Below are 53607 nucleotides of genomic sequence, written 5' to 3' on the forward strand. Positions count from 1 at the left end.
AGCCGAAACGCGCTCTGTCTGGCGAGACCGCGGAGCGCGGATCGCTGAGTTTCCTGAGACAATCGAAGCTGCCGAAGCTGCCCGTGCAGGGGGTGATCATATTATCCTCGGGTCGCCGAATGTGGTCAGAGGCGGTTCGCACAAAGGAAACGCAAGTGCGCTGGATCTTATTGCGATGGGTTTGTGTGATGCTTTGGCATCGGATTATCACTATCCCAGCCCACGGCGGGCGGCTTTGATGTTGGCCAAGTCGGGGCTGCTTGATTTTGAGGGGGCTTGGCGGTTGGTGTCCGAAGGCCCCGCGCAGGTGTTGGGATTGCAAGACCGCGGCACACTTACACCCGGCAAGCGCGCCGATCTCGTAATATTGGACAAGCATACCTGCCGCGTCGCCGCCACGCTTTCCGCAGGACGGGTCAGTTATATGTCGGGTGATATTGCTGCCCGGTTTGTTGGCTGAATTACCGCGAAATCCGATTGAAGTGGCCCATCTTGCGGCCCGCCTTAACCTCGGCCTTGCCATACAGATGTAAGGCCACGTCGCCTTCTTCGGCCAGTGCAGGAACGCGGTCCATATCTTCGCCGATCAGGTTTTCCATCACCACGTCGGAATGCCGTTGCCCATCCCCAAGCGGCCAACCGGCTACAGCGCGAATGTGCTGTTCAAACTGATCCACAGCACACCCGTTCTGGGTCCAGTGACCCGAGTTATGAACGCGTGGGGCGATCTCGTTCACGATGAGGCCGTCTGGCGTCACGAAAAGCTCAACCCCCATAACGCCGACATAGTCCAAGGCGTTCAGGATATTGGCCGCCAGCAATACGGCGTCGGTGCGTTGTGCAGGACGCAGGCGGGCAGGGACTGTGGTTGTATGCAGGATACCGTCCCGGTGCACGTTTTCACCGGGGTCAAAGCAGGCCACCTGACCGTCCAGCCCTCGGGCGGCGATGATTGAAACCTCGTGGCTGAAATCTATGAAGCCCTCAAGGATTGCAGGTGCTCCTGCCATGTCGGCCAGGGCGGCCTCGGCGTCGTCAGCGGTGCGCAGACGTGCCTGCCCTTTACCATCATATCCAAATCGACGGGTTTTCAGAATTGCAGGCACGCCAATTTGGTCAATCGCCGCATTCAGGCTGTCCAGATCAGTGATATCGGCAAACGGAGCGGTCTGCAGACCAAGGCCCTGCAGAAACGTCTTTTCTGTCAGCCTGTCCTGACTGACGCGCAGTGCTTCGCGGCCCGGACGGATCGGGCAATGGGCCTCAAGCAGATCCAGCGCTTCGGTCGGGATGTTTTCGAACTCATAGGTGATTACGTCTACCGACTGCGCAAACGCTTCGAGCGCTGTCTGATCGTCATATGCCGCAGTGGTCACATGATGGGCCACATGACCAGCGGGGGGATTGGCGCCCGGCTCGTAAATATGCGTCGCGAAACCAAGCCGAGCCGCTGCAACAGACAGCATTCGGCCCAGCTGCCCGCCGCCAAGAATTCCAATCGTTGCGCCCGGCGCGAGTCTGTCGGTCATTCTTCCGTCTCCAACCGTTTTCCGATGGCTGTTAAGGCAGCCCGCAGCGCCTCATGAGCGTGTCCTGTTTGCAGACCTTGCGTCATTTGCAGGCTAAGCGTGCCATCGGTTGCAAGCGCGTCACGTTCCTGCGCCAATCGTCCCGCAGTACCAGTTTCCATGCTCGCCAAGAAACCAGCCAATAGCTGAGTTGTGTAAAACTCTGCACCATCCGCATCACCGGTCTGTTCGGCCAGCCAACCGGCACCGGTTGCCATCAGGTCAAGAATACCGGGAACCATAGCGCAGATTGCGAAATGCGCGTTCAGCGCTGCTTCGTCAGCGACCTTGATGACCGGGTTTTCGGGTGCCAACAAATCCGCCAGCAAGGTGTCATTGCCAAAGGCAGCCATCGGGCATCCGCCCGGCTGCAAAAAGCCCAGAGGGATCGTTTGGACAAAATCCGATGCAGGCGCGCAAAGCTGCTCCAGTTGCGATGCCGAAACGGCGGCCATCACCGAGACGATCTTTTGGTCTGCACGAAAGGTCAATGGGGCCAGTACCTCGGTCGCAACATGAGGGCGCAGGCACAGAAACACGATCTCGGACGCGTCTATGACACCTTGAGGGTCCGTGACAGCCACACCTAATTCAGCCTTCAATGCGCTTGATACATCGGCATTTCGTTCGGTTACGGTGATCGTGTGTCCTTTGGCCGCAAGGTGGCGCGCGATAGGGGCTGCGATGTGACCCGTGCCGATTATCCCGATACGGCTCATCCCTGAGGCTCCTCAGGGATTGAGGCAGACAGCGCATCGCGCCATGCCTCAAGCCGCTGAGCAAGATCATCATCCTGAAGCGCCAGGATACCGGCCGCCATAAGACCCGCATTTGCCCCGCCAGCGGCACCTATCGCCATTGTGGCCACCGGGAAACCCTTGGGCATTTGCACAATGGAATAAAGAGAATCGACACCAGACAAGGCGCGTGTCTGGACGGGGACACCGATGACAGGCACACGCGTTTTCGATGCCATCATGCCGGGCAAATGCGCGGCCCCTCCGGCACCGGCAATAATCACATCCAAACCGCGTGAAACGGCCGTCTTACCGTATTCCCACAACCGGTCCGGCGTGCGGTGCGCAGACACGATGCGCTTTTCATAAGGTACGCCCAATTCATCCAGAATATCCGCAGCTTCTTTCATCGTAGGCCAGTCAGATTGGCTGCCCATGATGATCCCCACTTTCACGTCGCTCATTCGCTTGCGTCCCTGCCTGCCGAAAGAGCGCGCACTATAGCTAAATCCGGTTATGTGGCAATGCGCTAGGCGATGATATCCGGCGTCAGGCGGTCTTCGATCAGCCGGATAATGTCTTTCAGCCGCAGTTTTTGCTTTTTCAGCCGTTTGATCGTGAGTTGATCCGAGGTTCCGGTTGCCTGCAGGGCTTCGATCGCCTCGTCCAGATCACGGTGTTGACGGCGGAAAACCTCCAGTTCAACCCGCAGAACTTCATCAGTTTTCATCGAAAGATCGGTGGGCGCATTCATGGGCGACTCGGGGTTATTGTGGTGCTTAACACACAAGATAGTGTGTCTGGCTTTATCCTGCCAGACCTTGTGGACATCCGGTCATATTCCCATATTCTATCATACGCGGTTGCCAGAACGGGGCCGCATCACACGTCGCTTTGACAATAAAGGACGATATACGTGTCTAAACTTACTCTGGGCTCATACCCGCATCTTTTGGGGTTCGAGCAGTTGGAACGCCTTCTGGAACGGTCTGCAAAGGCCGGAAATGAAGGGTATCCGCCCTATAATATCGAACAGACCTCGGATTTTTCCTATCGCATCACCTTGGCCGTGGCCGGGTTCGCGGAAGAGGACCTGTCGATAACTATCGAGGACCGCCAATTGGTGATCCGGGGCCGTCAACGTGACGACAGCGAGGGGCGCATATTCCTGCATCGCGGCATCGCGGCGCGTCAATTCCAGCGCATGTTCGTGCTGGCCGACGGGGTCGAGGTGGGCGAAGCGATCATGGAAAACGGTCTGCTACACGTAGATCTGACCCGAGCCGTGCCGGAAACCGTGGTACAAACGATCAACATAAGAAAGGGGTAAGAGCAATGAATACACCGATTGAACTGAACGCTGAAGGCGACCGTATCGTCTATGTGAAAACGGTCGAAGTCGCTGATCTGCCTCGGGAAGTTCGCGAACAGGCGGGCGATCTGGATCAGATCTATGCGGTACACGATTCTGACGGACAGCAGCTGGCGTTGGTTGCCGACCGCAAGCTGGCCTTCAACCTTGCGCGCGAGCATGATTTCTCGCCTGTGGCCGTGCACTGACAACGCCTCAACTTACGTTTTCCTCGTGACATCTGCCGCCTGCCGGGCGAGATATGCTCTGCAATGGTCAAGGGCAGAGGGCACGAGGAATGAGTTGGTTTGACTTTGACTGGGTGGACGCTTTTACCGACCGCGCTTTTGGCGGAAATGGATGCGCGGTTGTGCACGGTGCAGCGGGCGTCTCAGATGCGACCTGCATGGCCTATGTGCAAGAGACGTCTTTGGTCGAATGCACATTTACCGGGCCCTCGGACATTGCCGACATCCGCGTGCGCTATTTTCTAGCCAGTCGCGAAATTCCCTTTGCCGGACATCCAACTATAGCCACCGTTGCGGCCATGCGGTCGCGCGGATTGTTTGAGGGCGACGCGCTGACGCTTGAGACAGGGGCGGGGATCGTCGAGATTCGCCTGAACGGGGATGAGATCGAGATGACGCAAGTCGCACCCCAATTCGGTGCGCAAGTGCCCGTCGATCTGGTCGCCGCGACGATTGATCTACCTGAGGACACCATCATTTCCCCACCTCAGTTCGTGTCTACGGGTTTGCCGTTTTGTATCACCGTGCTGCGAGACCACGCAGCGCTGAGGGCGGCTAAACTGGTCGAAGGGCCATTGCGCGAAGTCGCGGCCAAAGCGGGGTTTTCCGGATCAGACATGGCCGAGCCGTTTCTTGTAACGCTAAAGGGCGCAACCGAGGCGGGCGATACGTTTTCTCGCCTCTTGTTGGCGCCACCCAGCCCGCCCGAGGACCCGTTCACCGGATCTGCCACCGGGGCGATGGCGGCCTATTTGTGGAAGCATGGCTTGATGACCAAAGACAGGTTTATTGCCGAACAAGGGCACGATATGGGCCGCCCGGGACAGGCAACCGTAACGCGGGTCGGCCCAATAGAGGCGATGACCGGCATCAAGGTCGCTGGGCGCGGTCACGTACTGATGCGCGGTCAAGTCGATCTGCCGGAGGGTATCTGATGACCGAACCCGCGATTGCCATCCTGCCTTATGGTCACCGGTTGGGACCGAAACTGGCTTTGGTCCCTTTGGCTGACCTGATCTGGCCCGAGGGTTGCCCGGATCGTCTGGTCGGAAAAACGATAGGCGATCTTGAGCCTACGGATCACCTGATCATGTATCCAAACTCGACAGTGCATCTGCGATTGCGTCGGGGCACACGCGCGCAGATCTCACTGATGATGGGCGAGCCTTCGGCCATCCATGCCAAACATGACCGGATGCTGCGCTGGACGTGGCGGCGGTTTTTCCGGGTCCTGACTTTCCATGATGTCCTGCTGCAAGGCATTCCAAACGCAGTATTTTTACCCTATGGCGTTACCATGGTGCCCGAATGGAAAGACCTTTCAGTGGAAAAGACCAGGTCCTGTTCTCTCATAGCTTCGGCCAAGCGCGATCTTGTCGGGCACCAGCTCCGGCATTCGGTCATCGATTGGGTGCGCGAGGTCGGCGCGGACGTGGATATTATGGGCCGCGGGTATACACCGTTCGATCAGAAATCCGACGGTTTGGCCCCTTACCGGTACTCGGTCGTGATCGAGAATGTGCGAGAGAAGAATTATTTCTCGGAAAAGCTGACCGATGCGATCTTGTGTTCAACGGTGCCGATTTATTGGGGCTGCCCTAATATCGACGATTTCTATGACACGACCGGTATGATCCTCTGCGAGTCCGCAGCTGACATACAACACGCCATTCAGGCAGCGTCGCCCGAGGATTTCGCGGCGCGTCTACCGAAAATACAGGCGATCCAACCAAAAGCGGCAGAGTTTGGCGACTTTGAAAGCCGCGCGGTCGCGGCTATCCGCGCGGAGCTTTAGGTACAAAAAAGCCCCCGCATGGCGGGGGCCTTTTATTGATTTGTCAGTGCTTAGGACGCTGCGATCAGGCCCATGCTCTCCAGCTTGAGCAGTACCTGATGGGCGCAGTTGTCGACATCGACATTCTCGGTCTCGACGCTCAGCTCAGGGTTCTGCGGCACGTCATAGGGGTCCGAGATGCCGGTGAATTCCTTGATCTTGCCTTCGCGGGCCAGTTTATACAGGCCTTTGCGGTCGCGGCGTTCGCATTCCTCGATGCTGGTAGCGACGTGAACCTCGCAGAAGGCACCGAACTGTTCGATCTCTTCCCGGACGGCCCGGCGGGTGGTCGCATAAGGCGCGATCGGCGCACAGATGGCGATACCGCCGTTCTTGGTGATTTCCGAAGCCACATAGCCGATGCGGCGGATGTTCAGGTCGCGGTGTTCTTTCGAGAAGCCCAGCTCAGACGATAGGTTCTTACGAACAATGTCACCGTCCAGCAGGGTTACAGGGCGGCCGCCCATCTCCATCAGCTTGACCATAAGCGCGTTGGCGATAGTCGATTTGCCGGAACCCGAGAAGCCGGTGAAGAACACGGTAAAGCCTTGCTGGCTGCGCGGCGGTTTGGTCTTGCGCAGTTCGGCCACAACCTCGGGGAAGCTGAACCATTCAGGGATTTCCAGACCTTCGGCCAGACGGCGGCGCAGTTCGGTGCCCGAGATGTTCAGGATCGTGACGTTGTCCTTGTCTTCGATCTCGTCATTCGGCTCGTACTGGGCGCGTTCCTGCACATAGACCATGTGTTTGAAATCGACCATTTCGATGCCAATTTCATCCTGGAATTTGCGGAACAGGTCCTGCGCGTCGTAGGGGCCATAGAAATCCTCACCCTGGCTGTTCTTGCCGGGGCCTGCGTGGTCACGGCCCACGATGAAGTGGGTGCAACCGTGGTTGGCGCGGATCAGGCCATGCCAAACCGCCTCGCGCGGGCCAGCCATACGCATCGCAAGGTTCAGCAGTGACATCGAGGTGGTTGAGGCCGGGTATTTGTCCAGAACCGCCTCATAGCAGCGCACGCGGGTGAAGTGATCAACGTCGCCCGGTTTTGTCATGCCGACAACCGGGTGGATCAGCAGGTTGGCCTGCGCTTCTTTCGCGGCGCGGAAGGTCAGTTCCTGGTGCGCGCGGTGCAGTGGGTTGCGGGTTTGGAACGCAACAATGCGGCGCCAGCCCAGCTTGCGGAAGAAGGCGCGTAGTTCATTTGGGGTGTCACGGCGCGCGCGGAAATCATAGTGGACGGGTTGTTGAATGCCGACAACGGGGCCACCCAGATAAACCTTGCCAGCCACGTTGTGCAGGTAATTCACGGCCGGGTGGGCATCGTCATCTGCACCAAAGACCTTTTCAGCCTCGCGCGCTTTGTCCGGGGTCCAGCGGTCGGTCACGGTCATGGTGCCGAGGATAACACCTTCCTGGTCGCGCAGGGCGATGTCCTGACCCAGTTCGATGCCGGCGGCAAAGTCTTCGCTGACGTCCAGCGTAATCGGCATCGGCCACAGCGTGCCGTCGGCAAGACGCATGTTGTCGACGACGTTGTCATAATCGGCCTCGGTCAGGAACCCTTTGAGCGGGTTGAAGCCGCCATTCATCAGCAGCTCCAGGTCGCAAATCTGACGCGGGCTCAGGTCCCAGCTGGTCAGGTCGGCAGCTTCTACTTTCAGTTTCTGGGCCGATTCATACGAAACATACAGTTCAGGGATCGGAGCCAGATTACTTAACATCGTCATCGGAATACTCTTGCGAAGGGTTGTTTTAACAGTGATTCAGGGGCGTTTAGGGGGCATTTGCCCCGACCAGAAGGTGAAGTCCATATACATTCATGAAACAAAGGACGATATGCGCGGTTTTTCCCGGGATTGGAAGGATTTTCCGGTATTGGGCGTAATTCACAACCAAGGTCCTTTTGACTGGTGACAAAAGGGGCAGATTTAGGCTGAGTGTTCCTGTAATGCGGGTTCAAGGGACAAGGTCGCGGCCCGTACAACCGGTAAGGCGGGAATCGTTTTGGTCACACCGCGCAACCGAAAAGACTGTAGGCCATTTTGGCCTCCACCAAAGCCGGCGGCCTGCAAAAGATCCTCTGACACCAGCAACTCAACGCCCAGACCTTTGGTTTCGGCTTCCAGGCGGCTGGCAACGTTGACGGCATCACCGATAATAGTGCGGGTCGCTGTGCCTGCGGCGCCGATTTCACCCAAGACCAGATCCCCTAGGTGCAACCCCATGCCAATGCGGATCGGCGGGCTGCCTTCGGCTTGAATCTGTTTGTTGAAATGCTCGAGCGCATGGCTGACCTCGGCGGCTGCCTTCAAACCTGCTTTGGCCGAGCTTGCACTGTCGGCCGTTTCGAAAACCGCCAGAAGGCCGTCGCCCATGTATTTGTCGACCACGCCGTGCTCTGCCGTAATTGGCGGCACGATTGCATCAAAGAACCGGTTCAACAGAAAGACGATATCGTAAGGCAGCTGGCCAGTGGTGCGCGAGGTAAAGCCGCGCATATCCAGAAACAGAACGGCCAGCTGACGTTCCTGACCCTGACTGGCATGCGCGCGGCTGCGTCCGCCACCGGGGCGGAACATCCGAAAAGCCGTAATCGGTTCAGTCGGGCGGATTTGGCAGGCGAGCCTTGCGCCTTTTGGCGCGCTGACGGCGGCAAGGCTTCGGGCTTCGACATCGCTTGGGGCTGGCAGCTGGGCTGCGCCGTCCTCGACGATCACGCGGCAGGTGGTACACCGCCCTTTACCCCCGCAAAGTGCCGTGTGGGGGATGCCGTTTGCCTGCGAAATCTCAAGCAACGTCATGCCTTTTTCAGCAATGACTTCGGGGCCTTCAACATACTTGACCCGGACAGAGTGCCGACGTCGCCAGAGTTTGCGAACGGCAAACACAGCGAGCGCAGCCCCAAGCGCGATCCAGAATGCCATCAAGGCATTTTCTCGGACACTAAACAGGGCCTGAAACTCTTCCGGTGAGGGCCAGTTGTAATACTCAAAATACTGTTCGCGCAAAAATGGGTCGCCGAAGTCGGCCCAGATACGCCGCCCTTCGGTCAGCAATCCGGCCAACGCGAATGAGGGCACGAACACCGCAAGCCCCACAAGATAAGGTGCCGTTCGCGACCACCAATCCGTCAAGCGCAGCCACATATGCAGGCCAATACAGCTGTGTATCCACACAACCAGTAACAGCAGGCTTTGCGTCCAGATTGCGCTGCTGGGCCACATCAGGGCGATGATATAGCCCATCTCGTCATTGACGTCGAAAACCTCGTGCGCATATCGCGTGTGGACGATGTGCGCGATCAATTGCAAGGGGATTAACAGGCCCAACACCACTTGCAACGCCATGCTAAAGGGCATCCGCATCGTTCGGCGCTGACTGATCGAATACAGGGCCAGCCCGAAGTGTACAAACAAGGCCAGATACAGGATTACGCTGCCGATATCATGCCGCGTAACGGCGTGGCGACCGTCTTGCATCCCGTGCAGGTAGTCGGTGTGAAACAGGCCCAGACCAATATTGACGAAATGAAAGAACGCAAAAGCAAACAGGATCAGCCCACTGCCGATCCTCAGTCGGGTCGTCCACCCGCCTTGCCATAAAACGCTGTTCACTCAGTTCACCTGTGATCGGTTTGCACGCGGCCCGAGTCTGGTATGCGGCCAGCCAAGGGTCAAGCCAAGGTTCTATAAACTGGAGCCCATGGTCGTGCGTCGCCTGACGTCTGGATAAGCTTTGGTGAATTCGAGAACAAAGCGACGTGACTCAGATCGGGCCGTGTGCGCGAGCTATAGATCACTCCATCGGCCCCATCGGCACGCGCCTTGTCCGAAAACCCCCATGTGGGGGAGGGCGTGCTCTCAGTTCGAAGGTCTTGCCATATGATCGAGGCTTGGCTGAGACCGCGCAGATCAACCAGTTGCGCACCTGTGATCCTGAGTGACAGCAAGACGCGCGGTGGGTCGTCGGAAGACACATACCGGCGGATGGCGATCCCGGCACCCTCAGCGCTGAGGGATGCATAAAGGGCGAACTGTCCGGAATGGTGAAAACGCCCCTCTGGCGCCCGCGCGGGGGCCAAAGGAGCGATCACTTGTGATTGAAACAGAATTCTCCAGACCGGGCCGGAGAATTCCAACATGGCGTTAGTCCTGCTCAGCCAGGAAGCGCTCGGCGTCCAGTGCGGCCATACAGCCCATCCCGGCGCTGGTGACGGCCTGTCGGTAGATATGGTCCGTCAGGTCTCCTGCCGCGAAAACACCGGGAACCGAGGTTTCGGTCGAGCCGGGCTTGGTCACAACGTAGCCACCCATATGCGTCTCTAGCGTGTCCTTGACCAACTCGTTTGCTGGTGCGTGACCAATAGCAACGAAAACGCCCTTACACGGAATTTCCGAAATCTCGCCGGTTTTCACATTCTTGACCCGCACAGCTTCGACGCCCAGTGGTGCATCTGTGCCAATCACTTCGTCCAGCTCATGGAACCACAGCGGTTCGATTTTTTCGTTTTTCATCAGACGATCTTGCAGGATCTTTTCGGCCCGCAGCTCGTCACGGCGGTGAATCAGGGTCACTTTGCTGGCAAAGTTGGTGAGGAACAGCGCCTCTTCCACGGCGGTGTTGCCGCCGCCGATCACGACGATTTCCTGCCCGCGATAAAAGAACCCATCACAAGTGGCACAGGCTGAGACGCCAAAGCCCTTGAACTTGTCTTCCGAAGGCAGACCCAGCCATTTTGCACGGGCGCCGGTGGCCAGGATGACCGCATCAGCAGTATAGACCGTGCCACTGTCGCCTTTCGCGGTGAACGGGCGTTTCGACAGATCCAAATCGCTGATGATGTCGCCGATAACCTCGCAACCCATCGCTTTGGCGTGGTCCTGCATCCGGACCATCAGGTCTGGGCCCTGAACCTCGGTGTCACCGGGCCAATTCTCGACCTCGGTCGTGGTGGTCAACTGACCGCCGGGTTCGATGCCCTGCACCAGAATCGGTTCCAGCATTGCGCGGCTGGCGTAGACGCCCGCAGTGTATCCGGCCGGTCCCGATCCAATGATCAGAACCTTCGTGTGACGTGTTTCGGCCATGGTACCCCCAACTCGATCTGCCTGATGTGGGCCTGCGGCCCCTTGGCGACTGGATATAGCGACCCCGTTCGGGTGCTTAAAGCCCCTTCCTGCCGAGAACCCGTCATGTGTCTGGCGAATATCGTTGATAAAAGAAGCTTGAGATAAAGAATATTGCGCAAGCGCGAAACATTATTGCGCATCTTCCGCCTGCTGATATAACAACCGAAAAATCAGGAGCATTTTATGGTCGCGACACGGCTGGATGAGATTGACCGCAAAATTCTGGCGGAGCTGCAGGCGGACGGTCGCATGACCAATGTCGAACTGGCAAAACGTGTTGGTATTTCTGCTCCACCCTGTTTGCGGCGCGTCCGCACGTTGGAAGAATCCGGGCTGATCCGTGGTTACCACGCCGAAGTAAATGCGCGCGAATTGGGCTTCGAAGTTCAGGTTTTTGCCAGCGTAGGGCTGGAAAGTCAGGCTGAGGCAGAACTTAGTGCCTTTGAAGAGCGCTGTCGCGACTGGCCACTGGTTCGCGAATGCCACATGCTGAATGGCGAAGTGGACTTTATCCTCAAGTGCGTGGCACCCGATCTCAGCAGTTTTCAGCAATTCCTAACAGGTGAGTTGCTGACCACGCCGAACGTGGCCAGCGTCAAGACATCGCTTGTTATTCGCGGTGCTAAAGACGAGCCCGGCGTGCCCTTTGATGTCCTGGAAGAACGCATGAGCCGGATGGCGTAAAACGCATCCGTTTATGTGCTGAACAGCACGGCGGTAAAATCGCGGTAACGACTACGAATAGTAGCCAGCCAAAAATAATCTGCATAAAGCCCCCACTTTGCAGCACTGATGAAAATTTAAGCTGTAATGGCGTCCACCTCACCGTCTCCGGCGCGCGGCATCAGCAACGGGCCAAAGTCATTCAGCGAATCGGCATGTGCAAACAAGTTCAGGTAGATCGACCGCAATGAGTGGCTGATCATGCGAACCGCGTTGACGCCGGGGTGGTAGGTTTCGAACTGCAGCCCGTCGACCTTGATCACCGAATGGCGTTTCAGACAGATGTGAAACAGCTCAACCGGGGTAGGGGGAAGGGTTTCGATCACGCTCATTCCGTCTTGAAATTCGTGCACGGGCGTCAGTACGGTTTCGTTTCCATGCAGGTGGCGCAAATGCGCGGGTGTGCCGACGAGACGCGCAGCCGGGCCCACGATGACGCCGGACATCGGCTTTTGCATGCCAAAAGTGTCGGGCATAATGCGCGTAAGAGGCCGGGTGCGACCGCGCGAGTCCTCACGTCCCGGAACCAACGTCACTGAACCCTTCCACAGTACGGTTTGGGAAGAGCCATCCTGGGTCAGAACGGTGTCACCAGGCAGCAAGTCTTCGATCGCCAGCGGGCCTGTCTCAGTCTCGACAAGCGAGCCGCGTGTGAATGCGCAAAAGGCGTCTTCGAACATCGGAAGCGCCGGAGCAATGTGCCGGGTCTGAGAGATGTCGCCATTAGGCAATAGCGCACTCACTTCATAGCGCCGCAGTTGCGCTTTGGGCTTTTCCGTCCCTCTTTGCGCGTCGCGCAGCATTGCTGATGTATCAACGGCATTTCTGGCCGCTCGCGATAGCGAATGTGGAATAGGCATTGTTATTCCGTCCCCTCTATAGTCCGCGCAGACAGGATGAACCCTCCGTACAGGTCCGTCTGACCGGTCTTTTTCTTTGTTTTGAATGAAAGGGCGACCTCAGGGCGATCGTCGATACGACGTCGCAACGTGATGGAATTCCGCACACCTTTGGTCAACATTCTGACCCCCCAGACAAACTCACTAAAACGCAGGCGGAAATTGCCAGCGCACACAACGCCCCAAACCCTGTCCGCGCCAAATACCAGCGGCAGGTCACACACCAGACCGGGGCACCCCTCTGATGCGCGTCTTGACCCGGGGAACCGGCAGCTTGGAACCCTGGGCATGTCGATCAGCCCCGACCCGCCAGGCGGCGGGCAACTCTGACCGAGTCACTGGAAACGCGCTTCCACGGCATCTCCAGTTCCTTGTCTTTGGTCGCCGCGATAACGGCGCTTAGAAAGCGAGATTTTACCTTCATGATTTGGTCCTGCTCTGCTGGGGTTCGAAGCCCCTTTTCCCTCTGGAATGCCAATCTGATGCCATATTGAGGCATCGATAAGGCTGATCCGGGATCAATTCAGGACAAAATGAAGGTTGGCAGCTCCTCTTTCTTCATGTTGTCGCGCACTGCTGGAGCATTTGCAGATAAGCACCTGAGAGCGGACAATAAAACTCAATTTGTTACGACTCAGGTAGACACAAAGAATGTGGCGAAAAAGCGGCGAAACCGCCACAATTCAGCCTATCTTCATAATTTGATTGCGGAAATCAGGCGACCATAGTCCGCTTCTTTGGCGTGAGTGGACCGGCGGTAGGAATAGAATCGGTCAGGGTCAGAATATGTGCAGTGTCGGGTCCACTCAGCCTGGCCGATTCCAGCCCGGCGCAAGCGGTGCAGACCGTATGCTGGCAAGTCGAATTGCAGCCTGTCGCCCTGACCATTTGCAAAGAACTGCAGGTTGTCCGGCGATTCTGCCACAAAGTCGTCCAGAAATTCGGGACCGACCTCATAGGCACGTTGCGATATCGTTGGGCCGATCACGGCGACGGTGTTCTCACGCTTGGCGCCAAGGCCCTCCATCGCGTCCAGTGTGGCATCCAGAACACCGTCCAAAGCCCCACGCCACCCCGCATGTGCTGCGCCTATGACATTGGCATTTGTATCGGCGAACAAAACAGGCTGGCAATCCGCAGTCAGGATCGTCAACGCCAAACCCGGCGTTGCGGTAACTACGGCGTCTGCCCTCGGCTTGTCGCCGTTCAACGGAGAATCAACGGCTATGACAGTTGGTGAATGAACCTGATGAACCCCGATCAGTGAGTCCGGGCTGACATCCATTGCCTGTGCAACGCGGCCGCGGTTGATTGCCACCACCTCGGTTTGGTCCGATGACCCCAAACCACAGTTGAGACCCGAAAAAATTCCGGATGACGCGCCGCCGTGCCGACTGAAAAAGCCGTGGCGAACCGGGGACAGCATGTCTGATGTGAGAATTTCCAGCGTCATGGTTCGAGTCCCGGTGGAGGTGAAGCGTAGGACGGGTAGAGGCCCAGCACTTTGAACAGGTTTCCCATTTCATCCGGATGCGTCAACCGTCGATGTGCAGCAATCAACTCTTCCAGCTCGGACCCGCCGAGTTTCTGCGACAGCGCTTGTGCGCGTGCCGTGATTCCGAGGCGCTCCAGAAACACTCCTTGCGGTGTCAGCCGGGAATGTCTGCATCCGGCGGCCTGAGTGGCTGATGCCAGCGGTTCAAAATCCACATGGGCCGTTAGGTCGGCGTGGCCGGGGGACAACAATGGGTCTGTGCTTTCGTGGTCTTTCATGGCCTGAAACGTGTCGCCCAGAGAATGCCAGTCACCGTAATCTATAATCAAAGCGGCTCCACCCTTTGACGCGATTTTGCCAGCAATCACGGTGATGATTGGAATCGCGGGCACACACAGTTCCACCAGATCGCCGTCCTGCGTGTCCTCTAGCCGATCATTCAGAGCGACTTGAGCAGTTCGCGGACCCAGCCCGAAGGCGAGCGTGTCGTCCTGCAACCCTATCAATCGTTCTCGCCACCCGTCCGCGTCCCGCAAGAATTGTCGGATGGGCAGGGCGTCAAAGAACTCGTTCGCAATTAGAAAAAGCGGCGCGTTTGGTAATTCAGTGATCTGATCTATCCATTGCGGCGCGTAACCCTCCAATGATTTGGCTTGCACCGCGCGCAACTCAGGCGATGCCTCCAGCAACACGACTTCAGCGGCGGTGTGAAAGCCCGGCACGCCGCGCGTTGCGCGCAAGGCATCTGCCATCAGCGTTCCTCGGCCCGGTCCCAACTCGGCCAAGATGATCCGGTCTGGTCGACCTTGATCTACCCAACTTTGCGCAAGGCTTAAGCCAATCAGTTCGCCAAACATCTGGCTGATCTCGGGTGCTGTCGTGAAATCGCCCTTCGCGCCCAATGGGTCCTGCGTCGTGTAATACCCGTGGACTGGATGCAGCAGGCACTCGGTCATGTAATCGGATATACTTATTGGGCCATCCTGCGCGATCCGCCTGCGCAGCTGATCTGACAGGCTCATCCTTTTGCCCTAGCGCGTAACGCAAACCAAAGGCCCAGGGCGATCATGGGTAGCGACAACAATTGTCCCATCGTCAGACCATACCCGCCTATTTGCCACGCCAGACCCAGCGGATTTCCAGGGGAAATGAACTGAGCGTCTGGTTGCCGGAAGAACTCGACCAGAAAGCGCGAGGCTCCGTACCCGGCCATGAAAACGCCCATGAGCAAACCGGGCTTTTGAAAGGCCCGGCGGCGATAGGCCAGCCATAGCAGAACAGCGCCCAACACCAAACCCTCGAGCACGGCCTCATATAGTTGCGAGGGGTGCCGTGCGCACATCCCGGCCAAAACACCGGGACAATCCTGTGCTGCAGGGCCGGGGAATATTACGGCCCATGGCATTTCGCTGGGTCTGCCCCAGAGCTCTGCATTGATGAAATTAGCCAGACGCCCGAGCAAAAGGCCCGGCGGCACGGTATGCGCAATCAGATCGGCCAGCGACAAAACGGGGATCTGATGACGTCGTGCAAACAGATAAGACGCAACCACAACCCCAAGCAGCCCACCGTGGAAGGCCATACCGCCTTGCCAGACCTTCAGGATCTCGGCTGGATTGGCGAGGTAGTAACCGGGTTGATAGAACAAAACGAATCCGAGCCGGCCGCCTAAAATAACCCCCAGAATGATCCAAGTGATCAGGTCTTCCAGTTGTTGAGACGTAAGGGGCGGGGTCTTATCAGGCCATAACGCGGGGTGCTTCAAGGCCATCACCCCAAGCCGCCATGCGATAAGAATGCCAGCGATATAGGCCAAAGCATACCAACGCAGTGCGAATTCCATCCCGAACACTGAGATCGAAAACAACTCGGGCGATAGGTCGGGGAAATTCAGAACAGCCTTCATGTGCGTCTCATTGCCCGGGGTTTGCAGGACAAGTCAACCTTGAGCCTGCCGCGATCATTCCCCATATAGAGACCAACCGCGATATCGGAGTAAAGCCATGCAAACCCGCAACAAGATTCTGGATGATGTTTCCCAATTGATGACCAATGCCATGGGCGTGGCGCAGGGCGCGCGGGATGAGGCAGAAAACGCGATGAAGTCGATGATCGACCGCTGGCTCGCCGACCGCGATTTCGTGACGCGCGAAGAATTCGATGCCGTTCGGTCTATGGCGCAGAAAGCGCGCGAAGAAAACGCGGCGTTGGAAGAACGGATTGCCGCGTTGGAAGCCAAGCTGGACAAATAACAGCAATTTCCAGATTCGAAACAAAAGACATGCACCGCGCAAATCGTCGTCGATTTGTGCGGTGTTGTGCATCTTGCCGCCACTTTGGATTTAATCAAGGCAAAGCTGCACCGGGCGCCAATATTTTGATCGCCGTTGCCGACTGTCCACAACTTATTGCTGTTATCCCCAAGAATTAGGGTTGTCAGAGCGCGCCTCGCAGCGCACCATATTTAGTACAGGCCTTAGGGGGAAGCCCGGCTTGTAGAGCAGGCAACTAGCGCTGGGGCGCTGCCAGCCCCGAAATGCTAGAGATAAGTGAGGTGGCATTATGGCCCTATCCGAACAGTTTCTCGAAGAAGACCTTCATCCGATCGATATTGTTGAACATTTGGCTGAGCATCACGACTGGGATTTCGACCGGATCGGCGATGATCAGATCGCCATGGCTGTCGAAGGACAGTGGCGCACATATTCGATCACTTTGGCCTGGTCGAACTATGACGAGACGCTGCGTATGGTGTGCTCGTTTGAAATGGAGCCGCCGTCTGAGCGTGAGACCGAGCTCTATGAGCTTTTGAACAAGATGAACGATCAATGCTGGGCCGGGGCGTTTACCTACTGGCCGAACCAGAAGTTGATGGTTTACCGGTATGGTCTGGTTTTGGCTGGCGGCCAAACAGCCAGCCCTGAACAAATTGATACGATGATTACAGCGGCAGTCCTCAGCGCCGAGCGGTACTACCCGGCGATCCAACTGGTCACATGGGGCAACCGTGACCCCGAAGAAGCGATGCAAGTCGCCATTGCAGAGGCTTACGGCCGCGCGTAAAGCTTTGCCCCAAGCCTAGCGAGGGGAGGGGCAATTTATGGACATGTCACGTGTCGCCGAACAGGGGCTGGTTCTCCTGGGTTGCGGCAAGATGGGATCGGCCATGCTGGCGGGTTGGTTGGATCACGGCCTGCCCGCTTCATCTGTTTGGGTGATTGATCCCTTTCCATCTGACTGGCTGAAGGCGCAAGGCGTGAACATCAATACCCCGCTGCCGGAAGCACCTGCGGTTGTGCTGGTCGCGGTCAAGCCGCAAATGATGGGTGAGGCGCTTCCTGCAATTACGGCGCTGGGCGGTGGAACAAGCCTTTTTGTTTCCGTCGCAGCCGGAACATCCATTGCGACCCTTGAACGTGTTTTGGGTGAAGGGACACCCATAATTCGCGCCATGCCGAACACGCCCGCAGCAATCCGGCAGGGAATTACTGCACTTATCGGTAATGCAAAGGCCTCGGACGCCGACCTAACGTTGGCCGAAAGCCTTTTGTCTGCGGTGGGTGAGACTGTCCGGCTAGAGGACGAAGCGCAGATGGACGCTGTTACCGGCCTCAGCGGATCAGGCCCGGCCTATGTGTTTCACCTGATCGAAACGCTGGCCGCGGCGGGTCAGGCACAGGGCCTGCCGGACGATCTGGCGATGAAATTGGCTAAGTCCACTGTGGCCGGGGCAGGGGCTTTGGCGATGGCGGCCGACGAAGACCCCGCGCAACTGCGTGTCAACGTGACCTCGCCTAACGGCACAACGCAGGCGGCGCTTGAGGTGTTGATGCACGCGGAAGAAGGGTTCCCGGACCTGCTGCAACGCGCAGTCAAGGCCGCCACCGACCGATCCAAGGAGCTGTCCCGTGAGTGAGATTACTTTCGACGATTTTCTGAAAGTTGATATTCGCGTCGGTGAAGTGATCCGCGCCGAACCTTACCCCGAGGCGCGCAAACCCGCGATCAAGATGTGGATCGATTTCGGGGATGAAATTGGCGAACGCAAGACCTCGGCCCAAGTGACGGCGCATTACGACCCGGCGTCCCTTGTCGGAAAACAGGTGATGGCTGTCGTGAATTTCCCCCCTCGCCAAATCGGTAAGTTCATGTCCGAGGTTCTGGTGTTGGGCTTGCCGGATGCGAATGGCGAAATTGTTCTGATCGGACCGGACGGAGAGGTCCCGATCGGTGGAAGGATGCACTAAATGAAACTACTGATTACCCGCCCAATGACTGAGGCAGTCCTGGAACGCGCACGCGCGGAATTCGACGTTGAAATCCGAAGCGAAACCTCGCCTCTGACGCAGGACGAAATGCTGCGTGCCTTGAGGGATTTTGATGTGGTTGTGCCGACCTTGGGTGACCTCTTTTCGAAAGAAGTATTTGCCAAGGTCCCCGATCCGCGCTGCAAGCTGCTTGCCAACTTTGGTGTTGGTTACAACCACATTGATGTGGACGCTGCACGGGCTGCGGGGGTTGCGGTGACCAATACGCCGGGGGCTGTCACCGATGCCACGGCGGATATCGCCATGACGTTGCTGCTGACGACCGCAAGGCGCGTCGGCGAAGGGGAACGCATTGTGCGTGCAGGTGACTGGCACGGCTGGCATCCCGCGCAAATGTTGGGGCACCATGTCACTGGCAAACGGGTGGGGATTGTCGGCATGGGGCGTATTGGGCAAGCCATTGCCCGGCGCTGCCACTTTGGCTTTTCGATGCAGATATCTTACCAGTCGCGCAGCGAGAAAGAATTGGATTTCCCAGCTGAGTTTGTGCCCGAACTGACCGCATTGGCGGCCTCGGTTGATTTCCTGGTGCTGGCTGTTCCGGGTGGTGCCGAAACTCAACACCTGATCAACGCGCAGGTGCTTGAGGCGATGAATCCGAATGGCCTTCTGGTGAATATCGCACGGGGCGAAGTCGTGGATGAGGCAGCGCTGATCTCGGCCCTTCAGACCGGGCAAATCGCCGGTGCGGGTCTGGATGTTTACGAATTCGAACCAAAGGTGCCGCAAGCGCTGATCGAGATGGAAAACGTGACTTTGTGTCCGCATCTGGGAACAGCAACCGAAGAGGTTCGCACCGATATGGGATACATGGCGCTCGACAATGTTGCGGCTCATATCGCGGGTCGCGATTTGCCCAACCCGGTTTAAGAGCCGACAGCCTCGCGCCAGTGTTTGCGGCAGAGCGAGACATAGGTCTCGTTCCCGCCGATCTGAACCTGCGCGCCTTCGGTGATCGTATTTCCGTTTTCGTCCTGACGGATGACCATGGTCGCCTTGCGCCCGCATTCGCAGATGGTGCGAACTTCGCGCATCTCGTCCGCCAGGGCCAATAGGGCGGCAGAGCCCGGGAACAGGCGCCCCTGAAAGTCTACGCGCAGACCGTAGGCAAGAACAGGTACCTTCAGATCGTCGACAATGCGCGCCAGTTGCCACACCTGATCATCGGTCAAAAACTGGGCCTCATCGACAAAGACGCAGGCGACTTTTCCCTGTGCAAGCCGCGCCTCAATCATGGCAAAAACATCGTCTTCGGCGGCGAATGTATCCGCTTCGGCTGAAATGCCGATACGTGAAGCTATTTTTCCTACACCTGCGCGGCCATCCAGTTGCGCGGTCATAAGATACGTGTCCATCCCGCGCTCGCGGTAATTGTGCGACGCTTGCAATAACACGGTCGATTTGCCCGCGTTCATTGTCGAATAGTTGAAGTAAAGCTTTGCCATGGGCCCGGGTCTAATTCGACTAAAGGGCATGGGCAAGGTATCAAAACCCGCAATAGATGCGACGCCGCCGTTGTCGTTGTAAGGGTCGAGCGTAAGCTCATTGGGGATGGATACCCCCACGTCAACAACAGCGACGTCGTCGGCCAACATGCGGCCTGAACCGTGCGAGGCCAGAAAAACGCCCCGCGATCACTCACAATCGGCTAAAAACGCCGCCACTCACTCACAAAACCCCTGCATATCTGAGGGATAGTCAATTTATGGCATTTCAATTATGACTGGAGTATGGGAAATTTCCTTTCCCATTCCCCCAAAGGGGCAGGTGACGTGGGGACGCAGGTAGCAGGGGTAAGAAACATGGCTGATATCGGGGCCTATCTGAAAAAGCATACAGAAGCGTTGGTCAAGGATGTCGGGATCGAATCCGCATGTGAAATCACGGGCAAATCCAAGGCAACTTTGGGTCGCTATTACTCGGACAATGCCGAGCATGCCGATCGTTTTATGCCCGTTGACGCCGTGGCCCGGCTTGAAGCGGTGTCCAACTTTCCGCACGTAACCTCAGCACTGGCGGATCTGAAGAACATCACGCTGTCCTATGACGGCCGAAACAGCGATGTGCCGCGCACCGGTGGGGTGAATTCGGACGTCATCGCATTGAGTCAGCGGTTTGCGATGTTGATGACAGAATATCAGGCCGCCATCGAAGACGGCATCATCACCGTGAACGAGGCCAAGCGTTTGTTAAAGGAAACCAGCCTGCTGCAGCAGGTGCTGATCGAGATGAAGCTGCATCTGGAAGAAGAAAGCGTGAGCTGAGAAAGTCGGTGGCTTCAATCATCAATGGTGATAGGAGCGCCAGTCTATGCCCATTCGAAACGAGCTAGTCACCTCAGCAATTCTACTCGTTTTCCTGACATCGTTCATATGTGTCTGCAACGGTTCTCAGAAAAGTACTTCCAACAGGTTCTGAGAGTAGGTGTTCAAAACTGTTGTCACGATTCAAAACTGCACCGATGGCGACATAGCTACATGGTGTGTCGTCGTACTCTTCTTGCGATAGCTGTTCTACATCAGCGCGGATTCGCCAACCGGTATCGGGATACTTATCCCCTTCATCGTGTTCTGGGTCTTCACGGTAGATAAACCCGACGCGCGCACGATTTTCCAAGATCGCATCGTCAACGAAGCAACGTGCAAACCACTTGTTGAAATCTGTTGCAAAACGCACGCTCGTTTCTGGGTCATCCCAGTCAACGTCGATGACGTGATGAATCTTGAACTCAACCGGATCGCCGGGGTTCAACCCCGGAATTTCGTCTGGGGTATTATCGAGTGTCCCCAACAAGTCGGCACCGTTGCGGTTTTCAACGATAACCCACATTCGTTCAGCATCGTATTGCTCAGAAGCGGGAACTGAATTGAAGATCAGTTTTACGATTGTGCCTTTGGTTACTTCGGCAAGTTCTTCCGTGCTCGGAAGATGGAATGTGTATGGGTTTTCTTTTTGCGTTGGCCGCGGGTCTTGAAGTTGAAAGGAGGGTTCTGTCACGAAAGGCGACCTTGTTCAGCTGTATGAGCTTGTTTTGCTGTGCAACATTCATTGGCACCGTGGTTGATTTCCATGAATGGCGCAAGACTGTGCAAAAAGCTCTTCAGCTATCCAGCAATGGTTACCGACACCGCTTTACAATCACCGAACCCACCGAGTACCCGGCTCCGAAGGAGCAGATCAGGCCGACATCGCCGTCCGTCAGATCGTTAGAGTACTTTGAAAATGCGATAATGGAACCAGCCGATGACGTATTGGCATAGTCTTGCAGGATATTGGGTTGCTCACCTTCAACGGGTTCACGGCCAAGCACTTTCTTGCCAATGAAATCGTTCATCGTTTTATTTGCCTGATGCAACCAAAGGCGTTTGAGATCGGTGCTTTCGACGCCCTCGGATTCCATGTGGTCCGCGATGTGTTTGCTGACCATCGGCAGCACTTCTTTGAATACCTTCCGCCCGTTTTGCATGAACTGCATATCACGACGGTCCACTACACCGTCTGGGCGCGAGCGGCGCAAGAAGCCGTTATTATTGCGGATGTTGTTCGAGAATGACGTCGCACAGCGGGTCGAGATGATCTCGAAATGCGGGCCGATGGCGTCCTCGATCCGCTCAACCAGTGTCGCGGTCGCCACATCACCGAAAATAAAGTGGCAGTCCCGGTCGCGCCATTCCAGATGCCCCGAGCATATCTCGGGATTGACCACCAGCGCGGATTTCACTGACCCTGACCGGATCATGTCGGCGGCGGCCTGAATGCCGAATGTGGCCGAGGAACACGCGACATTCATGTCAAACCCGAACCCGTTGATCCCCAATGCCTGCTGAATTTCAATAGCAACCGCGGGATAGGCGCGTTCGTGGTTCGACGCCGCACAGATGACCAGATCCACGTCTTCGGCGCTGCGCCCGGCCTGCTGCAGGGCTTTTTGGCAGGCATCCACCGCCATTTCGGTCATGATGCCCGGTTCATCGTCGTTGCGTTGCCGCAATAGCGGGTGCATCACGTCGGGATTCAGGACCCCGGATTTGTCCATCACATAGCGGTTTTCGATCCCGGATGCCTTGACGATGAATTCCTCGGACGAGTGCTGCAACGGTTCCATTTCACCAGCGGCAATCGCATCTGCGTTTTCAGCGTTGACTTTGTCCGCATAGGAATTGAACGCTTCGACAAGTTCAGCATTGGTAATGACATTTTCTGGCGTGAAAACACCGGTGCCGGTGATAGCTGGCGTGTACATCTGAAACCCTGGGTTCTTGGATTTGCTCAAAATGCAGTTATCGGCGCGTTAGTTCAAGGTAGATTGACCTAAGGGAATAGCAAACTTGTCGACAAATGAGCTTCATTTCTTGAATAGTTCATTTTATGAAGTAAGTGGAAGCGAAAATTCCAGAATGGATTCGCCTAATGCCTCATGACGACAGCGCACTGATCAGCCGCCTCAGCCCCGAGATGCAAGCTATGATGGGGGTGTATGCCCTTTATTGGAAGCTGGAAGAAAGCTTTGACACCATCGAGGTCGAGCTGAGCCATCAGGAATGCCACATGGTGATCAAGCTGGATCAGCCCAAAAGGATGGGCGTCTTGGCCACAGACATGCTGACGGTCCCATCGAATATAACTTCAACCTCAGACGCGCTGGAAAAAGCCGGCTACCTGACACGCCAACGCGACCCGAATGATCGGCGCGCATGGTTGCTGGTTCTGACTGAGAAGGGGCAGCAGATGCGGCAGATGCTGTTGGCTGAAGCAGGGGCGTTGTTTCAGCGTGCGTCCGGTTTGAACGTGAACGAAACGGCTGAATTTGCACGATTGGCCCGGAAAATCCGGGAAAACATATTGAAAACGGGAATTCCTGAGGGATTGAAGAAATGAAATTGTTCTCTGTACTGAGTGTCGCATTCGCCCTTTTCGCCACCGCCCCCATCGCCGAAGAGGCAGTGAAACCCGTCAAGCTGATGGTTGTTCAGGAAACCGCACCAGGCTTTTCGCGACAGTTCTTTGGTCGGGTGGCGGCGCGCCAAACGGTGGACCTTGCTTTTCAGGTGGCCGGTCAGATCGTTGGAATGCCGGTGACCGAGGGCTTTGTTATTCCCAAAGGCGAACTGATCGCGAAATTGGACCAAGAGCCGTTTCAACGCCGTTTTGACCGCGCAGTCTTGCAAAAGGATCAGGCTGATCGCACCTTGGCCCGCTTGTCCCGGCTTCGCGGAACGGCAGCCAGCCAGGTTGCGGTAGATGATGCAGAAACCGCGGCGCAATTGGCAGATATCGCCGTGCGGGACGCGCAGTATGATCTGGAGCAAGCGACATTGACTGCCCCGTTTGACGCGCTGGTGTCCAGCCGCGCGGTTGAATCCTTCACCACTGTGGCAGCTGGAACGCCCATTGTGCGGATTCACGATATGTCGGAATTGCGGATTGTCGTCGACGTGCCTGAAATTCTGTTTCAGCGGTCCGGGCAACAGGATGACATTACAATCACAGCGAAGTTCCCCGTGAGTGATGAGGTGTTTCCCCTTGAAATTCGGGAGTTTGATGCCGAATCCTCAAGTGTCGGCCAAACCTTTCGCATCCAGTTCGGGCTGACACCCCCGGAAGGGCTGCAAATTCTGCCGGGGTCTTCCGTTACGGTGAATGTCAAGGTTCAGGATCAGCGGACAGGCATTGTTGTCCCGGCCACGGCGATCGTCGCAGATGCAGAGGGAAACCTTGGGGTGATGGTGTTCACCCCGCGTGGCGCGGATATCGGTACGATCCAACTTGTCCCCGTTACCATTGAGCCGACCGAGTCCGGGGATGTACGCGTTCTGAGCGGTCTGAATAGCGGTGATGAAATCGTTGTCGCGGGCGGTGGTGCTCTGACAGACGGTCAGACGGTGCGCCGGTTTGCTGGCTTCGCGAACTGAGGGACGAACAGATGAGCATAGCGCGCGCATCCATTGACCGCCCCATTTACACGTGGCTGATCATACTGATTGCTCTTTTGGGCGGCATTTGGGGCTTTTTGTCTTTGGGCCGGTTGGAAGACCCGGCGTTTACAATCAAAAACGCCATTATTGCCACCCAATATCCCGGCGCCACCGCCGAGCAGGTTGCGCTTGAGGTGTCCGAACCACTTGAATCCGCCATTCAGCAGATGGGTGAGGTCAAAACGATCACTTCGGTGAACCAGCCGGGTTCGTCGCTGATCGAGGTCGAGATCAAGTCGACCTATGATGGATCGGAACTGCCCGAAGTTTGGACGAAGTTGCGTGCCAAAGTCCGCGACGCGGCCCGCGCATTGCCGCCGGGCGTCGGACAGCCACTCGTGAATGACGGGTTCGGTGACGTGTTCGGCTTGTTTTATGCCGTCACGGCCGAGGGGTACTCGGATGCCGAAAAACATGAGCTTTCGACCTTTTTGCGGCGCGAATTGCTTACGGTTGAAGGTGTGGCAGACGTCGAAGTCATGGGGCTGCCGCAAGAAGCCATCTTTGTTGAACCGGACCTTGCTATTTCGGTGAACCAGAATGTGCCTCTGCAAGCGATTAATGACGCCATCGCAAATGCGGACTCCGTGAATTCTTCGGGCTCGCTACGCTCTGCGAATGACCGAACGACTGTTCTGACCGCCGAAGGCTCGGATTCTGTCTCTGCCATTGCTGGGCTGTCTGTGGGCTCACAAGGTCAGGTAATCAACCTTTTCGACATGTCCGACGTGTTTCGCGGCCGTCAATCGGACCCCAATGTCATGATCCGCTTTAACGGGACCGAGGCGTTCACGCTGGGGATTGCCGGTTTGTCGACTGAGAATATCGTCGAGGTCGGAAAACGCGCTGACGAGAAGTTCGCTGAACTGGACGCGCATATTCCCTATGGCGTCGAGATACTGCCCATCTACCAGCAGCATGTTGTTGTCGAACAAGCCTCGAACGACTTTCTGATGAATCTCGCCTTGTCGGTCACGATCGTTGTTGCTGTGCTGGCCGTGTTCATGGGCTGGCGCGCCGCTGTCGTCGTTGGAACAACCCTGTTGTTGACCGTGGTCGGAACGCTGTTGTTCATGGCGATTTTCTCAATCGAGATGGAGCGGATCTCACTGGGTGCCTTGATCATTGCGATGGGGATGCTGGTCGACAATGCGATCGTGGTTGCCGAGGGTATGCAAATCGCCATGCTGCGCGGAAAAACCTCGCGCGATGCCGCAGAAGAGGCAGCATCGAAAACCCAGATCCCGTTGTTGGGTGCGACGATTATCGGGATCATGGCTTTTGCGGGTATCGGATTAAGTCCGGATGCCTCTGGGGAATTCCTGTTCTCGTTGTTTGCCGTGATCGCCATTTCCCTGTTGCTGAGCTGGGTGCTGGCGCTGACAGCGACACCCATGCTGGGCCACTATTTCTTCAAACAAGGCAAGGCGGGTGAGGTTGATGCGTATAGCGGCATCATGTTCCGCATCTACGGCCGAATCTTGCGCTGGGCCTTGCAGTTCCGTTGGCTGGTTATCGCGGCGCTATTCAGCGTGACCGCCGCTTGTTTTGTTGGTTTTGGTCTGGTCAAACAACAGTTCTTCCCGGACTCGAATACACCTTTGTTCCTTGTGCACTACAAGCTGCCTCAAGGCACGCCGATCTCGCGTACCGCAGAGGATTTGGCAGTGTTCGAAGACTGGCTGACCCAAAGGGAAGACGTCGTGTCCGTTTCAACATTTGTCGGGCAGGGCGCAACCCGTTTCCTTTTGACCTACGAGGCTGAAAAGCCCAACCCCAGTTACGGGCACCTCATCATCCGAACGGAAACACTGGACGACATTCCGCCGCTGCGGGCTGAGTTAGAGGAGTTCGGTTCCGCCCAATTCCCTGAAGGTGAGTTCCGCACCCGGCGGATGGTTTTTGGCCCCGGTGGCGGCGACCCCATACAGGTTCGATTCTCGGGCAGTGATCCGGTCGTGTTGCGTCTTTTGGCCGAAGAGGCGGTTCAGCGCATGCGGCAGGCGTCTGAAAACGCATTGCACGTCCATCATAACTGGCGTGAAAAGGAACTGGCGGTGCAACCGATCTACGCGACTGAACGCGCGCAGACTGCCGGTGTAAGCCGCGAGGATATCGCTGCCACGCTGCAATTCTCGACCGATGGTATCACCGGCGGCGTGTTCCGCGAGAGGGACAGGCTGATCCCGATCATCCTGCGACGTCCTGCTGATGGTGCATATTCCATCGTTGACCAAGTCGTGTTTTCGGACCAATCAGAGCGGTTTGTACCGATCGAGCAGATGGTCGACGGGTTCGAATATAGGGCGCTGAACACGTTGGTGCATCGCCGCGATCGGGTTCTGACAATCACGGTCGGTGCCGATATCCCTGCAGGTTTCACCGCAGCTCAGGTCCATTCCGAGGTTCGCTCGGCCATCGAAGACATGGATTTGCCCGCAGGTTACCGCATGGAGTGGGGCGGAGAGTTCGAAAACGCGGCCGAAGCAAACGAAAGCCTTGGTCGCCAGTTGCCGCTGAGTCTGCTGATCATGGTGTTGATCTCTGTTCTGATTTTCAACGCGATCCGTCAGCCGATTATCATATGGTTGTTGGTCCCGATGTCCGTGAACGGTGTTGTCATCGGCCTTTTGGGTACGGGCTTGCCGTTCACATTTACCGCTTTGCTGGGACTACTCAGCTTGTCCGGGATGTTGATCAAGAACGGCATCGTTCTGGTCGAAGAGATCGATCTGGTGCGGGAAACCGGCAAAGGGCTGCGCGAGTCGATCATCGAAGCATCAGTCTCGCGTCTGCGGCCCGTGATGTTGGCGGCTATCACGACGATATTGGGGATGGCACCGTTGTTGACCGACGCCTTCTTTAAGTCGATGGCCGTTACGATCATGGGCGGATTGGCATTTGCTACGATCCTGACAATGGTCGCGGCACCCGTATTTTACATGGTTTTCTTCGCTCGCGAGGAACGAAGCACGTTCAGACTGCAGAAGCGTAACCAGATTCTGCGTGAATGATCAGATCAGTGGTATGAACGGCACGTCGCAAGCCGCAAGGCTTAGCGTTGCCGCAAGGGCCAGTAACACACGCATGGGTTTTTCCTTTTGCTCGACACACTCAGAATGGGCGCGTTGCCGACCTATGGTCAACAACGCGTTTATTTCTGGTCATCACATGAGCGAGTTTTGGCTGGGCTTTCGTCCTAACCCTGCAGCGATTTCACTTCGACGTCGCCTTCCGCTTGAGCCTTGATGGCCAGAGCAGCGGCATGGCTTGCTGCGGCAGTCGTGAAGTAGGGGATTTTGTCGTAGAGCGCGATCGAACGGATGGCTTTGCTATCCTCGACAGCCTGTGCGCCTTCGGTGGTATTCATCACCAACTGCACCTGACCGTCTTTAAGCATATCGGCCACGTCTGGACGACCTTCGTAAACCTTGTTCACCACGTCGCACGCGACGCCCTGATCTGCCAGCCAAGACTGAGTACCCCGCGTGGCAACCAGCGAGAAACCTTGCCCGGTCAAGACCTGAGCTGCCTCAAGCATAGCAGGCGTCTTGTCGGCATCTTTGATCGAGATAAATGCGCGGCCCTCGGACGGCAGGACCATACCAGCGCCCATCTGCGCCTTGAGGAAGGCGCGCGGGAAGTCGCGGTCCCAGCCCATGACCTCGCCGGTCGAGCGCATCTCCGGCCCCAGAATGGTATCAACCCCGGGGAAGCGCGCGAAGGGCAGAACCGCCTCTTTCACCGAGAACCAAGGCATATCAGGGTCGGCCAGCGTCATCTGGTCGGCGATCTTGGTGTCCTGACCTTCTTTGTACGCAGGGCGCATGGGGAAGGCCGACAGTTTCTCACCCGCCATCACACGCGCCGCGATGGAGGCAATCGCGCTGTCGGTCGCCTTGGCCACGAACGGAACGGTGCGCGAGGCGCGGGGGTTGACTTCGATCAGGTAGATCTCATCATCCTTGATCGCGAACTGCACGTTCATCAGACCGACAACGTTCAGCGCCTTGGCCAGTTTGAACGCCTGCTCTTTGATCTGTTCGATGATGTCCTTGGACAGCGAGTAGGGCGGCAGTGAACAGGCCGAGTCACCCGAGTGCACGCCCGCCTCTTCGATATGTTGCATGATGCCCGCAACGTGCACGTCGGTGCCATCGCACAGCGCATCGACATCCAATTCGACCGCACCGGCCAGATAGCTGTCCAGCAAAACAGGGCTGTCGCCCGAGACGACGACGGCCTCGTTGATGTAACGCCGCAACTGATCCATATCGCGCACGATCTCCATCGCACGACCGCCCAGAACGTAAGAGGGGCGGATGACCAGCGGGAAGCCGATCTCTTCGGCAATCTCCAGCGCTTGCTCATCGGTTGCGGCGATGCCGTTCTTGGGCTGTTTCAGACCCAGATCGTTGACCAGTGCCTGGAAGCGTTCGCGGTCTTCGGCGAGGTCGATGGCGTCGGGCGTGGTGCCGAGAATCGGAATACCTTCGGCCTCGAGCGCGTTGGCCAGTTTCAGCGGGGTCTGACCGCCGAACTGAACGATGACGCCATGCAGCGTGCCGTTTTCCTGCTCTTTCGTCAGGATTTCCATGACGTGTTCAAAGGTCAGCGGCTCGAAATACAGACGGTCCGAGGTGTCATAGTCTGTCGAAACCGTCTCGGGGTTGCAGTTGACCATGATGGTTTCATAACCCGCCTCGGTCAGCGCGAAACAGGCGTGGCAGCAGCAATAATCAAACTCGATCCCCTGACCGATCCGGTTTGGGCCGCCGCCAAGGATGACGACCTTCTTGCGGTCGCTCGGCCGCGCCTCGCACTCAACCTCGCCCATCATGGGCGCTTCATAGGTCGAGTACATATAGGGCGTTTGCGCCTCGAATTCGGCGGCGCAGGTGTCGATGCGTTTGAAGACGGCATTCACGCCCAGATTGCGGCGGGCGCGGCGAACGTTGTCTTCGTCGCGACCAGTCAGATTGCCCAGACGCGCATCGGTGAAGCCCAGCATTTTCAGCTTGCGGATGCCGCCCTCGGTGACGGGTAGGCCGTCTTTGCGGACCTGACGCTCGGCCTCGATGATCTCGCGGATACGGGCCAGGAACCACGGGTCGAACTTGGTGACGCCGAAGATCTCGTCATCGGTCAGACCGTGGCGCATCGCCTGCGCGATGGTGCGCAGACGGTCGGGCGTCTGCTGGCTGATCGCCTTGATGACAGCGGCCTTGTCGTCGGCCTCATCCCAAACACCCGCGTTCAGGCCGGGGATTTCGATCTCATCAAAACCGGTCAGGCCCGATTCCATCGAGGCCAGTGCCTTTTGCATCGATTCGTGGATCGTGCGGCCGATGGACATGGCCTCACCCACCGATTTCATCGCGGTGGTCAGGTAGGGTTCCGAGCCCGGGAATTTTTCGAACGCGAATTTCGGGATCTTGGTGACCACATAGTCGATGGTTGGCTCGAAGGACGCAGGCGTGACCTTGGTGATGTCGTTGTCCAGCTCATCCAGCGTGTAGCCCACGGCCAGTTTCGCGGCGATTTTCGCAATCGGGAAGCCCGTCGCCTTGGACGCCAGCGCCGAGGATCGCGACACGCGCGGGTTCATCTCGATCACGACCATGCGGCCATCAACCGGGTTGATCGCCCACTGCACGTTCGACCCGCCAGTCTCAACCCCGATCTCGCGCAGCACGGCAATCGAGTGGTTGCGCATGATCTGGTATTCTTTGTCGGTCAGCGTCAGGGCGGGTGCCACGGTGATCGAGTCACCCGTATGCACGCCCATTGGATCAACGTTCTCGATAGAGCAGACGATGATGGCGTTATCGGCAGTGTCGCGCACCACCTCCATCTCGTATTCTTTCCAGCCCAGCAGGCTTTCGTCGATCAGGATCTGGCCAACGGGCGAAGCGTCCATGCCCGAACGGCAAATATGGATATAATCCTCGCGGTTATACGCCACGCCGCCGCCAGTACCGCCCAGCGTAAAGGCAGGGCGAATGATGGCGGGCAGCCCCACGGCTTCAAGCGTGTCCAGAGCCAGCGCGACACCTGCATCGAGGTCTTTCTTACCGTCTTCACCCTTGGGCGCGGTCACAATCTCGGCCTTGGGGTTTTCGATGCCCAGCCGGTCCATCGCCTCGCGGAACAGGGCGCGGTCTTCGGCCATCTCGATGGCGTCACGTTTGGCGCCGATCATCTCGACATTAAACTTGTCCAGCACGCCCATTTCTTCCAACGCCAGCGAGGTGTTCAGACCGGTTTGCCCGCCCATCGTGGGCAGCAGGGCATCGGGGCGCTCTTTCTCGATGATCTTGGCGACGACTTCGGGGGTGATCGGCTCGATATAAGTGGCGTCTGCCAATCCGGGGTCAGTCATGATTGTCGCGGGGTTCGAGTTCACCAGAATGACCCGATAGCCTTCCTCGCGCAGCGCCTTACATGCTTGGGCACCGGAATAGTCGAACTCACACGCCTGACCGATAACAATGGGGCCCGCCCCGATGATCATGATCGACTGGATGTCGGTTCTTCTCGGCATGGCCACGTTCCTTTGATTGTTCGCGAGTCAGGGCACCCCCGAGCGCCCAAATTGTCCTGCGTTATAGGGACCGCGCAAAAAGGTTCAAGAGGTATCGGAAACAGGGATGAAATTGCCGCTTTCTCCTCTTCCACTTGCCGCCGTAATCTCTATACCGCGCAGCATGGCAAATGGGGATGCAATTGCGTATTCGTTTTGATCAGGGCCCGGTCGGCCCGGGCACCTGTTTCGATCGGCCAGCCAAAGTGATCCGCGCAGATCGTGCGGAAGATGTGCCCCATGCGCTGACGGCGCTGGACATGGCGCGCGCCGAAGGGGCATGGCTGGCAGGTTATGCCAGTTATGAGTTGGGCTATGCCCTCGAGCCTCGCTTGGCGTGCAGAATGCCCTCGAACCGCCGCCTGCCTTTGTTGTGTTTCGGTGTCTACGATGCGCCGGGTCTTAGTGACCTACCCGAACCCAGTGGTGGCGTTACAGGTTTTGCACCACGCTGGGACGAGGCGCGATATGCGCGCGCCTTTCGGCAGGTGCACGATGCCATCGGGGCAGGCGACATCTACCAGGCCAACCTGACCTTTCCCATTGACCTTGACGTAGAAGGCGACAGTGCTGGCCTTTACGCAAAGCTTGCTGCCGGTCAGCCCGTAGGTCATGGCGCTTTTGTTCAGCAGAATGGTTTACCCGACCTGCTCAGCCGATCTCCGGAATTGTTCTTTCGTACGGACGCCGATCGCGTCATCGAAACGCGACCGATGAAGGGCACCCAACCCCGCAGTGAAGATATCGCTGAGGACACACGCCGCCGCGAATTCCTTTCAAGCGACGCTAAAAACCGGGCTGAAAACCTGATGATCGTCGACCTGTTGCGCAACGACATAAGCCGCGTCGCTCTGCCGGGTTCGGTGAAAGTGCCAGAGCTTTTCAAGGTTGAGACATACGCCACCGTTCATCAGATGGTCTCGTTGGTGCAGGCCCAGCTGCATTTGGGGGCCGAATTGTCCGATATTCTATCAGCCCTTTTTCCTTGTGGTTCAATTACCGGTGCGCCGAAGATCCGCGCGATGGAAATCCTGGCCGATCTGGAACCCTGGCCGCGCGATATCTATTGCGGTGCGATTGGCTGGGCTGCGCCGGATGGACGGTCCGAGTTCAACGTAGCGATCCGCACGCTGATGGTTGAGGCTGGTAAAGCCACACTCAATGTCGGGGGTGGGGTAGTGTGGGACAGCACCGCCCCGTCAGAGTATGAGGAGGCCTTATGGAAAGCGCGCTTCGCCCGCCAAATGACCCTGACTTCCGCCTGATCGAAACTCTGGCTTTTCGGCTGGGGCAGGGTTTTGTGCGCCGCGCACTGCATCTGGCGCGGATGGAGCGCACGGCAGTTGCGCTGGGCTTGCCCTTTGATACTGAAAGGGCGGCGAGCACACTTGAGACAGCAGCGGGTAGTGAACCATTGCGTTGTCGGCTGACAATGTCGGTCGCAGGCCAGTTTGCTGTGACAACAGGGCCGCTTGCTGAAAACGCGCCGCTTTGGAATCTGGCGATTGCCAAGCAGCGTCTGGAATCTTCAGACATCTGGCTGCGCCACAAAACCACGCAACGCGAGATTTACGACACAGCCCGCGCCAACATGCAGGACAGTGTGCAAGAACTGTTGTTCCTCAATGAATATGACCACCTATGTGAGGGAACGATTACCAACATTTTCTTGGACATGGGTGATGGAGCATTGCTGACGCCCGATCTATCCTGCGGCCTGCTACCGGGGGTTCTGCGCCAAGAGCTGCTTGATAATAAAGAAGTTACCGAAGCCGTCCTGTCCTTGACCGACCTAGGAAATGCAGAAAGGGTTTTTGTGGGGAATTCCCTACGCGGCCTGATCCCAGTGGAGTTGGTAACATAGTAAGCAATCGACATGATTGGGCACTAAGCGCACCGCAGCAGACGCGGTTGCGGGTCGAATTCGCGTTGTTTTTCATCGTCGCGCCGATCCTGATCGCTGTTTTCTTTCCGCCAAGCTGGATGTTCTCGTCGCTGTTTGCATTCACCGGGCTTGGGATGGTCTTGCTACATCATACGCCGGGATTTGCATGGGCTGAGCTTCGGTACAACTGGCGCAATTGGTCATGGGTCGAGGTCGCGATCTTTGCAGTCGTGATGACGTTATTTTGTACGGCGCTTGTGATGATCGCGCGGCCTGGGGCTGCTTTTTTCCTTTTGCGCAACCGACCAGAGTTTCTGATTGTCATCTGGACGCTCTACCCGCTTGTGTCAGCATTGCCGCAGGAGCTGTTGTTTCGGTCCCTGTTTTTTCGCCGCTACGCCTCCATTTTGCCTGACGGTCGAGCGGCTTACCTGCTCAATGCGAGCGTATTTTCATTGGCGCATCTGATGTATTGGAGCTGGATCGTCGCCATCATGACCTTTGGTGGCGGGTTGTTGTTTGCGTGGGCCTATCGCAGACGAGGGTCGTTTTTCTACGCAGTTTTACTGCATGCGATTGCGGGCAACATCATCTTTGCCGCTGGTCTGGGGATCTATTTCTACTCTGGCAACGTGCAAAGGCCGTTTTGAACGGGATACCCGCCTTGACTTTCGTGGCCCAAAGGGGTGTATCGGCGCGACGAATTCTGCGCCCGAAGGGATATGATCCATGCACGCCTATCGCAGCCACACCTGCGCCGCTCTGAACGCCGCCAATGTCGGTGAAACCGTCCGCCTGTCCGGCTGGGTGCATCGGGTCCGCGACCACGGCGGCGTGCTGTTCATCGACCTGCGCGACCATTTCGGCGTGACGCAAGTGCTGTGCGACGGAGACAGCGCGGCCTTTGCCGAGTTGGAAAAGGTGCGGTCTGAGTGGTGTATCCGTATCGACGGCTCCGTCAAAGCACGTGACCCTGAGCTGGTGAACCCGAAACTGCCGACTGGCGAGGTCGAGGTTTACGTACGTGAGCTTGAGGTTCTAGGTGCCGCCGAAGAGCTGCCGCTGATGGTCTTTGGCGATCAGGAATACCCTGAGGAAACCCGCCTGCGCTATCGCTATCTGGACCTGCGCCGCGAGGCGATGCAGCAGAACATGACCCTGCGCTCGGACGTTGTTGCCTCGATGCGCCGCCGCATGTGGGATCAGGGCTTCCGCGAATATCAGACGCCGATCATCACGGCGTCCTCTCCCGAAGGCGCGCGTGACTTTCTGGTGCCCTCGCGCCTGCATCCGGGCAAGTTCTACGCGCTGCCGCAGGCTCCGCAGCAGTTCAAACAGCTGATCATGGTGTCGGGCTTTGACAAGTATTTCCAGATCGCGCCGTGTTTCCGTGACGAAGACCCGCGTGCCGACCGTTCGCCCACCGATTTCTACCAGTTGGACCTTGAGATGTCGTTTGTGGAACAGCAGGACGTGTTCGACACGATCCAGCCCGTTCTGACCGGCGTGTTCGAAGAGTTCGGTGGTGGCCGCAAAGTGGATCAGGAATGGCCGCAGATATCCTACAAGGACGCGGCCCTGTGGTACGGCAGCGACAAGCCCGACCTGCGGAACCCTATTAAAATGCAAGTGGTCTCCGACCACTTCCGCGGGTCTGGCTTTGCGATTTTCGCAAAGCTGTTGGAGCAAGAGGGCACCGAAATCCGCGCCATCCCAGCGCCGACTGGCGGTAGCCGCAAATTCTGTGACCGTATGAACGCGTTTGCCCAGAAAGAGGGTTTGCCGGGCATGGGTTACATCTTCTGGCGTGATCAGGGTGAGGGGATGGAGGCTGCAGGACCGTTGGCCAAGAACATCGGCCCCGAACGGACCGAGGCGATCCGTCAGCAACTGGGTCTGGGTGTTGGCGATGCGGCGTTCTTCCTGGGCGGCAAGCCGAAAGCCTTCGAAAAGGTTGCTGGTAAAGCGCGTGACGTGATCGGCGAGGAATTGAATCTGACCGAGAAGGACCGCTTTGCCTTTGCCTGGATCGTAGACTTCCCGATCTATGAGCAGGACGAGGAAACCGGCGCGATTGATTTTGAGCACAACCCGTTCTCGATGCCGCAGGGCGGGATGGAGGCGCTGAACGGAAATCCGCTGGACGTGCGCGGATATCAGTATGATCTGGCTTGTAACGGGTATGAGCTGGTCTCGGGCGCCATCCGGAACCACAAGCCCGAGATCATGTTGAAAGCCTTTGAATTGGCAGGCTATGGCGAAGACGAAGTGAAGTCGCGCTTTGGTGCGCTTTTCAATGCCTTCCATTATGGCGCGCCGCCGCACGGTGGTTGCGCTGCGGGGATCGACCGGATCGTGATGCTGCTGGCCGACGAGGCCAACATCCGCGAGGTTATGATGTTCCCGATGAACCAGCGCGCCGAAGACCTGATGATGGACGCGCCGTCTGACCCGACCTCAGACCAGCTGATGGAGCTGGGTCTAAGGATCATCCCGCAGGACTGATACTGAACCCGCTGCGCAATTCGCAGCGGGTTTTTTCGTTCTGCTAGTCCTGAATTTGCCCGCTTTGCCGCAAAGGGTCGGTCAATTTCGAACGCGCTGTTCTGATTTCGCGCGCCGTTGAGCGTGTCTGACGGTATATCCACACGCTCAGCAACGTGGCGGTCACGAAATAAGCGGTCGCCATGTCAGATGGCCTCGCGCTGATCCAGTCGGGCCTGGACAATGCCGGCCACCTGCGCGGCAAGAGCGGTAATGGGGGTGCCATTCGCGCGCGAGGCTGCCAGTTTACCGGCGGCGTCTGCCAGAATGATGTCATCAGCATCCCGCGCGACGCCCCGAAGGAACTGCGCCGCGTAGTCCAGGGATTTATGGTCGTTAGGACCTGCCAGAATATCCGCGATGTGGGCCATGTCGTCTTGATACGCCATAGGGTCGGGGTGGATCACCTCATCCCGAACAGCGTGTAGGCTGTTGGGGCGACGGTCGTCGGGTAGCTTGTCCAGGATTGATCTTTGAAAATAAGAAAGCGACTTAAGCGGTTTGGAGAGAAACCCATCTGCACCCGCGTGCATGGCGTCTTTTTGCGTATAGTCGTCGCCTGACATGCCTAGGATGGCCCCGATCCGCGGTGAGGCATCTGACAGTTCCGCGATCAGGTCCGCACCGGACCCGTCAGGTAACCCCATATCGACCAAAATCACCGATGGGCGATAGATCTGCAGGTGGCGCCGCGCAGATCTAAGGCAATCCGCGCGCCGAATGCGTGCGCCAGAGTGCAGACACATCAGCCGAATGGCATCACAGGCATAACGGCTGTCTTCGACAACCAAAATCGTTTGTCCCAGCAGCGGCCGCGTCGCCGTTGGCTGCGCGGGAGAGGCGAAGGGGCTCGAATCGTCCATGGCAGAACTCCTATTCAGCAGATGCCTCACGCTAGGAACTTCTGGCTAACACGACGTTAACGGCAATTTGGCGCACTTGTTCTTTTCCCGATCTCCGCCCATAAACGCCGCAACGCAGAATGGAGGAACGTTCTATGATTGGTCGTCTGAACCATGTTGCCATCGCGGTACCCGATCTTGAGGCCGCATCCGAGCAATACCGCAACGCCCTTGGGGCCAAGGTCGGCGCGCCACAGGACGAACCCGATCATGGCGTGACCGTCGTGTTCATTGAATTGCCAAACACCAAGATCGAATTGTTGTACCCGCTGGGCGACGAAAGCCCAATCAACGGATTTCTGGAAAAGAACCCCGCAGGTGGTATTCACCATGTTTGTTATGAGGTGGATGACATCATCGCTGCGCGCGACCATCTGAAAGAAACCGGTGCCCGTGTGCTGGGGTCGGGTGAGCCCAAGATCGGCGCGCATGGCAAGCCGGTTTTGTTTCTTCACCCAAAAGACTTTAACGGCTGCCTAGTCGAGCTAGAACAGGTTTAAGTTACCGTAAGCGAGGCTGCTATGACGATCACTGCTGCACTGGTTCTGTTTGCCGTCATCTGGTTTATGACGTTGTTGGTCGTGTTACCGATCCGCATCAAGACGCAGGGTGATTTGGGAGAGATCGTTCCGGGAACCCATGCCGGGGCCCCGGAAGTGCACCACATGAAAAAGAAAATGTGGATTACCACCGGAATCTCAGTGGTCTTATGGGCTGTTATCGCTGGGATTATCCTATCCGGCGTGATTTCGGTGCGTGATTTCGACTGGCTCAATCAGTTGGAACCGCGCGGCTGATTACTTCGGCGTTTGCAGCGACAGCTTGTGGTAGATGTGCGTGAATGTTGCTGCGCCGATGATCGGGATCACCAGGTTCACAAGCGGGACCGACAGTGGAATTGCCATCAACGTCCCGGCCAGCCAAATGGTAGCGGTGTGCTTGGCGCGTAGTTTTCGCGCGCCGTCACGCCCGATGCGTCGCATGGCGGCGAGCGTGAAATATTCCCGACCCAAAAGAAAACCGTTCATCGCCCAGAAGATGAAAGGAGCCAAGGGCGTGAATATCGCGTAAAGGATCAGGGCCAATAGGTTCGCCGTGATCAGAACTCCCAAGAACCCAAGCGCATCACGCAGGCTTTCGCTGAAGGGAATTCCGGGCACACGGGGTAAGCTGGGATAATGCTTGTCTTCAACAGCTTGCGCGACGTCTTCCAGAAACATCGAAATGATTGCCGAGGCGACCGGCATCATCAAAAATACGGGCAGTATCAAGACAACGAAAATGCCCGAGTAGTTCAGCACGTCATTCAGCCAAGGCACGGCACCAACAAACGGCAGCGAGATTTCGTTGCCAGCCATTCGGTTGATCAGCCAGATCGCCACCGCGCATGCCGCGATCAGCAAGGCAATTGTCAGACCTACGCCACGCAGCAGAACAGCCCTGAACCTTGGGTCGCCGATCTGACCTAACGCGGCGAAAAAGGCGTTCAGGATGATCATTCGGAAACCCATTCTGTGATCGCGGCGATATCGGGGCGAGGGCGCTCTGGCGGGCTCGTGCCCTCTGTCGCGATGTGGATTAGGCCTGCGATACGCTCGTTTTCCTCAAGCCCAAAGGCGCTTTGACAGAAGGTGCGGTCATGGCTCTGCCAGCCGGAAAGCCAGTTTGCACCCCAGCCAGATGCCAGCGCCGCGTTCAAAAGGCCAAGGCAGACTGCACCGGCAGAGTATGTCTGTTCTACTGCAGGAATTTTTGGCGAGGGTTTTTGAACCTCGACTACCGCAACGGCCAATTGGCCTTTGTCAAACTGGCTGCGGGCTTTATCAATCTCGTCCTGTGTTTTACCCAGCCGCTCGCCACACTCTTGCGTCAAAGACGACAAACGCGGCATCGCGCCAGACTCCAGAACGATAAAGCGCCAAGGCTCCAACTTGCCGTGATCCGGGCTGCGTGCGGCCGCAGTCAGCAACGGAATTAACTCGTCGCGGGTCGGGGCCGGGGCAATCAACGTTTTCGCGGGGCGCGACCGGCGCGTTTGCAGAAACTCAAGGGCGGCCGGGTTCTTTAAGGACATATGTTAATTTCCTTTACATGGGCAATCTGTATCTGGTTGAGCGTCTGGCAGGATTCAAGGGCAAACGGCTGGACTGATGGGATCAATTCCATCCTATGTCGGACCGTGCAAGAGTGATTGGTGAAAAGGGGGCATGGATGGCCAAGCCAAAGCTAAGAAACTATCCCGACCTGAGTGATCTTGCGCGACCGGGGGCCGTTTTCGAGGTGAAAGTCACGCCAAAAGCGGCCGCTGACCGGATTTTCGTCCAAGACGAAGTCATTCGCATTCATGTCACGGCGCAACCGGAAAATGGACGTGCAAACAACGCGGTGCAGCAGGTTCTTGCGACGGCGCTGGGCGTTCCGGCGTTGTCATTGGAACTCAGGCGGGGCCACACTTCCCGGGTTAAGCTGTTCGTTTACCAGCCCTAGTCCGGCGTTTCGTGAATTTGGTACACGCCTTCTGGCAGATCCAGTGCTGCGGCCAAATCCCGGACCTGCTCTGGCGACAGGGTAATTTTCTGGGTTGTATCGGTACGCGGGTCATATTGTTCCAGCGTCACGCACTCGGCGAAATTGTTGATGACCACGTCCTCTTGCAAAGGCTTTGTGCCCTCATCCACAAGAGTAATGATCGTCGAGTCGAATTCATGCTCAATCGAAAACATGTGAACAGAGTGCAGGGCGATTCACAGCATTGCAACCCGTTCTGATGTATTCACCCTGTGGCAGTCCCAATTGGACCGCGCTATGGTCATGAAAACGGCATGACCATTGCCTAAGGATAATCCATGCACCGTCTGATTTATCTTTTGCTGTTCCTGATGCTGGCGGCTTGCGATGCCGATACCTTGCGCGTTCAAACCGTGTCTGATTGGCAGGAGGGGACGGGCGATTTTCAGGTTCAGGCCGAAGCCTTTCGTGAGATAAGCCGCAAAGTGGGACAGCAGGCGCGCGCTGAATGTGTGCGGCGATCAGAGGTCAGGAATTGCGACTTCACGATTTTGGTCGATCTGAACCCCAAGGCACAGGCAAATGCTTTTCAGACGCTGGATGACAATGATCAACCCGTCATTATCTTCACCCGGGCTTTGATCGAATCGGCACAGAACGATGACGAACTGGCCTTTGTTATGGGGCACGAAGCCGCGCATCACATTCTGCGGCACATTCCCCGCCAATCGGTGAACGCAAGCGAAAGCGCAAAAATTTTTGGCGAACTGGCCCGTTTAGGCGGTGCTGACGGAGCTGCGGTCGAAGAGGCGCAGAAACTCGGCGCTCGTGTCGGTGCGCAGGTCTACATTCGTGATTTTGAGCTTGAGGCCGACCAACTGGGAACTGTCATCACATACAGAGCGGGCTATAACCCCCTGATCGGGGCTAAATATTTCGACCGCCTGCCTGACCCCGAAGACAGCTTTCTAAGCACGCACCCACCCAACGCGAAACGTGTCGAAGTTGTTATCGAAACGTCGCGACAACTTGGGCTGACGCAATGAGCACGCTCAAGCAACTTGGTGTCATCTTAACCGATCGCGGCTCGAAATATGCGGTCTCGGGCGCACCCGTTTCCTCCCGAGAGGATGTAGACAAAGTGCTGCAAGTGCTGAAAAGCGACAAAAGCTACGCCAAGGCAACGCACAACACTTGGGCGGCAATGCTACCGACCGGTGGGCTAAAGGCAGATGACGGAGAGGCAGGGGCCGGAATGGTTATTCTGCGTATGCTGGAACGTGCCGAGCTGTCGGATCACCTTGTTATCGTAACGCGTTGGTACGGCGGCAAGAAACTGGGCGGAGACAGATTTCGTCGCGTTCAGGATGCCACAAGGGCTTATCTGGATCACATCGGTGCCAAGGCTTGACCTGAGTCAAAGGCTTTAGGTGCGCCATCCTCTATCCTTTCCAAAAACGTGTCAGGGAAAGGATGCCGAATGCCCAGCCAAGGAACGTTGAAGATACACGCGGGTCTGGTCGACCAAATGGCCACGCGGGTAGGAGTAGACCTGGAAGAAGCGGCAATCCGGGGCGACGTGTCGATTGATCAGATTACGGACGCCGTACTGCGCTGTACGGGCTGTTCGAACCCTACCCATTGTCAGGGCCTTCTGGACCAAGCTGCGGTGTCCAAAAGCACACCGGAATATTGTCGTAATAAGGATTTGTTCGCGACACTGATCCCGGGCACCGACTCGTAATGCAAAGGCTTGGGCAACTCATGACTCATCTGCGGCTGGTGCTGCGTATGGGTCAAGCCACGGGCACAGATGTCGTGGCCGCTTATCGAAAGGGCCGGCTAAGTCACCAAGACTGGGCCAAAATGGTAACGTCGTGCCAAGGCTGTGCCTGGGCGTCCAAATGCCCGGATTGGTTAGAGAAAAACGAAATTGCCGAATGTGCACCGCATACCTGTCCCAACCAAAAGCGGTTCGCAGCGCTTAGAAAACAACAATTGCAGGATGGTTGATCGTGCGAGATATTCTTGGGGACGTTGAAAAGCATTTTTGGCTGACCCGGTCAGTCGCCAAATGCATGAACCTGTCGCTGACAGAGGCTATGGCAGACGGGCGCTTGGATGCCGACCAATATGCCGAACTGGTCACACGCTGCCGCGCGGCTAACTGCAGCGGTCAATGCATGGAATGGTTGGCAGAGCGGCAAGCGCAGTCTGAAGCCGCTCCGGAATTTTGTGCAAACGCAGACTTGCTGAATGCGTTGAAGGTCTGATCACAGCTTTGAATGTGATCCGTCGCAAAGCGGCGACTTGGTGCTGTGTTTGCACCCGCAGAAGAACACCTTTTTGCTGGCGTCCGCCGTGTATTTGACAGGTTCAATGTCGGTACCCTTGTGCGAACCGTCACAAAATGGCTGTCGTTTCGACTGGCCGCATGCACACCAGAAGTAGCTTTTGCCCTCGGTCACTTCGACTGGGTAGGGGGTTTTTTGCGCGATAATTGGGGCGTCAGACATTTGGCTACTCCGTGCTTGGCTTGTGTCTTTTGCTGAGTCTAGGGCATTGCGGCGGAAACTCTAGGTGACGGTCGAAATTCAATAAGAGAGCAAGGGTCCGCTTTTCTCACGTTTTTGTGATCAGCTTTATTGCATTGCTTCCGCCGAAGTCGTATTTTGAGACTAGCCCCGAATTTCTGGGCAATATCAGAAAATTAATAAAGGAAAGACGGACATGAAACTCAAATTTGCAGCCGTTGGTGCAATCGCTCTTGTTCTTGGTGCGTGCTCTCAGCAGGAAGAGCCGACTCCTGTTTTCATTACTCCGGAATATGACAAGGTCGGCAACCCGAGCTGTCCGGATGGTACAGTTCTGGCCACGACAGAAGCTGGGCAGACGGTCTGTAACCCCGTCGTTGTAGAATAAATTTTCCGCGGGTGGCCGGTTGCAGGCCACCCGCATCCATCGATCAACCGCCCTTTGGGCGGTTTTTTCTTGCCTGCCGAACCCGGATCGGGTTTCTGTCTGCTCTAGCTTTGCGCAGAGGGACCATGCGAAATTTTCTGACCCGCCTAAAGGATCGTACAGTTTGGAGCTGGCAAGGGCTGGCCGCGACATGGCGCGACGAATACTCTTTTCGCGTTTGGGGCTGGGCCAACCTCGTTTCGGTCGCTTTGGCGCTGATCCTTCCACTGCCAGGCAGCTTGCGAGTGCTGATCATTGTCTTGGGTATTTTGGTACTGGTGGCCGAGCTGTTTAATACGGCGATCGAACGCGCGGTCGATCACACCTCGACGGAACACAATGTTCTTGCCGGACAAGCAAAAGACGCCGCCAGCGCGGCTGTTGCGCTGACGGCGATTTCTGCTGGTGTAGCATGGGTTTTTGGTCTGATCGCTTTGATCTGAGCGGCTTACTTGATCTTAAATTTTACAAATCCGCGATGAGACCTATGGTGCTTAAAGCTGCGTCGTTTTGGCGAAGAAAACCCGTGATGGCTTTTCTTGAAGCCCTTGTATTTCGAGTACCCTTTGTACTTTGAGTAACCCTTGTACTTTGAATAGCCTTTGTACTTTGGGTACCCTTTGAATTTTGAGTGGTACTTCTTTTTGAACTTCACGGGTTCAACGTGGTCAGGTTTGGCTTTGAAGCCAGGCTCATGCTCTTTAGGTGCAACCTTGTGCGCTTTGGGCGCGATATAGTGCTTGCGCACATGAGGTTTGGCCTTGTGGGGGATGCCAAAAGAATGGACGCCAACCACCTTAACATGTCCTGAGCTGGACTTAATGACATCTGCAGTGGCGGGCACTGCGAAAAGCTGAGCGACAAGAACCGCGGCCGCGCATTTCAGCGCGAAAGAACGTAGATCAGTCATGGTAACCCTCCTTCATGCGAGTTTGGTTCCCGTCTAATCTTGGTACAAAGATGCGCTTTCGCCAATAAACTTGACTCACGCTTGGACTATTTCGGGTGATTGGGGCCTATGTGCGCTTGCCCCAAAGATCGTATTCACCAGCCTCGTCGACTTCGACAGAAACAATGTCACCGGGCTTAAGATCTTGAAAACCTTCGTCAATGAAAAGGTTTCCGTCTATTTCCGGCGCATCTGACTTGGTTCGGCAGGTGGCGGCTTCGTCATCGACTTCGTCCACGATCACTTCGACGACATTACCGACCTTGGCTTCCAGTTTGGCCTCGGAAATCGCCAGTGCTTTCTCCATGAACCGATTCCAGCGGTCTTGTTTGACATCGGCAGGAACGTGGTCCGGCAAATCGTTCGAGCGCGCCCCGTCCACATTTTCATATTGGAAACACCCAACCCGATCCAATTGCGCCTCGTCCATCCAATCCAGAAGGGTCTGGAATTCAGCTTCGGTTTCACCCGGGTATCCAACGATAAAAGTAGAACGCAGCGTGATGTCAGGGCAGATCGCCCGCCATGCTGCGATTTCGTCCAAAGTTTTTGCCGCGGCGGCCGGACGGGCCATGCGCCGCAGAACGTCCGGGTGGGCGTGTTGAAATGGGATGTCCAAGTAGGGCAGCACATTGCAACCGGCATCTGCCATCAAAGGGATCAGATCGCGTACATGTGGGTAGGGATAGACATAATGCAGGCGCACCCAAGCATCCAACTGCCCCAATTCTCGGGCCAGATCGGTGATATGGCTGCGTACCTCGCGATCTTTCCACGGGTTCACGTCATATTTTCGGTCCAACCCGTAGGCTGAGGTATCCTGGGAAATCACCAGCAGTTCTCGCACACCGTTGTCGACCAGCTTTTCCGCCTCGCGCAGCACCGCATGGGCTGGGCGACTTGCCAGCTTGCCACGCATATCGGGGATGATGCAGAACTTGCACTTGTGGTTACAGCCCTCTGAAATCTTGAGGTAACTGTAGTGTCGCGGGGTAAGCTGCACGCTGGCGGCGGGCAAAAGATCGACAAACGGGTCAGGGTCAGGCGGAACCGCCTTATGCACCGCATCCAGAACGTGTTCGTACTGATGGGGCCCGGTAACGGCCATGATGCGGGGATGGTGTTCGCGGATGTACTCGGGCTCTGCGCCAAGACAACCTGTGACGATGACCTTGCCGTTTTCAACAAGGGCTTCGCCGATGGCGTCCAGCGACTCGGCCTTGGCGCTGTCCAGAAACCCGCAGGTATTCACGATAACGGCATCTGCACCTGAATAATCGGGCGAAATCCCGTACCCTTCAGCACGCAGGCGGGTCAGGATGCGTTCGCTGTCCACCAAAGCCTTTGGGCATCCCAAGGATACCATGCCAATAGTTGGCTGGTTCGCGCGGGGCGTATCAGTGATCCGGGCTGCAGGTGCCAGGTCGGGGCGGAGGTTCGGCGGGTTTGTTGTCATGGCGGGGCATATAATCGGGAACGCTTCCCCTTGCAAACGCGGTCGAAGCTTTGAATGATCATTTAAACGCATGCCAAAAGGCGGAGAGCAGAAAAAATGAAATGGCTTTTGCGCATTCTTTTCTTATTCGTGGTCGCCATCGGGCTGATGGTCGGTGCTTTATTGCTGATGCCGGGTGACAAGCTGGCGACAATTCTGGCCGAGCAGGTGAAATCGCAAACCGGGCGGGATCTGAACCTGTCGGGCGATGTGCGGCTGTCCTTTTGGCCGGTTCTCGGGATGGAGACAGGGGCGGTTACCTTTGGAAACGCGCCTTGGGCCGGATCGCAACCCATGCTGAGTGCAGAGAATTTGGCGGTGGGGGTCGACGCGGCTGCGCTCATGTCGGGCGATCTGCGTATCCAACGGATCATCGCGGACAACCCGACCCTACGGCTTGAGCTATCAGATGGGCGCGGAAACTGGGAATTCGACACAGTGTCATCGGCGACGTCGAACGGGACCAGCAATACTGCATCCACGTCTTCTCCGTCAGGAACGGTGACGCTGGACCGGTTGCAATTAACGAATGCTCGGTTGGTTTATGTTGAAAACGGCGCAGTGAAGTTCGATTTCTCGGATGTCGATTTATCAGCCAGCTGGCCTGACCCGAGCGCACCGCTTGTACTGGACGCGCAAATGGGCGTGCCCGGGGGACAGGTGGATGTTGATCTGAAAATTCCAGACCTGCCCGCCTATGCAACAGGCGCCGTCACACCGATCGAGATCAAGTTGGTTGCGCCGGGGGGCGAGGTGGCGTTTGGCGGTCGTGTAAATCTGGCTGGCGAGATGGACGGCAAGCTGGATGTGCAAACCAGCGACACCGAGCGAATGCTGGCCGCCTTCGGTCAGGCAGGGGTGGGCGTACCATTGGGGTTGGGCCGCAAGGCGGATGTCGCGGGACACATGACCTATACGCAAGACGGTCGTATCGCGATGCGCGATATGGACGCGAAGCTGGACCACAACCGGATCACAGGAGAGGCGGATATACTCATCTCGGATCCGCCACAGATTACAGCGCGCTTGGATGGCGGCGATCTGGATTTGTCACGTTACAACGCGGCCACAGAGGCGAGCGGAAGCGGAACAGGTACACCTGCAGACACCAACGCAGGCTGGTCGACCGAGCCAATAGATGCCTCAGCCTTGGCTTTAGCAAACGGCAATATTCGCCTGAAAGCAAAGTCCATTGCTGTTCCCGGTCTGACCTTAGGGCCAAGTGATCTGACGCTGAATCTGGACCGGTCTCGTGCGGTCCTGCAGATGAACCCCGCCACTTTGTTTTCCGGGCAACTCACCGGGCAAGTGGTTGCCAATAATCGCAATGGCCTGTCCGTTGGCGGTAATCTGACGGCTGACGGAATTGATATCAAACAGGCGCTTTCGACGCTTGCTGACGTCGACCGGCTTTCGGGCACTGGAACCGGATCGTTTGAGTTTCTGGGGGTGGGTCAGACAGAGGATCAGATCATGCGTTCGCTCAGCGGCAAGGGGCGTATCGATGTTGGGTCAGGTGTAATAGGTGGTTTTGACCTGGACCGTTTGATGGGGCGCAACACGGCGTCTGGCGGCACGACGGTATTCAACAGCCTTGCCGCCAGTTACACGATTGATCAGGGCGTGCTCAGGAATGATGACTTACTTATGTCTCTGGACAATTTCCGCGCCGATGGCGCGGGGCGGGTAGGCATCGGTGCCCGTGACATTGATTACCTGTTTACCCCAACAGCCCTGCGGGCAAATTCCGGACAGGGCCTGTCTGTACCAGTGCGGATCGTGGGCCCGTGGGCCAACCCGTCGATCAAGCCAGACTTAAGTAAAGTTATTGAGGCTGCCGCGGAAGGCAAAATCAAAGAACTCGAAGACGATGCAAAGCAAAAGGTGCTTGAAAAGGTCGGTAATGAGCTGGGCACCGCTGTAACGGACAGCGAAACGCTGGAAGATGCCTTGAAAAACAAGCTTGAGGAAGAGGCCAAGAAAGGTCTGCTGAAACTACTTGGCGGGAATTGAGCGGGGCGGCTAACCGCCCCTTCAATTCAGATTGTTTGGTCGTAGTCGCCGACGCCGGGCTCAGTTCGGATAACAGCGTCGATATCAGCGAAAATCGAGCGCATTTCCTCTTCGCTATCGCTGCTTTCGCAGACGACAACAAGGTTGGGCGTATTAGAAGACGCGCGAACCAGGCCCCAGCTGCCGTTATCCAGAATGACCCGAGCGCCGTTTACGGTGACCACTTCTTTGATCGCGCGGCCGGCAAAGGTTTCTCCGGCCTCTGACTTGGCCACCAGTTTTTCGACCAATCGTTCTAGGATGTCGTACTTTTCGGTGTCGGCAGCGTAAGGGGACATCGTCGGAGTTGACCATGTTTTCGGTAGCGCCTTTCGCAAATCCGACATGCTTTGATCCGGGTTGCGATCCATCAGCTTGCAGATTTCGACGGCCACACGCATGCCGCAGTCATAGCCGCGGCCAATCGGTTCAGCCAGAAAGTAATGGCCCGATTTTTCGAACCCGGCCAAGGCGTTGATTTCCTTGACGCGGCGTTTCATGTGGCTGTGCCCGGTCTTCCAATAATCGGCCTTGACCCCACGGGCCTGCAACTCGGGGTCGCTGGCAAACAAGCCGGTCGATTTCACATCCGCCACGAATGTTGAATTGGGATACAGTTTCGCCAGATCACGGGCCATTATGACGCCGACTTTGTCTGCGAAAATCTCTTCGCCTTCATCATCGACAACACCGCATCGGTCGCCATCACCGTCAAAGCCAAGGGCCAGATCGGCACCGCTGGATTTTACGCTGTCGGCCATGTCGTGCAGCATTTCCATGGCTTCGGGGTTGGGGTTGTAATGGGGAAACGTATAGTCGAGTTGGTTGTGGCTGGGCACCACTTCGACCCCCATACGCGCGAACACTTCAGGCGCAAAGGCCGAGGCCGTACCGTTTCCGGTTGCGCACACCACTTTCAGCGGGCGGGACATTTTGAAATCGCCAACCAGATCGTCGATATAGGCTTCCTTGACGCCATCAACGAACTCATAAGAGCCGCCTTCATGCGCGCGTCCTTCCCCGTTCAGGACAATGTCGCGCAATTCGGACATTTCATCGGGGCCGTGGGTCAGCGGGCGATCAAACCCCATCTTGACCCCGGTCCACCCGTTGGGATTGTGACTGGCAGTCACCATTGCCACCGCCGGAACATCCAGATGGAACTGGGCGAAATAGGCCATGGGGCTAAGTGCCGGGCCGATATCCTTAACCTGAATGCCAGCTTGCATCAGACCCAGGATCAGTGCGTTTTTGATGGCCAGAGAATAGTCGCGATAATCGTTGCCTACCGCGATGATCGGGGCGATCCCGCGCCCACGCATTTGCGTGCCCAAACCCAGCCCAAGCGCTGTCATGCCCGGTAGATTGATCTCTTCTGGATACTTCCAGCGTGCATCGTATTCGCGAAAACCCGTGGGTTTGATCATGGGGTCGCGCAAAAAGCTCCAGGTGTTGGGTGTCACCTCAGGCAAGGGTTTGGTCATCACAAATCTCAATCGTTAAATCTGAATCGGGTTCTCTTTGGCAAGCGTATCAAACCGCATCAAGGTATCAATGAGTTTAGGCATTTGATCGAGGTGGATCATGTTTGGCCCGTCAGAAGGAGCGTTATCCGGGTCTTGGTGCGTTTCGATGAAGAGGGCTGCTGCGCCAATCGCCACCGCTGCGCGTGCCATGACGGGTGCGAACTCGCGCTGCCCCCCGGACGAGCCCCCCTGACCACCGGGCTGTTGCACCGAATGCGTTGCATCCATGACAACCGGATAGCCTGTCTGTGCCATCTGCGGCAACGACCGCATATCGGCGACCAGCGTGTTATAGCCAAAGGATGTGCCGCGTTCGGTCAGCAGGATGTTCTGGTTTCCGGTGCTTTCGATTTTCGTGACAATATTGGGCATTTCCCATGGCGCAAGGAACTGTCCTTTTTTGACGTTGATGACCGCGCCCGTATTACCCGCGGCCAGCAGCATATCGGTTTGCCGACACAGGAAGGCTGGGATTTGCAGCACGTCCACCGCCGCGGCTGCCACGGCACATTGCGCTTCGGTGTGAACATCCGTCAGAACGGGAATGCCCATCGTTTTGCGAATGTCATCCAGAACCTTCAGCCCGGCATCAATCCCCATGCCCCTTTTCCCGGACAATGATGTTCGGTTCGCCTTGTCGTAGGAGGCTTTGAAGACGTATTGCGCGCCCACTGCATCACAGGCCTCTTTCATTTTGCCTGCGATCATTTGGGCATGATCGGCCGTTTCAAGCTGGCAGGGGCCGGCGATGATCGTTAGAGGCAGATCATTGCCGACCGTGAGATCGGAGATTTTTACATGTTTCATGTTGTCTTACGAGGATACCTGTTCACGAAGGACCGACGCGGTAAGCGAGATCAACAGGTAGATACCAGCAAACAACAGGAATGCCAAAATCGTATTTTCGAATTTACGCGGATAGGTCGGATCCTGACTTGGCACAGGGTTAACTGAAACAGTCAGATAGCGCACTTTTCTGTTGGCTTCTGTCCGGGTCGTTTCCATTTGCTCCATTGCGGTTTGCAACATTGCATCGCGGGCGACCAAATCAGCTTGCGCTGTCTGGATGCGCAGGCTCAGCCGCGCCAGCGAATTCTCGCCAGCAGAGGCATCAAGCATCTCGGCATTAAGTTCATCCAGCACGACTTCCAGGCGCTGAATATCGGCGCGAACACCATCGACCTTGGCCTGGTTTGGGCGCAAGTTGTCCAGCAGAGCAGCCAATTGCAGCTCTTTATCCTGCATCTGAAGTTCAATGTTATTGATGCGCGCACGCAGGCCTGCCAGAACGTTTTCCGGGTCCAGAAGGGCGCCTTGCAACTGCAGTTCGATCAGGTCTTCTTGGGCTTGCCGGCGGGCTTCCTGCGCCATTTCAAAGCTGGCGACGGCATCGCGCATCTGATCTTCGCGCTTCAATTCAGTCAGACCGTTGATCGTTTGTTCCGCATAGGACAACAGACGGTTTGATAATCCGACGGCCAGTTCCGGGTCAGGTGCAGACACTTCCATACGGATAATACCATCACTTGGATCATAGCCGATGACGACCATCCGTTTGTAAAGCTTATAAGTTTCCTCAAGGCTCGCATCTGGTGACAAGCGTTGGATCGGGTCGATCCAATCTTGCTTGAAGATCTCGGCGAAACCCATGTCCTGATTAAGACGGATCAGGGCATCCTTGGATTCCAGAAACTCTTGTGTCGCAACGGAATCCTGCGCCGTGGCGTACTGTGTCCCTGCAAGGAAACCACCAAAAGACGCGCCCCCGCCATCCGCTTGAAGAATGGAAAATGCCGAGTCGCTGGCGTACATCGGCGTTGCATATCGATAAAAGTAAACTCCGACGATCAATGTCGGCAGCAGGACGAATGCGGCAAGTCTGGCAAAAAGCGCAAGCAGCTTTCTTCTGCGCCGACGCGCAATGTCGCGCTGCATCTCACCGATCTCGAACGCGCGCCGCTCTGCCGGAGACATTTCCGGGCCGGGCAGGTTCTGCGGTGCTTCTGCAAATGCCTGAGGTAGCTGTATTGTCACTTTGTCCTTTGCTTCCTCTTCCACGCGCTTTTTCTCGGCTGCAAGGTCCAGCAGGTTGGCGCGCTCGAACGGGTCGATCCCTTTTTGCCGCAACAAACGGACCGCGTCGTAATCCGAGGTCGCATCGAGGCCGTTTTTCTGCGCCAGTCGCCGGGCAACGCGCAGCTGCCTGCCGGTCAAGCCTTCGCGTTTGATGTCTTCGATCTCGGTATTGGCCTGCGGTTCATTGGCTGCCGCCGGGGATTGCGTTGCCTTGCGGATGCGCGAGATTGCATCCGCGCGGTCCCCAGCAGAGCCCGCGCCTTTGCGCTTTCGACGCAGGTTGTAGATGCTAGCCTTGGGTTTGGTAGTCATATAGCTGCTTTGCCTCTTCCAAGGTATCAAACATGTGTAGCTGGCCATCGACAAGCACGGCGGCCTGACGCGCGAACTTTTCCAAAACCGACGGGCTGTGCGACACGATCACCAGAGTGGTTGTTCGCAGTCTTTCCTGAAGGATGTCACCGGCTTTTCTGTTGAATTCGGCATCGGTTGTGGCGGGCATCCCCTCATCAATCAGGTACATGTCGAAGTCCAGAGCCAGCATCAGCGCAAAAGTAAACCGTGCCCGCATCCCGGAGGAATAGGTTGCCATGGGTTGATCAAAATATTCCCCCAAATTGCACAACCACTTGCAGTAGGCTTCGACATAGTCGGGGTCCATGCCGTAAATCTTTGCGATGTATCGCGCGTTTTCCAACGCCGACACTTTGTTTGAAACACCGCCGGTAAAGCCCATCGGAAAAGAGACCCTGCAGGATTTTCTGATCACCCCTTCATCGGGTTTCTCAAGACCTGCCATCATATTGATAAGCGTGGTTTTTCCAGTCCCATTGGGTGCGAGAATTCCCACGGATTTACCCAGCTCAACCCGGAACGAGACGCTGTCCAGGATCACCTTACGGCGAGTCCCGGTCCAGAAAGACTTACTGACGTTCTCGAATTCCAGCATTCAGGGCCTGTTGCTACTGTTTTATTGTTGCACCGAATGAGAGGGCGTATTCCCAAGCGGTGTATATTGGCTGCATTATGTCGAAAAGTGCAGCAGATGATCAATGCATTCCCTATCTCACTGTTGGCAATGTGACTTTTCCATCTATTGGCGCGCGTGTTCGCGTTGACTATCTTTGATTGTGATCGTCAACCAGCTTGCGTCAGGAAACCTTGCGATCTCATGAATACACTCGAGAAAGACATCGCGGCGTGCCGCATTTGCGCCGCCAGGTTTGCGGCCACCGAAACAGCGCACGAGCCGCGCCCCGTGGTTTGGTTTCGCAAAAATACGCCTCTTTTAATCGCGGGGCAGGCGCCTGGTGCGAAAGTCCATGCCTCGGGCCGGCCGTTTACTGACCCGTCAGGCGATCGGTTGCGGGATTGGCTGGGTGTGGATGAGGCGGTCTTTTACGACCGCGCGCGTGTTTCGATTGTTCCCATGGCGTTTTGCTTTCCCGGCTACGATGCCCGTAAGGCAGATTTGCCGCCGCCGCCGATTTGTGGCCAAACTTGGCACGATAAGGTCATGCAAACACTGGGTGCCGTCCCGTTGACGGTGCTGGTCGGGGGGCATGCCCACAAATACCATCTCAAGTCGCGGAGCTCTGTCACAGAGACTGTTCGAAATTGGCGGGACCATGCGCCGCGGGTCTTTGCCTTGCCTCATCCGTCATGGCGCAATACGGCATGGATGAAGAAAAACCCGTGGTTCGAGGCTGAGCTCCTTCCGGTTTTGCGTGCGCGGGTACAAGAGGTTCTGAATGACTGACACGACAGCGCTGGACACCGCATATGCCGAGATGGCGGCCAGCCCGCAGGATGACGCTGCACGGCTAAGGTTTTTCGAAAGGCTGGCAGATAGTGAGCTGTTCCTGTTGCTGACCGAAGAAGCCCGCGATGAAAACATCTCCCCCGAACTGTTCGATGTCGCGGATGGGCGTTTCGTACTGGCCTTTGACCGTGAGGACCGGCTGGCTAAGTTCGCCGATCGGCCTGTGCCATATGTGGCTTTGTCCGGGCGCGTTCTTTCAAACATGTTGGCGGGGCAGGGCATTGGTCTGGGCCTGAACCTAGAGGTGGCGCCTTCGTCGATGCTGGTTCCATCTGAGGCGTTGAATTGGCTGGCCGAGACCCTGCAGCACGCCCCTGAAGAAGTGCAGCAACAATTGTCAGAGTTTTTGCCGCCGGTTGGTTTGCCCGAGGACTTGCTAAAGGCGCTGGATGCCAAGCTGGCGACAGCCATCGGCTTGGCGCAATCTGCCTACCTTGTCAGTACACGAACATCCGAAGGGGGCAGCGGGCATCTTTTGGGTTTTGTAGGAACAGTCAACGGGGCCGAGGCCGCCCTTGCAAAAGCCGCCTCAGAAGCACTGACATTTTCCGGGATCGAAGCGGGGGCAATGGATGTCGGTTTTTTTGCCGCGCATGATGCCGCCGCGGCGGCCTTGGCAAAGGTTGGGTTGCGGTTTGAGTTACCTCAGCCGGAAGTTCGGGAAACTGCTCGCGTTGCACCCGGTAGCGATCCGGACAATCCACCCCTGCTGCGCTAAGCGGGCCCCACAGACTTAGCTGTGGAGCCTGCCGTGATCATTCCGCCGCAGCTTCCAGTTTGTCCTGCGTCCGGGTGTCAAAATCGCCCGCGTCATGGCGTTCATGCAATTGTGTGTGCTTCTCACCAAAGGAGCGGTTGACCATACGGCCACGCTGAACAGCACGGCGTGCGTCGATCGCCTTGGCCCACCGCATGACGTTTTTGTAGGATTCAACGTCCAGGAACTCAGCCGCGCTATAAAGGCGACCCAACACCAGTTGGCCGTACCATGGCCAGATTGCCATATCGGCAATGGTATAGTCCTCACCCGCGATGTAGGTCTTCTCGGCCAGTTCGCGGTCCAACACATCCAACTGACGTTTGGTTTCCATCGTGAACCTGTTGATCGGGTATTCCCACTTTTCGGGCGCATAAGCGTAGAAGTGGCCAAACCCGCCGCCAAGATAGGGCGCGCTGCCCATCTGCCAGAAGACCCAGTTCATCACCTCAGTCCGCTCGGGACCAGATTTTGGCAGGAACGCATCAAATTTCTCAGCCAGATGAAACAGGATCGAGGCGCTTTCAAACACGCGGACAGGGTCGTCGCCTGAACGGTCCCACAAAGCCGGGATTTTTGAGTTCGGGTTGGCACCAACAAAGCCCGAGCTGAATTGATCCCCCTCACCGATATTGATCAGCCAAGCGTTGTATTCAGCTCCTTCATGACCCAACGCCAACAACTCTTCGAGCATGACCGTGACTTTCACACCGTTTGGCGTTGCCAGCGAATACAACTGCATTGGATGACGCCCGACCGGCAAATCCTTGTCGTGGGTCGCGCCAGCGATAGGGCGATTGATATTGGCGAATTGCCCGCCATTCTGGCTGTCCCACGTCCAGACCGCAGGGGGCGTATATGTCGATTGCTCGCTCATTTCTTGCCTTTCTCAGCAAAGTTCGGGTGAATTGTCCGTCCGGGACAACAGCTAATATTGCAAAGCCCAGAGTCCAACCCCGGTTGTACCGTTCATTTTGTAACAAACGGGGGGATTAGCCTCACGTTTCTTCATTCGACGTCACAGCGCCGCGAGCGGGACTGCCCAAAGCACAGGAATCACCTATCCTCTGATCAGCCCCGCACGACGGGCGACCCTTTCAACTCTGAGGATCAAGAGGATTGACCATATGAAACGCTTTGCCTTGACTGTTGCAGCAACGCTGGCCTTTGCAGTTCCTGCTTTTGCTGGGGACCAGTATGTAGATGGCACCGGATTTGCTGTGTCTGGCTATGATGTTGTCGCTTATCGCGATCTGG

63 protein-coding genes (2 of these 63 only partly in view) are annotated in these 53607 nt (G+C 56.7%); 33 read left to right on the forward strand and 30 right to left on the reverse strand.

Features of this window, described 5'->3' with window-relative positions:
- Window positions 1–460: the 3' portion of an alpha-D-ribose 1-methylphosphonate 5-triphosphate diphosphatase gene (locus ACR0BD_RS08590; RefSeq protein WP_480829979.1), read on the forward strand. It extends 692 nt beyond the left edge of the window; 460 of the gene's 1152 nt are visible here — the last part of the coding sequence; the start codon falls outside the window, past its left edge; the stop codon is at window positions 458–460.
- Between the two features lies 1 nt (window position 461).
- On the opposite strand, the gene ACR0BD_RS08595 is transcribed toward ACR0BD_RS08590, so the two are convergent.
- The 4 genes from ACR0BD_RS08595 to ACR0BD_RS08610 form a co-directional block, all read right to left on the reverse strand.
- Window positions 462–1529, reverse strand: coding sequence for a 5-(carboxyamino)imidazole ribonucleotide synthase (locus tag ACR0BD_RS08595; protein WP_480829981.1), 1068 nt, complete (start codon window positions 1527–1529; stop codon window positions 462–464).
- On the reverse strand, window positions 1526–2287 hold the full coding sequence (locus ACR0BD_RS08600) for an NAD(P)-binding domain-containing protein (protein ID WP_480829982.1): 762 nt from the start codon (window positions 2285–2287) through the stop codon (window positions 1526–1528). The genes ACR0BD_RS08595 and ACR0BD_RS08600 overlap by 4 nt, the downstream gene beginning before the upstream one ends.
- Complete coding sequence (purE, locus tag ACR0BD_RS08605; protein WP_480696484.1) at window positions 2284–2769, reverse strand: 5-(carboxyamino)imidazole ribonucleotide mutase; 486 nt, start codon at window positions 2767–2769, stop codon at window positions 2284–2286. The genes ACR0BD_RS08600 and purE overlap by 4 nt, the downstream gene beginning before the upstream one ends.
- 65 nt (window positions 2770–2834) lie before the next feature.
- The gene (locus ACR0BD_RS08610) at window positions 2835–3059 is read right to left on the reverse strand and encodes a YdcH family protein (protein WP_037308505.1); all 225 of its coding nucleotides are present in this window, start codon (window positions 3057–3059) and stop codon (window positions 2835–2837) included.
- Between the two features lie 162 nt (window positions 3060–3221).
- Here ACR0BD_RS08610 and ACR0BD_RS08615 point away from each other — a divergent pair, with 162 nt between their 5' ends.
- The 4 genes from ACR0BD_RS08615 (at window position 3222) to ACR0BD_RS08630 (ending at window position 5699) form a co-directional block, all read left to right on the forward strand.
- Window positions 3222–3635, forward strand: coding sequence for an Hsp20 family protein (locus ACR0BD_RS08615; protein WP_058275530.1), 414 nt, complete (start codon window positions 3222–3224; stop codon window positions 3633–3635).
- A 5-nt stretch (window positions 3636–3640) separates the two neighbouring features.
- Window positions 3641–3865 (forward strand): DUF1150 family protein, encoded by a 225-nt coding sequence (locus ACR0BD_RS08620; RefSeq protein WP_480696482.1) that lies wholly within the window; start codon window positions 3641–3643, stop codon window positions 3863–3865.
- A gap of 89 nt (window positions 3866–3954) precedes the next feature.
- The gene (locus ACR0BD_RS08625; RefSeq protein ID WP_480829983.1) at window positions 3955–4839 is read left to right on the forward strand and encodes a PhzF family phenazine biosynthesis protein; all 885 of its coding nucleotides are present in this window, start codon (window positions 3955–3957) and stop codon (window positions 4837–4839) included.
- Window positions 4839–5699, forward strand: coding sequence for a glycosyltransferase family 10 fucosyltransferase (locus ACR0BD_RS08630; RefSeq protein WP_480829984.1), 861 nt, complete (start codon window positions 4839–4841; stop codon window positions 5697–5699). Before ACR0BD_RS08625 ends, ACR0BD_RS08630 begins: the two co-directional genes overlap by 1 nt.
- Window positions 5700–5749: 50 nt before the next feature.
- Here ACR0BD_RS08630 and ACR0BD_RS08635 read toward each other — a convergent pair whose 3' ends face one another.
- From ACR0BD_RS08635 to trxB, 4 genes are all read right to left on the reverse strand, one after another.
- Window positions 5750–7468: a bifunctional sulfate adenylyltransferase/adenylylsulfate kinase gene (locus ACR0BD_RS08635; RefSeq protein ID WP_480696476.1), complete on the reverse strand. Its 1719-nt coding sequence runs from the start codon at window positions 7466–7468 to the stop codon at window positions 5750–5752.
- A gap of 201 nt (window positions 7469–7669) precedes the next feature.
- Entirely contained in the window at window positions 7670–9355 is a 1686-nt protein-coding gene (locus ACR0BD_RS08640) for an adenylate/guanylate cyclase domain-containing protein (RefSeq protein ID WP_480829985.1), read from the reverse strand.
- Window positions 9356–9414: 59 nt separating this feature from the next.
- Entirely contained in the window at window positions 9415–9882 is a 468-nt protein-coding gene (locus ACR0BD_RS08645; RefSeq protein WP_480829987.1) for an RES family NAD+ phosphorylase, read from the reverse strand.
- Between the two features lie 4 nt (window positions 9883–9886).
- The gene (gene trxB, locus ACR0BD_RS08650) at window positions 9887–10828 is read right to left on the reverse strand and encodes a thioredoxin-disulfide reductase (RefSeq protein WP_480829989.1); all 942 of its coding nucleotides are present in this window, start codon (window positions 10826–10828) and stop codon (window positions 9887–9889) included.
- A 225-nt stretch (window positions 10829–11053) separates the two neighbouring features.
- Between trxB and ACR0BD_RS08655 the strand changes: the two genes are divergently transcribed.
- Window positions 11054–11554, forward strand: a complete 501-nt coding sequence (locus ACR0BD_RS08655; protein ID WP_480696468.1) for an Lrp/AsnC family transcriptional regulator — start codon at window positions 11054–11056, stop codon at window positions 11552–11554.
- A gap of 116 nt (window positions 11555–11670) precedes the next feature.
- Here ACR0BD_RS08655 and ACR0BD_RS08660 read toward each other — a convergent pair whose 3' ends face one another.
- The 6 genes from ACR0BD_RS08660 to lgt all read right to left on the reverse strand — a co-directional run bounded on the left by ACR0BD_RS08660 (window position 11671) and on the right by lgt (window position 15893).
- Entirely contained in the window at window positions 11671–12453 is a 783-nt protein-coding gene (locus ACR0BD_RS08660; RefSeq protein WP_480829991.1) for a Hint domain-containing protein, read from the reverse strand.
- A 2-nt stretch (window positions 12454–12455) separates the two neighbouring features.
- Window positions 12456–12614 (reverse strand): hypothetical protein, encoded by a 159-nt coding sequence (locus ACR0BD_RS08665; protein ID WP_480829992.1) that lies wholly within the window; start codon window positions 12612–12614, stop codon window positions 12456–12458.
- Window positions 12615–12787: 173 nt separating this feature from the next.
- On the reverse strand, window positions 12788–12916 hold the full coding sequence (locus tag ACR0BD_RS08670) for a hypothetical protein (protein WP_480696465.1): 129 nt from the start codon (window positions 12914–12916) through the stop codon (window positions 12788–12790).
- Window positions 12917–13186: 270 nt separating this feature from the next.
- On the reverse strand, window positions 13187–13945 hold the full coding sequence (gene pgeF, locus ACR0BD_RS08675; RefSeq protein ID WP_480829994.1) for a peptidoglycan editing factor PgeF: 759 nt from the start codon (window positions 13943–13945) through the stop codon (window positions 13187–13189).
- Window positions 13942–15009, reverse strand: coding sequence for a class I SAM-dependent methyltransferase (locus ACR0BD_RS08680; protein ID WP_480829995.1), 1068 nt, complete (start codon window positions 15007–15009; stop codon window positions 13942–13944). The genes pgeF and ACR0BD_RS08680 overlap by 4 nt, the downstream gene beginning before the upstream one ends.
- Window positions 15006–15893, reverse strand: a complete 888-nt coding sequence (lgt, locus tag ACR0BD_RS08685; protein ID WP_480829996.1) for a prolipoprotein diacylglyceryl transferase — start codon at window positions 15891–15893, stop codon at window positions 15006–15008. The genes ACR0BD_RS08680 and lgt overlap by 4 nt, the downstream gene beginning before the upstream one ends.
- Before the next feature lie 97 nt (window positions 15894–15990).
- Here lgt and ACR0BD_RS08690 point away from each other — a divergent pair, with 97 nt between their 5' ends.
- The 5 genes from ACR0BD_RS08690 (at window position 15991) to ACR0BD_RS08710 (ending at window position 19185) form a co-directional block, all read left to right on the forward strand.
- Window positions 15991–16239 (forward strand): accessory factor UbiK family protein, encoded by a 249-nt coding sequence (locus ACR0BD_RS08690; protein WP_480696457.1) that lies wholly within the window; start codon window positions 15991–15993, stop codon window positions 16237–16239.
- Window positions 16240–16549: 310 nt separating this feature from the next.
- The gene (locus ACR0BD_RS08695) at window positions 16550–17050 is read left to right on the forward strand and encodes a type III secretion system chaperone family protein (protein ID WP_480696455.1); all 501 of its coding nucleotides are present in this window, start codon (window positions 16550–16552) and stop codon (window positions 17048–17050) included.
- Between the two features lie 37 nt (window positions 17051–17087).
- Window positions 17088–17903: a pyrroline-5-carboxylate reductase gene (gene proC / locus ACR0BD_RS08700; protein WP_480829997.1), complete on the forward strand. Its 816-nt coding sequence runs from the start codon at window positions 17088–17090 to the stop codon at window positions 17901–17903.
- Window positions 17896–18234 (forward strand): tRNA-binding protein, encoded by a 339-nt coding sequence (locus ACR0BD_RS08705; RefSeq protein WP_480829998.1) that lies wholly within the window; start codon window positions 17896–17898, stop codon window positions 18232–18234. Before proC ends, ACR0BD_RS08705 begins: the two co-directional genes overlap by 8 nt.
- Window positions 18235–19185: a 2-hydroxyacid dehydrogenase gene (locus tag ACR0BD_RS08710; protein ID WP_480830000.1), complete on the forward strand. Its 951-nt coding sequence runs from the start codon at window positions 18235–18237 to the stop codon at window positions 19183–19185. It begins immediately after the preceding gene.
- Here ACR0BD_RS08710 and ACR0BD_RS08715 read toward each other — a convergent pair.
- Window positions 19182–19760 carry a thymidine kinase gene (locus ACR0BD_RS08715; RefSeq protein ID WP_480830222.1) on the reverse strand — a complete coding sequence of 193 codons (579 nt, stop codon included), beginning with the start codon at window positions 19758–19760 and terminating at the stop codon, window positions 19182–19184. The genes ACR0BD_RS08710 and ACR0BD_RS08715 overlap by 4 nt on opposite strands.
- Window positions 19761–20117: 357 nt before the next feature.
- Between ACR0BD_RS08715 and ACR0BD_RS08720 the strand changes: the two genes are divergently transcribed.
- On the forward strand, window positions 20118–20579 hold the full coding sequence (locus tag ACR0BD_RS08720) for a hypothetical protein (protein WP_480696448.1): 462 nt from the start codon (window positions 20118–20120) through the stop codon (window positions 20577–20579).
- A gap of 82 nt (window positions 20580–20661) precedes the next feature.
- Here ACR0BD_RS08720 and ACR0BD_RS08725 read toward each other — a convergent pair whose 3' ends face one another.
- Both ACR0BD_RS08725 and ACR0BD_RS08730 read right to left on the reverse strand, forming a co-directional pair.
- Window positions 20662–21312, reverse strand: a complete 651-nt coding sequence (locus tag ACR0BD_RS08725) for an immunity protein Imm33 domain-containing protein (protein WP_480830001.1) — start codon at window positions 21310–21312, stop codon at window positions 20662–20664.
- A 121-nt stretch (window positions 21313–21433) separates the two neighbouring features.
- Window positions 21434–22558 (reverse strand): beta-ketoacyl-ACP synthase III, encoded by a 1125-nt coding sequence (locus ACR0BD_RS08730; protein WP_480830004.1) that lies wholly within the window; start codon window positions 22556–22558, stop codon window positions 21434–21436.
- A gap of 167 nt (window positions 22559–22725) precedes the next feature.
- Here ACR0BD_RS08730 and ACR0BD_RS08735 point away from each other — a divergent pair, with 167 nt between their 5' ends.
- From ACR0BD_RS08735 to ACR0BD_RS08745, 3 genes are read left to right on the forward strand one after another with little or no spacing between them, the layout of a single operon-like run.
- Window positions 22726–23193: a MarR family winged helix-turn-helix transcriptional regulator gene (locus ACR0BD_RS08735; protein ID WP_480830005.1), complete on the forward strand. Its 468-nt coding sequence runs from the start codon at window positions 22726–22728 to the stop codon at window positions 23191–23193.
- Window positions 23190–24227: an efflux RND transporter periplasmic adaptor subunit gene (locus ACR0BD_RS08740; protein WP_480696440.1), complete on the forward strand. Its 1038-nt coding sequence runs from the start codon at window positions 23190–23192 to the stop codon at window positions 24225–24227. The genes ACR0BD_RS08735 and ACR0BD_RS08740 overlap by 4 nt, the downstream gene beginning before the upstream one ends.
- An 11-nt stretch (window positions 24228–24238) precedes the next feature.
- Window positions 24239–27304, forward strand: a complete 3066-nt coding sequence (locus tag ACR0BD_RS08745) for an efflux RND transporter permease subunit (protein WP_480830006.1) — start codon at window positions 24239–24241, stop codon at window positions 27302–27304.
- Window positions 27305–27489: 185 nt separating this feature from the next.
- Here the strand turns inward: ACR0BD_RS08745 and carB are convergent, their stop codons facing one another.
- Complete coding sequence (gene carB, locus ACR0BD_RS08750) at window positions 27490–30834, reverse strand: carbamoyl-phosphate synthase large subunit (protein ID WP_480830008.1); 3345 nt, start codon at window positions 30832–30834, stop codon at window positions 27490–27492.
- 176 nt (window positions 30835–31010) lie between these two features.
- Here carB and ACR0BD_RS08755 point away from each other — a divergent pair, with 176 nt between their 5' ends.
- From ACR0BD_RS08755 to aspS, 4 genes are all read left to right on the forward strand, one after another.
- Window positions 31011–32138 (forward strand): aminodeoxychorismate synthase component I, encoded by a 1128-nt coding sequence (locus ACR0BD_RS08755; protein ID WP_480830223.1) that lies wholly within the window; start codon window positions 31011–31013, stop codon window positions 32136–32138.
- On the forward strand, window positions 32093–32737 hold the full coding sequence (locus ACR0BD_RS08760) for an aminotransferase class IV family protein (protein WP_480830009.1): 645 nt from the start codon (window positions 32093–32095) through the stop codon (window positions 32735–32737). Before ACR0BD_RS08755 ends, ACR0BD_RS08760 begins: the two co-directional genes overlap by 46 nt.
- 47 nt (window positions 32738–32784) lie before the next feature.
- The gene (locus ACR0BD_RS08765; RefSeq protein ID WP_480696431.1) at window positions 32785–33408 is read left to right on the forward strand and encodes a CPBP family intramembrane glutamic endopeptidase; all 624 of its coding nucleotides are present in this window, start codon (window positions 32785–32787) and stop codon (window positions 33406–33408) included.
- A 79-nt stretch (window positions 33409–33487) separates the two neighbouring features.
- Window positions 33488–35263 (forward strand): aspartate--tRNA ligase, encoded by a 1776-nt coding sequence (gene aspS / locus ACR0BD_RS08770; RefSeq protein ID WP_480830011.1) that lies wholly within the window; start codon window positions 33488–33490, stop codon window positions 35261–35263.
- Between the two features lie 185 nt (window positions 35264–35448).
- Here the strand turns inward: aspS and ACR0BD_RS08775 are convergent, their stop codons facing one another.
- Window positions 35449–36165, reverse strand: coding sequence for a response regulator (locus tag ACR0BD_RS08775; protein ID WP_480830013.1), 717 nt, complete (start codon window positions 36163–36165; stop codon window positions 35449–35451).
- A 134-nt stretch (window positions 36166–36299) separates the two neighbouring features.
- On the opposite strand from ACR0BD_RS08775, the gene mce reads away from it, so the two are divergent.
- Together mce and ACR0BD_RS08785 are read left to right on the forward strand one after the other, a co-directional pair.
- The gene (gene mce, locus ACR0BD_RS08780; RefSeq protein WP_480830224.1) at window positions 36300–36704 is read left to right on the forward strand and encodes a methylmalonyl-CoA epimerase; all 405 of its coding nucleotides are present in this window, start codon (window positions 36300–36302) and stop codon (window positions 36702–36704) included.
- Between the two features lie 21 nt (window positions 36705–36725).
- Window positions 36726–37001 carry a DUF1467 family protein gene (locus ACR0BD_RS08785; RefSeq protein ID WP_480696423.1) on the forward strand — a complete coding sequence of 92 codons (276 nt, stop codon included), beginning with the start codon at window positions 36726–36728 and terminating at the stop codon, window positions 36999–37001.
- Here ACR0BD_RS08785 and ACR0BD_RS08790 read toward each other — a convergent pair whose 3' ends face one another.
- Both ACR0BD_RS08790 and ACR0BD_RS08795 read right to left on the reverse strand, forming a co-directional pair.
- Window positions 37002–37703 (reverse strand): EI24 domain-containing protein, encoded by a 702-nt coding sequence (locus ACR0BD_RS08790; RefSeq protein ID WP_480830015.1) that lies wholly within the window; start codon window positions 37701–37703, stop codon window positions 37002–37004.
- Complete coding sequence (locus ACR0BD_RS08795; protein WP_480830016.1) at window positions 37700–38278, reverse strand: nitroreductase family protein; 579 nt, start codon at window positions 38276–38278, stop codon at window positions 37700–37702. The genes ACR0BD_RS08790 and ACR0BD_RS08795 overlap by 4 nt, the downstream gene beginning before the upstream one ends.
- 137 nt (window positions 38279–38415) lie before the next feature.
- On the opposite strand from ACR0BD_RS08795, the gene ACR0BD_RS08800 reads away from it, so the two are divergent.
- Entirely contained in the window at window positions 38416–38691 is a 276-nt protein-coding gene (locus ACR0BD_RS08800) for a DUF167 domain-containing protein (RefSeq protein ID WP_480830017.1), read from the forward strand.
- On the opposite strand, the gene ACR0BD_RS08805 is transcribed toward ACR0BD_RS08800, so the two are convergent.
- Complete coding sequence (locus ACR0BD_RS08805; RefSeq protein WP_480696417.1) at window positions 38688–38927, reverse strand: hypothetical protein; 240 nt, start codon at window positions 38925–38927, stop codon at window positions 38688–38690. The genes ACR0BD_RS08800 and ACR0BD_RS08805 overlap by 4 nt on opposite strands.
- 123 nt (window positions 38928–39050) lie before the next feature.
- Between ACR0BD_RS08805 and ACR0BD_RS08810 the strand changes: the two genes are divergently transcribed.
- The 5 genes from ACR0BD_RS08810 (at window position 39051) to ACR0BD_RS08830 (ending at window position 40985) form a co-directional block, all read left to right on the forward strand.
- Window positions 39051–39758 (forward strand): M48 family metallopeptidase, encoded by a 708-nt coding sequence (locus ACR0BD_RS08810; RefSeq protein WP_480830018.1) that lies wholly within the window; start codon window positions 39051–39053, stop codon window positions 39756–39758.
- The gene (locus tag ACR0BD_RS08815; RefSeq protein ID WP_480830019.1) at window positions 39755–40123 is read left to right on the forward strand and encodes a YigZ family protein; all 369 of its coding nucleotides are present in this window, start codon (window positions 39755–39757) and stop codon (window positions 40121–40123) included. The genes ACR0BD_RS08810 and ACR0BD_RS08815 overlap by 4 nt, the downstream gene beginning before the upstream one ends.
- 69 nt (window positions 40124–40192) lie before the next feature.
- On the forward strand, window positions 40193–40456 hold the full coding sequence (locus tag ACR0BD_RS08820) for a DUF6455 family protein (RefSeq protein ID WP_480830021.1): 264 nt from the start codon (window positions 40193–40195) through the stop codon (window positions 40454–40456).
- Window positions 40456–40725, forward strand: coding sequence for a DUF6455 family protein (locus ACR0BD_RS08825; RefSeq protein ID WP_480830023.1), 270 nt, complete (start codon window positions 40456–40458; stop codon window positions 40723–40725). Before ACR0BD_RS08820 ends, ACR0BD_RS08825 begins: the two co-directional genes overlap by 1 nt.
- Window positions 40726–40727: 2 nt before the next feature.
- A complete protein-coding gene (locus ACR0BD_RS08830) occupies window positions 40728–40985 on the forward strand; it encodes a DUF6455 family protein (protein ID WP_480830025.1) in 258 nt (85 codons plus the stop codon).
- Here the strand turns inward: ACR0BD_RS08830 and ACR0BD_RS08835 are convergent, their stop codons facing one another.
- Window positions 40986–41228 carry a CDGSH iron-sulfur domain-containing protein gene (locus ACR0BD_RS08835; RefSeq protein ID WP_480830027.1) on the reverse strand — a complete coding sequence of 81 codons (243 nt, stop codon included), beginning with the start codon at window positions 41226–41228 and terminating at the stop codon, window positions 40986–40988.
- Window positions 41229–41442: 214 nt separating this feature from the next.
- On the opposite strand from ACR0BD_RS08835, the gene ACR0BD_RS08840 reads away from it, so the two are divergent.
- A complete protein-coding gene (locus tag ACR0BD_RS08840) occupies window positions 41443–41634 on the forward strand; it encodes a hypothetical protein (protein ID WP_480696403.1) in 192 nt (63 codons plus the stop codon).
- Window positions 41635–41759: 125 nt separating this feature from the next.
- Window positions 41760–42116: a diacylglycerol kinase gene (locus ACR0BD_RS08845; protein WP_480696401.1), complete on the forward strand. Its 357-nt coding sequence runs from the start codon at window positions 41760–41762 to the stop codon at window positions 42114–42116.
- A 5-nt stretch (window positions 42117–42121) separates the two neighbouring features.
- Here the strand turns inward: ACR0BD_RS08845 and ACR0BD_RS08850 are convergent, their stop codons facing one another.
- Together ACR0BD_RS08850 and rimO are read right to left on the reverse strand one after the other, a co-directional pair.
- Complete coding sequence (locus ACR0BD_RS08850; protein ID WP_480830030.1) at window positions 42122–42583, reverse strand: hypothetical protein; 462 nt, start codon at window positions 42581–42583, stop codon at window positions 42122–42124.
- Window positions 42584–42689: 106 nt separating this feature from the next.
- On the reverse strand, window positions 42690–44078 hold the full coding sequence (gene rimO, locus ACR0BD_RS08855; RefSeq protein ID WP_480830031.1) for a 30S ribosomal protein S12 methylthiotransferase RimO: 1389 nt from the start codon (window positions 44076–44078) through the stop codon (window positions 42690–42692).
- Window positions 44079–44174: 96 nt separating this feature from the next.
- On the opposite strand from rimO, the gene ACR0BD_RS08860 reads away from it, so the two are divergent.
- Window positions 44175–46130 carry an AsmA family protein gene (locus ACR0BD_RS08860; protein ID WP_480830032.1) on the forward strand — a complete coding sequence of 652 codons (1956 nt, stop codon included), beginning with the start codon at window positions 44175–44177 and terminating at the stop codon, window positions 46128–46130.
- A 26-nt stretch (window positions 46131–46156) separates the two neighbouring features.
- Here ACR0BD_RS08860 and ACR0BD_RS08865 read toward each other — a convergent pair whose 3' ends face one another.
- From ACR0BD_RS08865 to ACR0BD_RS08880, 4 genes are read right to left on the reverse strand one after another with little or no spacing between them, the layout of a single operon-like run.
- Window positions 46157–47653, reverse strand: coding sequence for a phosphomannomutase/phosphoglucomutase (locus ACR0BD_RS08865; RefSeq protein ID WP_480830033.1), 1497 nt, complete (start codon window positions 47651–47653; stop codon window positions 46157–46159).
- A gap of 15 nt (window positions 47654–47668) precedes the next feature.
- Complete coding sequence (kdsA, locus tag ACR0BD_RS08870; protein WP_480830034.1) at window positions 47669–48502, reverse strand: 3-deoxy-8-phosphooctulonate synthase; 834 nt, start codon at window positions 48500–48502, stop codon at window positions 47669–47671.
- A 6-nt stretch (window positions 48503–48508) separates the two neighbouring features.
- Complete coding sequence (locus ACR0BD_RS08875) at window positions 48509–50083, reverse strand: KpsE/RkpR family capsule polysaccharide export protein (protein WP_480830036.1); 1575 nt, start codon at window positions 50081–50083, stop codon at window positions 48509–48511.
- Entirely contained in the window at window positions 50061–50720 is a 660-nt protein-coding gene (locus ACR0BD_RS08880) for an ABC transporter ATP-binding protein (RefSeq protein ID WP_480696388.1), read from the reverse strand. The genes ACR0BD_RS08875 and ACR0BD_RS08880 overlap by 23 nt, the downstream gene beginning before the upstream one ends.
- Window positions 50721–50942: 222 nt before the next feature.
- Here ACR0BD_RS08880 and ACR0BD_RS08885 point away from each other — a divergent pair, with 222 nt between their 5' ends.
- On the forward strand, window positions 50943–51530 hold the full coding sequence (locus tag ACR0BD_RS08885; RefSeq protein WP_480830038.1) for a uracil-DNA glycosylase family protein: 588 nt from the start codon (window positions 50943–50945) through the stop codon (window positions 51528–51530).
- Window positions 51523–52311, forward strand: a complete 789-nt coding sequence (locus ACR0BD_RS08890) for an SseB family protein (RefSeq protein WP_480830040.1) — start codon at window positions 51523–51525, stop codon at window positions 52309–52311. Before ACR0BD_RS08885 ends, ACR0BD_RS08890 begins: the two co-directional genes overlap by 8 nt.
- Before the next feature lie 37 nt (window positions 52312–52348).
- Here the strand turns inward: ACR0BD_RS08890 and yghU are convergent, their stop codons facing one another.
- Complete coding sequence (yghU, locus tag ACR0BD_RS08895; protein ID WP_480830041.1) at window positions 52349–53227, reverse strand: glutathione-dependent disulfide-bond oxidoreductase; 879 nt, start codon at window positions 53225–53227, stop codon at window positions 52349–52351.
- A gap of 250 nt (window positions 53228–53477) precedes the next feature.
- On the opposite strand from yghU, the gene ACR0BD_RS08900 reads away from it, so the two are divergent.
- On the forward strand, window positions 53478–53607 hold the start of the coding sequence (locus tag ACR0BD_RS08900) for a YHS domain-containing (seleno)protein (protein WP_480696380.1). Its footprint extends 389 nt past the window's final position; 130 of the gene's 519 nt are visible here — the first part of the coding sequence; it begins with the start codon at window positions 53478–53480; its stop codon lies off the right edge, out of view.

The sequence above is a fragment of the Ruegeria sp. G5 genome (genome assembly GCF_056533365.1).

Bases quoted from the DNA above. Each gene is read 5' to 3' on its own strand.
- ACR0BD_RS08595 (WP_480829981.1), bottom strand. From the start codon at position 1,529: ATGACCGACAGACTCGCGCCGGGCGCAACGATTGGAATTCTTGGCGGC.
- ACR0BD_RS08600 (WP_480829982.1), bottom strand. From the start codon at position 2,287: ATGAGCCGTATCGGGATAATCGGCACGGGTCACATCGCAGCCCCTATC.
- purE (WP_480696484.1), bottom strand. From the start codon at position 2,769: ATGAGCGACGTGAAAGTGGGGATCATCATGGGCAGCCAATCTGACTGG.
- ACR0BD_RS08610 (WP_037308505.1), bottom strand. From the start codon at position 3,059: ATGAATGCGCCCACCGATCTTTCGATGAAAACTGATGAAGTTCTGCGG.
- ACR0BD_RS08620 (WP_480696482.1), top strand. From the start codon at position 3,641: ATGAATACACCGATTGAACTGAACGCTGAAGGCGACCGTATCGTCTAT.
- ACR0BD_RS08625 (WP_480829983.1), top strand. From the start codon at position 3,955: ATGAGTTGGTTTGACTTTGACTGGGTGGACGCTTTTACCGACCGCGCT.
- ACR0BD_RS08630 (WP_480829984.1), top strand. From the start codon at position 4,839: ATGACCGAACCCGCGATTGCCATCCTGCCTTATGGTCACCGGTTGGGA.
- ACR0BD_RS08635 (WP_480696476.1), bottom strand. From the start codon at position 7,468: ATGACGATGTTAAGTAATCTGGCTCCGATCCCTGAACTGTATGTTTCG.
- ACR0BD_RS08645 (WP_480829987.1), bottom strand. From the start codon at position 9,882: ATGTTGGAATTCTCCGGCCCGGTCTGGAGAATTCTGTTTCAATCACAA.
- trxB (WP_480829989.1), bottom strand. From the start codon at position 10,828: ATGGCCGAAACACGTCACACGAAGGTTCTGATCATTGGATCGGGACCG.
- ACR0BD_RS08655 (WP_480696468.1), top strand. From the start codon at position 11,054: ATGGTCGCGACACGGCTGGATGAGATTGACCGCAAAATTCTGGCGGAG.
- ACR0BD_RS08660 (WP_480829991.1), bottom strand. From the start codon at position 12,453: ATGCCTATTCCACATTCGCTATCGCGAGCGGCCAGAAATGCCGTTGAT.
- ACR0BD_RS08665 (WP_480829992.1), bottom strand. From the start codon at position 12,614: ATGTTGACCAAAGGTGTGCGGAATTCCATCACGTTGCGACGTCGTATC.
- ACR0BD_RS08670 (WP_480696465.1), bottom strand. From the start codon at position 12,916: ATGAAGGTAAAATCTCGCTTTCTAAGCGCCGTTATCGCGGCGACCAAA.
- pgeF (WP_480829994.1), bottom strand. From the start codon at position 13,945: ATGACGCTGGAAATTCTCACATCAGACATGCTGTCCCCGGTTCGCCAC.
- ACR0BD_RS08680 (WP_480829995.1), bottom strand. From the start codon at position 15,009: ATGAGCCTGTCAGATCAGCTGCGCAGGCGGATCGCGCAGGATGGCCCA.
- lgt (WP_480829996.1), bottom strand. From the start codon at position 15,893: ATGAAGGCTGTTCTGAATTTCCCCGACCTATCGCCCGAGTTGTTTTCG.
- ACR0BD_RS08690 (WP_480696457.1), top strand. From the start codon at position 15,991: ATGCAAACCCGCAACAAGATTCTGGATGATGTTTCCCAATTGATGACC.
- ACR0BD_RS08695 (WP_480696455.1), top strand. From the start codon at position 16,550: ATGGCCCTATCCGAACAGTTTCTCGAAGAAGACCTTCATCCGATCGAT.
- proC (WP_480829997.1), top strand. From the start codon at position 17,088: ATGGACATGTCACGTGTCGCCGAACAGGGGCTGGTTCTCCTGGGTTGC.
- ACR0BD_RS08710 (WP_480830000.1), top strand. From the start codon at position 18,235: ATGAAACTACTGATTACCCGCCCAATGACTGAGGCAGTCCTGGAACGC.
- ACR0BD_RS08715 (WP_480830222.1), bottom strand. From the start codon at position 19,760: ATGGCAAAGCTTTACTTCAACTATTCGACAATGAACGCGGGCAAATCG.
- ACR0BD_RS08720 (WP_480696448.1), top strand. From the start codon at position 20,118: ATGGCTGATATCGGGGCCTATCTGAAAAAGCATACAGAAGCGTTGGTC.
- ACR0BD_RS08730 (WP_480830004.1), bottom strand. From the start codon at position 22,558: ATGTACACGCCAGCTATCACCGGCACCGGTGTTTTCACGCCAGAAAAT.
- ACR0BD_RS08735 (WP_480830005.1), top strand. From the start codon at position 22,726: ATGCCTCATGACGACAGCGCACTGATCAGCCGCCTCAGCCCCGAGATG.
- ACR0BD_RS08740 (WP_480696440.1), top strand. From the start codon at position 23,190: ATGAAATTGTTCTCTGTACTGAGTGTCGCATTCGCCCTTTTCGCCACC.
- ACR0BD_RS08745 (WP_480830006.1), top strand. From the start codon at position 24,239: ATGAGCATAGCGCGCGCATCCATTGACCGCCCCATTTACACGTGGCTG.
- carB (WP_480830008.1), bottom strand. From the start codon at position 30,834: ATGCCGAGAAGAACCGACATCCAGTCGATCATGATCATCGGGGCGGGC.
- ACR0BD_RS08755 (WP_480830223.1), top strand. From the start codon at position 31,011: ATGCAATTGCGTATTCGTTTTGATCAGGGCCCGGTCGGCCCGGGCACC.
- ACR0BD_RS08760 (WP_480830009.1), top strand. From the start codon at position 32,093: ATGGAAAGCGCGCTTCGCCCGCCAAATGACCCTGACTTCCGCCTGATC.
- aspS (WP_480830011.1), top strand. From the start codon at position 33,488: ATGCACGCCTATCGCAGCCACACCTGCGCCGCTCTGAACGCCGCCAAT.
- ACR0BD_RS08775 (WP_480830013.1), bottom strand. From the start codon at position 36,165: ATGGACGATTCGAGCCCCTTCGCCTCTCCCGCGCAGCCAACGGCGACG.
- mce (WP_480830224.1), top strand. From the start codon at position 36,300: ATGATTGGTCGTCTGAACCATGTTGCCATCGCGGTACCCGATCTTGAG.
- ACR0BD_RS08785 (WP_480696423.1), top strand. From the start codon at position 36,726: ATGACGATCACTGCTGCACTGGTTCTGTTTGCCGTCATCTGGTTTATG.
- ACR0BD_RS08790 (WP_480830015.1), bottom strand. From the start codon at position 37,703: ATGATCATCCTGAACGCCTTTTTCGCCGCGTTAGGTCAGATCGGCGAC.
- ACR0BD_RS08795 (WP_480830016.1), bottom strand. From the start codon at position 38,278: ATGTCCTTAAAGAACCCGGCCGCCCTTGAGTTTCTGCAAACGCGCCGG.
- ACR0BD_RS08800 (WP_480830017.1), top strand. From the start codon at position 38,416: ATGGCCAAGCCAAAGCTAAGAAACTATCCCGACCTGAGTGATCTTGCG.
- ACR0BD_RS08805 (WP_480696417.1), bottom strand. From the start codon at position 38,927: ATGTTTTCGATTGAGCATGAATTCGACTCGACGATCATTACTCTTGTG.
- ACR0BD_RS08810 (WP_480830018.1), top strand. From the start codon at position 39,051: ATGCACCGTCTGATTTATCTTTTGCTGTTCCTGATGCTGGCGGCTTGC.
- ACR0BD_RS08815 (WP_480830019.1), top strand. From the start codon at position 39,755: ATGAGCACGCTCAAGCAACTTGGTGTCATCTTAACCGATCGCGGCTCG.
- ACR0BD_RS08820 (WP_480830021.1), top strand. From the start codon at position 40,193: ATGCCCAGCCAAGGAACGTTGAAGATACACGCGGGTCTGGTCGACCAA.
- ACR0BD_RS08825 (WP_480830023.1), top strand. From the start codon at position 40,456: ATGCAAAGGCTTGGGCAACTCATGACTCATCTGCGGCTGGTGCTGCGT.
- ACR0BD_RS08835 (WP_480830027.1), bottom strand. From the start codon at position 41,228: ATGTCTGACGCCCCAATTATCGCGCAAAAAACCCCCTACCCAGTCGAA.
- ACR0BD_RS08840 (WP_480696403.1), top strand. From the start codon at position 41,443: ATGAAACTCAAATTTGCAGCCGTTGGTGCAATCGCTCTTGTTCTTGGT.
- ACR0BD_RS08845 (WP_480696401.1), top strand. From the start codon at position 41,760: ATGCGAAATTTTCTGACCCGCCTAAAGGATCGTACAGTTTGGAGCTGG.
- ACR0BD_RS08850 (WP_480830030.1), bottom strand. From the start codon at position 42,583: ATGACTGATCTACGTTCTTTCGCGCTGAAATGCGCGGCCGCGGTTCTT.
- rimO (WP_480830031.1), bottom strand. From the start codon at position 44,078: ATGACAACAAACCCGCCGAACCTCCGCCCCGACCTGGCACCTGCAGCC.
- ACR0BD_RS08860 (WP_480830032.1), top strand. From the start codon at position 44,175: ATGAAATGGCTTTTGCGCATTCTTTTCTTATTCGTGGTCGCCATCGGG.
- ACR0BD_RS08865 (WP_480830033.1), bottom strand. From the start codon at position 47,653: ATGACCAAACCCTTGCCTGAGGTGACACCCAACACCTGGAGCTTTTTG.
- kdsA (WP_480830034.1), bottom strand. From the start codon at position 48,502: ATGAAACATGTAAAAATCTCCGATCTCACGGTCGGCAATGATCTGCCT.
- ACR0BD_RS08875 (WP_480830036.1), bottom strand. From the start codon at position 50,083: ATGACTACCAAACCCAAGGCTAGCATCTACAACCTGCGTCGAAAGCGC.
- ACR0BD_RS08880 (WP_480696388.1), bottom strand. From the start codon at position 50,720: ATGCTGGAATTCGAGAACGTCAGTAAGTCTTTCTGGACCGGGACTCGC.
- ACR0BD_RS08885 (WP_480830038.1), top strand. From the start codon at position 50,943: ATGAATACACTCGAGAAAGACATCGCGGCGTGCCGCATTTGCGCCGCC.
- ACR0BD_RS08890 (WP_480830040.1), top strand. From the start codon at position 51,523: ATGACTGACACGACAGCGCTGGACACCGCATATGCCGAGATGGCGGCC.
- yghU (WP_480830041.1), bottom strand. From the start codon at position 53,227: ATGAGCGAGCAATCGACATATACGCCCCCTGCGGTCTGGACGTGGGAC.